This is a genomic window from Kocuria kalidii (assembly GCF_044462225.1).
Classification (GTDB): Bacteria; Actinomycetota; Actinomycetes; order Actinomycetales; family Micrococcaceae; genus Kocuria; species Kocuria kalidii.
The window spans coordinates 1-54,794 of the sequence record NZ_JBISWJ010000068.1 but is presented as its reverse complement, the minus strand read 5'-3'; the positions used below and the strand labels follow the sequence as shown (position 1 = coordinate 54,794).

Sequence of the window (54,794 nt, the reverse complement as noted above, 5' to 3'; positions counted from 1 at the left end):
GGTCGGTTAGCGGTTACGTTCGAATCGGTGCTCGAGGCGACCAAGATGGATTCCTTCCACAGACCTGCAGTTGAATCGCGCAGTTCCCGATCGGATCTACGGGCGCGAGGGCCAGCGAGCGGAGCTGCTGGATCGCTGCCCGGGGGCGCCCACCGCTATATGAAGGCACGCAGAATGAGGGACAACGCAAACAACCAGCATAGGCCCGAACGACCGCACTGTCCACACGGACGGTGGACGCGGGCGCCTGCCGTCCGTAGGATGAGAAATTTTCGCGTCCTGACCCTCGGAGGCCTCCGCGGGCCCCGTCCGCCGCGCCGGCGGACCCGGTGCCCGGCGGCCTCGGACGGACGGGTCCGGGCGGCCACGACGGCGTCGGCGCGGACGGTGTCCTCGCACCCGGCCCCGGCACGGCGCGAGGCCCCGGACGCAGTGCGTCCGGGGCCTCGCAGGAGCGTTCGTGACGACGAACGCGTCCGGGGTCCTACTTGAGGGTGACGGTGGCGCCGGCGCCCTCGAGGGCCTCCTTGGCCTTGTCCGCGGCCTCCTTGGTGGCGCCCTCGAGGACGGCCTTGGGGGCGGAGTCCACGAGGTCCTTGGCCTCCTTGAGGCCGAGGGAGGTCAGCGAGCGGACCTCCTTGATGACCTGGATCTTCTTGTCGCCGGCGGCCTCGAGGACGACGTCGAACTCGGTCTGCTCCTCGGCCTCCTCGGCGGCGGCGGCCGGAGCGGCGGCACCGGCGACGGCCACGGGGGCGGCGGCGGTGACGTCGAAGGTCTCCTCGAAGGCCTTGACGAACTCGGAGAGCTCGATCAGGGAGAGCTCCTTGAACGCGTCGATCAGTTCGGGGGTGGTGAGCTTGGCCATGGTTGTGGCTCCTTTTCGATGGTGTGCCCCGGCCGGGTTCGTCGGCGCGGGACGGTCTGGTTCCGTGGTGAGAATGTGCCTCGCGGCGGGGATGCTGGTCAGGCGCCCTGCTCCTCGACCTTGGCGCGCAGCGCCTCGGCCGTGCGGACCGTCTTCGACAGCGGGGCCTGGAACAGTGCCGCGGCCTGGGACAGGGACGCCTGGGCGGCACCGGCCACCTTGGCCAGCAGCACCTCGCGGGACTCGAGGTCCGCGAGCTGCTTGATCTCCGCGTCGCTGAGGGCCTTGCCCTCGAGGTAGCCGCCCTTGATGATCAGCTGCGGGTTCGTCTTGGCGAAGTCACGCAGGCTCTTGGCGGCCTCGACGGGATCCCCCGAGATGAAGGCGATGGCGCTCGGGCCGGCGAGCTGGCCGTCGAACGCGTCGATGCCCAGCTCCTTGGCCGCGATCGCGGTCAGCGTGTTCTTCACCACGGCGTATTCGGCGTTCTCACCGAGCGAGCGGCGCAGCTCCTTGAGCTGGGCCACGGTGAGACCGCGGTACTCAGTCAGGACAGCAGCGTCCGAGTTGGAGAAGAACTCCTTCAACTCGGCGACCGCGGCTGCCTTTTCCGGGTTCGCCATGGTACTCCTTCCGGTCTTCGTGCCGGGCGCTGCCGTGCAGGGGTCCGCACACGGAAAAAGCCCCGCGCAGATGCCCGGGGCTCGTCGGCACGCTCCGCCGAAACGGGGCGCACTCGCTGTGCTGGTTCACCTGCGCTGGCCGTTCCTGGCGGAACTCTTAAGGCTGCTCCCCCGTGGCGCGCGCTCCGAAACGGGGTGCGCGAGGCAGGGGGAACCACGACCGGCGGTCTTTGGTACGGACCACGCTACCCGAGGGCCCCGCCACGGACAAATCGGGTCAGACCGCCGGGATCTCGCGGGACCACACGCCGCTGCGCCCGGCCACGCGGAACCCGAGCCTGCTGTTGACCCGGCTCATCCGGTCGTCGCCGCTGTGGCTCCACGAGTAGACCGTGCGCACGCTCGGGGCCAGCCGCCCGAGCTGCTCGAGGTTGGCCAGCTTCAGGCGGGTGGCGAGCCACCGGCGGCGGTGCTCGCGCAGGACCACGGTCTCGTCCTGCATCCCGATCGGCGGCTCCTCGCCAGCCAGGACGATCTCGGTCATCCCGACGAGCCGGCCGGTGGGACCGTGCTCGGCGACCGCCACCAGGGACACGTTGCCGCCCTCGGCCCGCAGCTGCTCCGTCCGCCGCACGCGCTCGGCGTCCCACGGCTCGGGCTCGGCGCCGGCGGGCGCCAGGAAGGAGTCCGTCGCCATGCGGGCGTGCAGGGCCGCGAGCTCGTCGAGCCGGTCCTCGGGGGCCGGACCGCTCCAGACGTGGATCCGGTAGGGCTCCGGCGCCGGCGACGCGGTGACCTCCCGCAGCAGGGCCTCCACGCGGGCGGGCGGCAGCGGGACGCCGAGCACGCCGAAGTCGCTCACGGACTCGAGGCGGTAGCCGGCGCTGAGGGCGAACCGGGTCTGCCTGTTGGACACGGGCAGCCGGCCCGAGCCGTCCGCGGCGTCCACCCACTCGACCATCCCGGGGGTCACCACCGGGAAGACGCCGGTGACGCTGCCGTCGCCCTGGATCTCCTCCGGGCCGGGGTGCTCGGTCTGGATGCGCAGGTGCCGGCGGGACTCCCCGACGGCCAGCTGCTCGGCGGCGGCCAGCAGCTCGCTGCCCGTGCCCTGTGCGGTGACGTCCGGGTCCACGTCGACCGTGATGTGCGCGGTGTCGGTGAGCGTGACCAGGGGCAGCCGGACCTCGGCCCGTCCGGCCAGCCGGCCTCCCGCCCACGCGAGCAGGACGGTGACCCGCTCGAACGGGTCGAACAGGTCGCGATAGAGCTCCGGCGCGTCACCGGTGAGGTCGGAGATGCCCCACACGTGCTGCCGGGACCGGCGCACGAGCTCCGCGACACGTCCCAGCAGCTCTCGGGCGGCGTGGTCGAACTCGTCGGGGATGCGCATCTGCTCGATGCGCAACGGGGGGTGCTCGGTCACGAGGGGGTCTCCGTTCCGTGGGCGCCGGCGGACGCTCGTCGGGTGCTGGGTCGTGGGGGGCTGGTCCCGTCGGACGAGAAGGGGGCCCGGCCGCATCGGCCGGGCCCCCACCCGTCGGAGCCGCCCCGAGGGCTCCGGTGCACTGCGTCAGGCGCCGATGACGACCTCGGTGGCGTTCGGGTCGACCGGGATGCCCGGGCCGAACGTGGTCGAGACGGTCGCCTTCGTGATGTAGCGGCCCTTCGACGCCGAGGGCTTCAGGCGCAGGATCTCCTCGAGGGCGGCGCCGTAGTTCTCCGCGAGCTTCTGCACGTCGAAGGACGTCTTGCCCACGATGAAGTGCAGGTTGGAGTGCTTGTCGACGCGGAAGTCGATCTTGCCGCCCTTGATGTCGTTGACGGCCTTGGTCACGTCCATGGTGACGGTGCCGGTCTTGGGGTTCGGCATCAGGTTGCGGGGACCGAGGATCTTGCCCAGCCGGCCGACCTTGCCCATCATGTCCGGGGTCGCCACGGCGGCGTCGAAGTCGGTCCAGCCGCCCTGGATGCGGGCGATGAGGTCGTCGGAACCGACGTGGTCGGCCCCGGCCTCCTCCGCGGCGGCGGCCTTGTCCCCGGTCGCGAAGACGACGACGCGGGCGGTCTTGCCGGTGCCGTTCGGCAGGTTGACCGTGCCGCGGACCATCTGGTCGGCCTTGCGGGGGTCGACACCGAGACGGAGGACGACCTCCACGGTCGAGTCGGTCTTCGCGGCGTCGATCTCCTTGGCCAGGGCCACGGCCTCGCCCGGTGCGTACAGCGTGCCCTCGTCGATCTTGGCGGCGGCCGCCTGGTATGCCTTGCTGCGCTTTGCCATCTGCTTCTTCTCCTTGTGCAGTTGTGGTCTGCGGACCGCGCTCGGCCCTGCCACTTGAATAACGGTGGGTGGTGATCAGCCGAGGCTGGTCACTCGACCTCGATGCCCATCGAGCGGGCGGTGCCGGCGATGATCTTCGCCGCGGCGTCGATGTCGTTGGCGTTGAGGTCTTCCTTCTTGGTCTCGGCGATCTCGCGGACCTGGTCCATGCTGAGCTTGCCGACCTTCTGGGTGTGCGGGACACCCGAGCCCTTGGCGACGCCGGCGGCCTTCTTGATCAGCTGCGCGGCGGGCGGGGTCTTCGTGATGAAGGTGAACGAGCGGTCCTCGTACACCGTGATCTCCACGGGGACGATGTTGCCGCGCTGGGACTCCGTGGCCGCGTTGTAGGCCTTGCAGAATTCCATGATGTTGACGCCGTGCTGGCCGAGGGCCGGACCCACGGGGGGCGCCGGGTTGGCGGCGCCTGCCTGGATCTGCAGCTTGATCAGGCCGGAGACCTTCTTCTTCTTGGGAGCCATGTGCTGGTCCTTCTTCTGCTGGACGTACCGGCGCACAGGAGCGTACGGCGGCGGGTGGCCGCCGTGGCGCGGCGGCCGGGCGGCCCCGGCGGCGAAGCATGCACCGCGGGAGCCGGGAACTGGGGCGGGCCGGAGCGGCCCGCAGGGCTCAGATCTTGGAGACCTGGTTGAAGCCGAGGGTGACGGGGGTCTCGCGCTCGAAGATCGACACGAGGACGACCAGCTGCTGGGACTCCACCTTGATCTCGGAGATCGTGGCCGGGAGGGTCTCGAACGGGCCCTCCTTGACGATGACCGACTCGCCGACCTCGAAGTCGACGTCGATCTGCGGCTGCGCGGTGAGCTGGGCGGAGGACTCGGCGCCCGCGCCCTGCGGCGCCTCGAAGACCGGGTTCAGCATCTCGAAGACCTCGTCGAGCCGCAGCGGGACGGGGTTGTAGGCGTCCTGGCCCACGAAGCCCGTGACGCCGGGGGTGTGGCGGACCGCGCCCCAGGAGGCGTCGGTGAGGTTCATCCGGACCAGGACGTAGCCCGGGATCCGCACCCGGCGCACGATCTTGCGCTGGGCGTTCTTGATCTCGACGACCTCCTCCATCGGCACCTCGATCTGGAAGATGTCGTCCTCCATGTTGAGGGACTGGATGCGGGTCTCGAGGTTGGTCTTCACGCGGTTCTCGTAGCCCGCGTAGGTGTGGATGACGAACCAGTCGCCCTCCTGCCGCCGCAGCTTCGACTTGAACTCCTCGACGGGGTCCACCGCGGGTGCCTCGTCCTCGACCGCGGGGGCCTCGGTCTCCGCCGCGGGAGCCTCCGCGTCGACCGTACCGGCGGGGGCCTCGTCCTCCGCCGCGGGAGCCTCCGCGTCGACCGGCGCCGCGGGGGCCTCGTCCGGCTCGTGGGCGGCCGCGAAGTCGTCGTCCTGCACGGAGGTCTCGGCCTCCGGCAGCTCCGGAGCCTGCTGGTCGACCTCGGCCGGTGCCTCGGTGCCGTTTTCGAGCTCGTGCTCGGTCACTGGATCTCCCTCAAGTTCTTTCGTGGATGTCGTGCTCTGCTGGGTCACGGTGGCCGGCCGCGCCGGTCCGTGCGCCGCCCGGGTCACCCGGCGGCGTCGCCCTGCCCGAAGATCCACAGTGCGGCCTGCCCGAACGCGAGGTCCAGGACCGAGATGAGCACCATCATGAACGCGACGAACACGAGGACGACCAGCACGTAGTTGACCAGTTCGTGCCGGGTCGGGGTGACGACCTTCCGGAGCTCCCCGACGACCTGGCGCAGGAACAGGAACAGCCGCCCGAAGACGTTGCGCGGGCTCTCGGCGTCCTGCTCCGGGGGCTGGCCCGACGCCCTGCCGGCGGTGGTCTGCGACATCGGCTCTCCCTGTGTGGACTCGTGCGTGCCGTGCGGTGCTGCCGGCCCGCCGTCGCCGCGGCGGCTCCCGGCTCCCCTGCACGGGGAGCCGGGGACCACCACGGAATGGAGCAGGGCAGACAGGACTCGAACCTGCAACCTGCGGTTTTGGAGACCGCTGCGCTACCAATTGCGCCACTGCCCTACGTGCCGTGCGAACTCGTCCGGCGCTGGGGGCGCCGGCCTCGGTCGCTCGGACCCGGTCACCGACTCTATCACCCGGCACCGCCGGGACGGCGTGACCGGGCAGGCGTCGACGACACCAGTCGACCATCCTAGGCGACCCGGGCGGCGGCGTGCAATCCGGCCGGGCCGGGACCGCGGGGACGCCGGACCCGGCCGGCGGACCCCCGAGTAGCATGGGGACGTCCGCACCGCCGTCGCCGCACCCGACGGAATCCGCCCGTTCCCCACCAGGAGGCACCCGGTCATGACCGCACCCCGCATCTCCCGGCGCGTCGGCGCCATCGCAGAGTCCGCGACGCTCGCCGTGGACGCCAAGGCGAAGGCCCTCAAGGCCGCCGGCCGCCCCGTGATCGGTTTCGGCGCCGGCGAGCCCGACTTCCCCACCCCGCAGTACATCGTGGACGCCGCCGCCGCCGCCCTGCAGGACCCCGCGAACTTCCGGTACACACCGGCCGCCGGCCTGCCGGAGCTGCGGAAGGCGGTCGCCGAGCAGACCGCACGGGACAGCGGGTACACGGTGGAGCCCTCCCAGGTGCTCATCACCAACGGCGGCAAGCAGGCGGTGTTCCAGGCCTTCGCGACCGTCGTGGACGAGGGCGACGACGTGCTGCTGCCGGCCCCGTACTGGACCACCTACCCCGAGGCGATCAAGCTCGCCGGCGGCAACCCGGTCGAGGTCTTCGCGGGTCCCGAGCTCGGCTACAAGGTCACCCCCGACCTGCTCGAGGCCGCGTGCACCGAGCGCACCAAGGCCCTGCTGTTCTGCTCCCCGTCCAACCCCACCGGCGCCGTGTACTCCCCCGAGGAGACCGCGGCCGTCGGCCGCTGGGCGGCCGAGAAGGGGATCTTCGTGCTGACCGACGAGATCTACCAGCACCTCACCTACGACGACGTGCCCTTCACGTCGATCGCGGCCGCGGCGCCGGAGCTGGGCGAGAACGTGGTCCTCCTCAACGGCGTGGCCAAGACCTACGCGATGACCGGTTGGCGGGTGGGCTGGATGATCGGGGCCCCGGACGTCGTCAAGGCCGCCACGAACCTGCAGTCCCACCTCAGTTCCAACGTCAACAACATCGCCCAGCGCGCGGCGCTCGCGGCCGTGTCCGGCCCCCTCGACGAGGCCCACCGGATGCGGGAGGCCTTCGACCGCCGCCGCCGGACCATGGTGGAGGCCCTCAACGCCATCGACGGCGTGGAGTGCCCCACCCCGACCGGCGCGTTCTACGCCTACGCGGACGTGCGCGGCCTGCTGGGCCGGCGGTTCGGGGACGCGACGCCGCGGACCTCCGCAGAGCTCGCCGAGCTGGTCCTGGAGCAGGCCGAGGTGGCCGTGGTGCCCGGTGAGGCGTTCGGCCCGTCCGGATTCCTGCGCCTGTCCTACGCCCTCGGCGACGACGACCTCGCCGAGGGCCTGCGCCGGCTCCAGGAGTACCTGGGCGGCGCCTCGTGAGCGCCCTCGGCGGTGCCGTGTCCACGGCGGAGTCGGTCCCGGCCTCGGTCCTCGTGACCGCCGGGCTGGTCGGCGGGTACGCGACCGCCCGGGCGACCGGCAACCGACCCCTGGGCGGCGCGGTGCTGGCCGCCGCCGGCGCCACGGCCGCCCACACCTGGTGGCACCGCCGCGGGCCCGCGGCCACCGCGGCGCTCGGCGGGCTCTACGTCCTGGGCTTCGGGCTCTCCCACCCCCTTGCCAGGCGGATGGGGGCCTGGCCCTCGGTGCTCGCGGTGACCGCCGTCAACGCCGCCGCCAACGCCGCCCTCGTGGACCGCACCGGCCGCTGACCCGGGTCCGCCCTCGGCGACGAGCACGCCGCCCGCTCCCGGGAGGGAGCGGGCGGCGTCGTCGTCCGTGCGCCCGGGCCGCGCGTCAGTCGCCGACGGCCTCCTGGCCGCGGCGCACGATCAGCGGGTCGGGAGGATAGACCACGTCCGGGTCCTTGTCCTCGTAGTCGAACTGGTTCAGGAAGAACCGCATGGCGTTGAGCCGCGCCCGCTTCTTGTCGTTGGACCTGATCGTGATCCACGGGGCGTGGTCGGTGTCCGTGCGCAGGAACATCTCCTCCTTGGCGTCCGTGTAGTCCTCCCAGCGGTCCAGGGAGGCGAGGTCCATGGGCGAGAGCTTCCAGCGGCGCACCGGGTCGATCTGCCGGATCGCGAAGCGGGTGCGCTGCTCGTGCTGGGTGACGGAGAACCAGAACTTGGTGAGGTGGATGCCCGAGTCCACGAGCATCTTCTCGAAGACGGGTGCCTGGGCCATGAACTGCTCGTACATCTCGTCCGTGCAGAACCCCATGACGCGCTCGACGTTGGCGCGGTTGTACCAGGAGCGGTCGAACATCACGATCTCCCCGGCGGTGGGGAGGTGCTGGATGTAGCGCTGGAAGTACCACTGGCCGCGCTCCCGGTCCGAGGGCTTGGTCAGCGCCACGACCCGGGCGGCCCGCGGGTTCAGGTGCTCGGTGAAGCGCTTGATCGTCCCGCCCTTGCCCGCGGCGTCCCGGCCCTCGAACACGATCACGTGCTGGAGCTCGTGGTCCTGCCCCCAGTACTGGAACTTCAGCAGCTCGATCTGCAGCCGGTACTTCTCCAGCTCGTACTCCTCGCGGGAGAGACGCTCGTCGTAGGGATAGTCCTCGCGCCACGTCTCCACCGCCGATCCCCCGGGATCGATGAGGTCCGGGTCCGGCGACTGCCCGTCGCGCACCGTGTAGCCCTGGTCGACCAGCTTGTCGATGAACTCCCGCAGGTTCTCCCGCGCCGGGTCCATCTCCGTGTCCCTGTTCAACGCCACCCCTCCTTCCGGGCCCGGCGGGGCCCTCTCGGGCAGTCTAGGCCGGGACGGCGGAGGCCGGTGCCCCCGTCCGGCCGGGCCGGACCGGCCCTGCCGGAGGAGGCCGGACTCACTAGACTGGGCGTGCCGGTGCACGTCCGGCCGCCTCGAACGCACGCCCGCCCACTCGGAGGAGACTGTACGGATGAAGATCGGACTGCTGACCAGCGGCGGGGACTGCCCCGGACTCAACGCGGTGATCCGCGGCGCCGTGCTGCACGGGATCAAGACCTACGGCCACGAGTTCGTGGGCTTCCGCGACGGCTGGCGGGGAGTCGTGGAGGGCGACGTCATCGACCTGCCCCGCACCCGGGTGCGGGGCCTGGCCCGGGAGGGGGGGACCATCCTGGGCACCTCCCGCACGAACCCGTTCGACGGACCCGGCGGCGGGCCGGAGAAGATCGGGGTGATGCTGGAGAGGCACCACATCGACGCGATCGTGGCCATCGGCGGGGAGGGCACCCTGGCCGGGGCCAAGCGCCTGGCCGACGCCGGGCTGCCCGTGGTCGGCGTCCCCAAGACCATCGACAACGATCTGCAGGCCACCGACTACACCTTCGGCTTCGACACCGCCGTGTCCATCGCCACCGACGCCATGGACCGGCTGCGCACCACCGGGGAGTCCCACCACCGGTGCATGGTCGCCGAGGTCATGGGCCGCCACGTGGGGTGGATCGCGCTGCACTCCGGGATGTCCGCCGGGGCCCACGCGGTGCTGATCCCGGAGCAGCAGGTCTCCATGGACCAGGTCTGCGCGTGGGTGCAGGAGGTCCACGACCGGGGGCGGTCCCCGCTCGTGGTCGTGGCAGAAGGCTTCATCCCCGAGAACCGGGAGGACGTGCTGGCCGGCAAGGGCACCGAGGCCGACGGCCGGCCCCGGCTGGGCGGGATCGGGGAGTTCGTCACGCAGGAGATCGAGCGCCGCACCGGCATCGAGGCCCGCAACACCACGCTCGGGCACATCCAGCGCGGCGGTGCCCCCACGGGGTTCGACCGGGTGCTGGCCACCCGCTTCGGAATGGCCGTGGTCGACCTCGTGCACGAGAAGCAGTGGGGACGGATGGTCGCCCTGCGCGGCACGGACATGGTCCGCGTCGACTTCGCCGAGGCTCTCGAGGGCCTCAAGACCGTTCCCCAGGACCGCTGGGACGAGGCCCGCGTCCTCTTCGGCCGCTGAACCGGCTCCCGGCACCGCGGCGGGCCGCGCAGCGCCCCGGCCGGCCGCGGTGGCGGGCGGCCGCCCGAGGGGCGTGCTAGGGGCGCGCGTCGCGGGGACCGCGCAGGAAGCCGGTCTGCCGGCCGACCACCTGGCCGGCGTCCGGCGGGACGACCACCTGCTGCGCCGCGGCCCACCGCTCCTCGCCGTCCGTGACGACGAGCCGGGCGGCGGGGTCCACGGTGCGCTTGAGCACGGCCAGCGCGATGGGACCCTGCTCGTGGTGCAGCTGCACGGACGTCACGCGTCCGACCGGCCGCTCCCCCGCGACCACGTCCGCTCCTGCGGCGGGCAGGGTGTGCTCGGAGCCGTCGAGGTCCAGCAGCACGAGCCGGCGGGGCGGGTGCCCGAGGTTGTGCACGCGCGCGACGGTCTCCTGGCCCTTGTAGCAGCCCTTGGCAAGGTGCACCGCGGTGCGCAGGAGGTCGAGCTCGTGCGGAATGGTCCGCTCGTCCGTCTCGGCCCCCCAGCGCGGGCGCCACGCCGCGATCCGCAGCGCCTCGGCCGCCCACGCGCCGGCGAGCGGGAGGTCGCGGGTCAGCGCGTCCAGTTCGTCGCGCGGCACCAGGAGCTCCCACCAGGTCCGCTCCTCGCCCGGGTGGGGACCGTCGAGATCGGCGTAGCTCCATCCGCCCGGGGCGACCTCGGGCCAGGGGTCCCGCCACCCGACCGCGGCGGGCAGGCCGGGCACGGGACCTGCGGCGCCGAGCACGGCCCACTGCCCGGTCCGGTCCTCGACCTCGACGCGCAGCGCGAAGCGCATGGCCTCCAGCCACGCCACCAGCGGTGCGGCCTCGTCGGCCTCGACGATCAGCCAGGTGGTGCTGCCGTCGTCCACCACGTGGGGAGCGGTCTCGATCCGCCCCTGCACGGACAGGAAGAGGGTCTCGGTGCCGCGGCCGGGCTCGAGCCCGGTGAGCACCTGCGAGGAGAGCGTGGTCAGCCAGCTGAGCCGGTCGGGCCCCGTGACGGTGACGACGCCCTTGTGGGAGAGGTCCACCACGGTCCCGGGGGTCCGTTCGAGCGAGCGCTGCTCGCGGAGCGGGTCGCCGTAGTGGGCGGCCACACCGCGGTCCAGGTGCTCGGCCTCGACGGCACCCGGCCGGCCGAGCAGGGGGGAACGGTGATGGGTCACGGTGGTTCAGCCGATCTTTCGGAGCTGCGCGGAGGCGTGCGTGGCCAGGGGCTCGCCGAAGGCGGCCATGTCCCAGGCCCAGAACAGGTCGCCGTGGACGAGGCCGTACATGCGGGTCGAGGAGCTGTACTGCTTCGCCCCGCGGGCCCGGACCACGGCGTCGGTGGCGAGGTCGATCCGGGGGCCCTTGATCCGGCCGGCGTACAGCTCGGCGACGCCGCCGGGGTGGGTGAGCGTGACGAGGACGTCGAAGCCGCCGTCCGTGTTGCGCAGCTGTTCCACGTCCTCGGCGCCCTTGAGCACGGGCACGAGGTCGGGCGGCAGCATTCCGGGGCCCACGTCGCCGTCCTCGAGGGTGCGGTCGAGCTGCCAGAAGCCCTGCTCCACGGTGGCCGGGCGCATCGGCTGCCCCTCGTCGTCGAGGAGCGTGGTCTGCGCCCGGTACTCGAGGAACGGCAGGCCGTTCTGCTCGAAGGTCACGCGCTGGCGGAAGGGACGCTGTTCGACCTCGCCGTAGCCCATGAAGCCGTCGCCCTCCCAGGTGCCCAGCAACCAGGCGAAGGGGACGAGCTCGGGCGTCAGATCCGAGGGGATCTCGATGGGCACGGGGCTAGTTCTGGCCCTTGAACAGACCGAGGACCACCTTGAGGGAGATCCCTGCGATGAACAGACCGGAGATGCCCAGCAGGGCGAGGTAGAAGATCTCGAGTGCAAGCATGGTGCCTAAACTACCACGGTGCTCACGAGCCTGGCCGTGAACACGGCCCCCACCCCGAGGAACGCCACGGGCGTGACGCCGAGGGCCACGACGCCCCGCTTGGGCGAGCGCCTCGGGGCCGCGGCGATGACGCGTCCCCCCACGAGGGCCACCAGCGCGGCCAGGACCGCTCCGACCACCACGAGCAGCGCGGGGTCCGGGCCGGCGGCACGGTAGTCGCCCGCCAGGGCGATCCAGCCGGAGGAGCTGACCGCGGCGAGGACGCCGGCCGTGGAGGCGACGGCGGACTCGAGCCGGTGCTCGGCGCCCTCGCCGCGCACCAGCTCCGCGGCGAACACCGTCATCAGGGCCACCCCGACGACGGCGGGCAGCCACACGAGCTGCTGCCCGGGCATGAACTGGACGAGCAGGGCCGCGACGACACCGGCCGCGCTCATGATCACGTTGTGCCGGTGGCGCGCCTCGATGCCGGTGGCCGCGGGCCAGCCGAAGCCGATGACCACGGACATCCCCAGCGCCAGGAGCAGCGGTGCGGGTCCGGCGACCGCGACCGACCCCAGGGCCGCCAGGAGGCCGACCACGCTGCACACGGCGATCATGGCGTATCTCATGGCGCTCGGCTTCCTGGACTGTCGGGGATCGGGCCTGGGGACCGGGGGCCGGGACGGGCGCCCGGGCGGACACGAGCAACGATAGCGGCTCTCCCCGGGGCGCGGGCCGGGGGCGGGCGGGGGACGCTCCCGGCCCGCCGGTGGTCGCACGGGCGGGCGCCGACCCGGACCTATACTGACAGCTCAGTCCGTACGCCAGAGTGGAGAAGCACGAGTGTTCCAGATCCTGATGCTGACCGACGCGGACGGACCCTCGGCATCGGTGCTGCCGGCTCTCGACCTGCTCAACCACAAGGTGTCGGTCGCCCCCACCCGGACCGTGTCCGGCAGCCTCGACGGGCGGAGTCCGGACGTCGTCCTGCTCGACGGGCGCACCGATCTGATCACGGCGCGCAACCTCGCCCAGCTGCTCACGGCCAAGGGGCTGGCCGCACCGCTGCTGATGGTCCTCACCGAGGGCGGGATGGCGGCGGTGGCCGCGAACTGGATGGTCGACGACGTCCTGCTCGACACCGCGGGACCCGCGGAGGTCGAGGCCCGGCTGCGCCTGGCCTCCTCCCGCACGAGCGAGGTCCCGGAGGACGACACCCGGATCCGTGCGGGGTCCGTGGTCATCGACGACGCCGCCTACTCCGCGCACGTCAACGGCCAGCCGCTGAACCTGACCTACAAGGAGTTCGAGCTCCTGAAGTTCCTGGCCCAGCACTCGGGGAGGGTCTTCACCCGCGCCCAGCTGCTGAGCGAGGTCTGGGGCTACGACTACTACGGCGGCACCCGCACCGTGGACGTCCACGTGCGGCGGCTGCGCGCCAAGCTGGGCGCCGACCACGAGCACCTGATCACCACGGTGCGTAACGTGGGCTACAGCTTCGCCACCACACGGGCCCGGGAGAGCTGACCCCGGCCCGCCCGCCCCGTCCCGCAGGAGGTCCCGATGTCCCAGTCCGTGCCCTACGACCTCGACCGCCCGGACGTCCCTCCGGCCGAGGAGATCGCGGCGCTCGCCTCCCGCGCCGCCGCCGCGGACGGCGACCCGCCGTTCTCCGACCAGACCCTGGTGGACCTGCGCTCCGCGCCGGACGGGCGGGTCCGCACCGTCCTCGCACGCTCGCCCGGCGGAGAGCTCCTGGGCGCGGCCGTGAACGTGCCCGAGCCCGACGGCGCCCACCTGCTGGAGCTCGTGGTCGACCCCGGCCACCGCCGCGGCGGGATCGGCACGGCGCTGGCCGCGGCCCTGGCCGGCGGAGTCCCCGGAACGACGCTCCGCGCCTGGGCGCACGGCGGCCACCCCGCCGCCGCCGCACTGGCCGCACGGCACGGTCTGGAGCCCGTCCGGGAGCTGCACCGCCTGCTGCGCCCCCTGCAGGGCGCCGCGGACCTCCCCCTGCCGGAGACGATGCCCGCCGGGTTCCGGCTCCGGGCGTTCGAGCCCGGTCGCGACGAGCAGGAGTGGCTGCGGGTCAACGCGGCCGCGTTCGCCCAGCACCCCGAGCAGGGCCGGATGACCCTCGAGGATTTCCGGCAGCGGGAGGCCGAGCCGTGGTTCGACCCCGCCGGCTTCCTGCTCGCGGTCCGCGAGGACGACCCGGGGACCGTGGCCGGCTTCCACTGGACCAAGGTCCACCCCGGCGGGGACGGGCGGGACCCGCTCGGCGAGGTGTACGCCGTGGGCATCGCACCGGGGCACCAGGGCACGGGCCTCGGGCGGGCCCTGACGGCCGCCGGCGTCAACCACCTGGCACGGCAGGGCCTCGCCGAGGTCATGCTCTACGTGGACGGGGACAACGCCGCCGCCCTGCGGCTCTACGAGACCCTCGGCTTCCGGCCCTGGCACCTCGACGTGATGTACGCCGGGACCGTCCCCGCCTGATCCGCCCGCGCCTCCTCCCCCGCTCCGCTCCCGATCTTCCCCGCTCTTCCCCCGCGTCCCCGACCGCACCGGGTCGGACCCGACGAGACAGGACCGTGATGACCGCGCACCACCAGGACACGCCCCCGTCCGCCCCCGGCACGCCCGGGGACCCCGGCCCCGGCCCGGACACCGCCTCCGCCGCCGGTCCCGGGGGCACCACCGTCGACGAGCAGCTGCCCGTCCGCGCCGAGCTCCCCGTCCCCGACGAGCTCGCCGTCGCCGGCGACGCCGCCCGGGGCCACGGCGACCGGGACCGGATCGACGACCCCGTGCCCGCGGCCCGGCAGGTGCTGGAGGGCCGGCACGGGCCCGAGCGCTTCCTGGACCGGGAGGCCAGCTGGATCGCCTTCAACTCCCGGGTCCTGGAGCTCGCCGAGGACCCGGACCTCTTCCTGCTGGAGCGCGTGCACTTCCTGTCCATCGTGGCCTCGAACCTCGACGAGTTCTTCATGGTGCGGGTGGCCGGTCTCAAGCGGCGCATCGCCACGGGCATCGCCCGGCCGGCGGCCTCCGGCGACTCCCCCGCGGAGCAGATGGCGACCATCGCCGTGCGCGCCCACGAGCTCCAGGAGCGCCACGCGCGGGTCTTCCACGAGCTGGTGCGGCCCGAGCTGAGCCGCGAGAACATCCACCTGGTCGGCTGGGAGGACCTCGACGGGCCCATCCGGGAGCGGCTCACCGAGGACTTCCACCGGCAGGTGTTCCCGATCCTCACGCCCCTGGCCGTGGACCCTGCCCACCCGTTCCCGTACATCTCCGGGCTGAGCCTCAACCTGGCCGTGATGGTCCGCAACCCGCAGTCCGGCAAGCGGCTGTTCGCCCGCGTGAAGGTCCCGGACCAGCTGCCCCGGCTGCTGCCGGTGGACGGTCCGCGCACGCGCCACCTGCCGGGGCAGGAGGCCCGGTTCATCCCCCTCGAGGACGTCATCGCCCAGCACCTGGACGACCTGTTCCCCGGGATGGAGGTCGAGGAGCACCAGGTGTTCCGCGTGACCCGCAACGAGGACCTGGAGGTCGAGGAGGACGACGCCGAGAACCTCCTGCAGGCCCTGGAGAAGGAGCTGCTGCGCCGCCGGTTCGGTCCCGCGGTCCGCCTCGAGGTCACGGACAGCATCAGCACGGAGGTGCTCGAGCTGCTCGTCTCCGAGCTGGGCATCGACGAGTCGGAGATCTACCGGCTGCCCGCTCCCCTGGACCTGCGCGGGCTGGGCGTGATCGCCGGCATCGACCGCCCGGAGCTGCACTACGCCCGGCACGTGGCCCACACCTCCCGCTACCTCAACGCCGCGGAGACCGCCAAGGCCGCCGACGTCTTCGCCGCGACCCGGGCCCGGGACGTGCTGCTGCACCACCCGTACGACTCCTTCGCCACCAGCGTCCAGGCGTTCCTGGAGCAGGCCGCCGCGGACCCGAAGGTCCAGGCCATCAAGCAGACCCTGTACCGGACCTCCGGCGACTCCCCCATCGTGGACGCGCTCATCGACGCCGCGGAGTCCGGCAAGCAGGTGCTGGCGCTGGTGGAGATCAAGGCGCGCTTCGACGAGCAGGCCAACATCTCCTGGGCCCGCAAGCTGGAGCAGGCCGGGGTGCACGTGGTCTACGGCATCGTGGGGCTGAAGACCCACTGCAAGCTCTCCCTCGTGGTCCGCCAGGAGGAGCACGGGCTGCGCCGCTACGTGCACATCGGCACCGGCAACTACCACCCGTCCACGGCCCGCTTCTATGAGGACCTGGGCCTGCTCACGTGCGCCCCGGAGGTCGGGGAGGACGTCTCGCGGCTGTTCAACCAGCTCTCCGGCTACGCGCCCAAGACCACCTTCCAGCGCCTGCTCGTGGCGCCCCGGTCCGTGCGCTCCGGGCTCGTCGACCTGGTCGAGGCCGAGATCCGCCACCACCGCGCGGGCCGCCCGGCCCGGATCCACGTCAAGTGCAACTCGATCGTGGACGAGGCCGTGATCGACGCCCTCTACCGGGCCTCGCAGGCCGGGGTGCCCGTCGACGTGGTGGTCCGCGGGATCTGCGCCCTCCGCCCCGGGGTGCCGGGACTGAGCGAGAACATCCGGGTCCGGTCGGTGCTGGGCCGCTTCCTCGAGCACTCCCGTGTGTTCGCGTTCGGCAACGCCGGTGAGCCGCTGGTCTACATCGGCTCGGCGGACATGATGCACCGCAACCTCGACCGCCGGGTGGAGACCCTGGTGCGGATCACGGACCCGCAGCAGGCGGAGGCCCTCGTGCGGCTGCTGGCCCGCTACGTCTCGGACACCACGGCCGGCTGGCACCTGGACGCCGAGGGCGTGTGGACCCGCCACCACCGGGACGCGGCGGGGCGCCCGCTCGTGGACATCCAGGAGCACCTGCTGCGCAGCAGGGCCCTCGGCCGGCCCACGATCTGACCACCGGTACCATCGTGGACGTGCCACCCGGCGGCCCGGACCGCAGGTCCCGGCACGCCCGTGCAGCACGGACAGGGGACGAAAGAGGGGCCATGCCCAGGACCGCCGACAGGACGACCGAGAAGATCACGGAGACGAGCACGGACAGGAGCACGGACAGGACCGCAGCGCGGACCGCGGGCAGACCGGGCACGGCGAGCGCCGGCCGGAGCACGCGGCCCGCCGACGTGCTCGCCGCCGGGTGCCTGTGCTGGCGCCGGGCCGGGAGCGGTCTCGAGGTCCTGCTCATCCACCGGCCCCGCTACGACGACTGGTCCTTCCCCAAGGGCAAGCAGGACGAGGGCGAGACGCTGCCGGAGACCGCGCACCGCGAGGTGAGCGAGGAGATCGGCCTGCTGCCGCGGCTGGGGGTGCCGTTGCCCACCATCCGCTACGAGGTCAAGGACGGCACCAAGGACGTGCACTACTGGGCCGCGGAGTTCGGTCCGGGCGCACGGCCCGAGCCGGACGGGCGCGAGGTCGACGAGGTCCGCTGGGTCGGCCCCGACGAGGCGCACCGGATGCTGACCAACCCCTCCGACCGCGAGCCGCTGGCTGCGCTCGTGGCCCTGCACGAGCGGGAGGACCTCGCGACGCGCCCTGCGATCGTCGTGCGCCACGCCAAGGCGAAACCGCGCTCGGCCTGGTCCCGGGCCGAGGGCGACCGGCCGCTGGCCGCGACCGGCAAGCGCCAGGCGCTCGCCGTGACCCGCCTGCTCCGGGCGTGGTCCCCGGAGCGGGTCGTCACCTCCCCCTGGCTGCGCTGCCTGTCCACCGTGGTCCCGTACGCCCGGAAGGCCGGGGTCCCCGTGCGGGAGCGGCCCCATCTCACCGAGGCCTCGCACAAGCGCCACCCCAAGAAGGCGGCCGCCGTGGCGCAGACCATGTTCGACAAGGACGCCCCCGTGGCGCTGTGCACGCACCGGCCGGTGCTGCCCACCATCCTCAAGGTCATCGCCCGGAACGCGAGCCCCGAACTCGCGGCGCTGCTGCCGGCCAAGGACCCGTACCTGTCCCCGGGCGAGATGATCGTGCTGCAGATCTCCCGGCGGCACCGCCGGCAGGTGGTCTCCGTGGAGCTCGTGAAACCCTTCGACGACTGAGCCCATCCGCGACGCCCCGCCCCTCCCAGCCACGAATTCCTCCGAGGAGACCCGCATGACCTCCCCCACCCCCGTGCCCGCCCCGGTGCCGACTCCCTACGAGGACCTGCTGCGCGAGGTCCTCGAGCAGGGCGTGCACAAGTCCGACCGCACGGGCACGGGCACCCGCAGCGTCTTCGGGCGCCAGATCCGCTTCGACCTCGCGCAGTCCTTCCCGCTGCTGACCACCAAGCGCGTGCACTTCCGGTCCCTGGCCCTCGAGCTGCTGTGGTTCCTGCGCGGGGACTCGAACGTGCGGTGGCTGCAGGAGCGCGGCGTGTCCATCTGGGACGAGTGGGCGGACGAGAACGGGGAGCTGGGGCCGGTCTACGGCGTGCAGTGGCGGTCCTGGCCCGCTCCCGGCGGAGGCTCGGTCGACCAGATCGCCAAGGTCGTGGAGCAGATCCGCACCGACCCGGACTCGCGCCGCCACGTGGTGACCGCCTGGAACCCGGCCGAGGTGGACGAGATGGCGCTGCCGCCGTGCCACGCACTGTTCCAGTTCTACGTGGAACCGCGGGAGGACGGGCCGGGCCGGCTGTCCTGCCAGCTCTACCAGCGTTCCGCGGACATGTTCCTGGGGGTGCCGTTCAACATCGCCTCCTACGCCCTGCTCACCGTCATGGTGGCCCAGCAGACGGACCTCGAGCCCGGGGAGCTCGTCTGGACCGGCGGGGACTGCCACGTCTACGACAACCACGTGGCCCAGGTCCGCGAGCAGCTCTCCCGGGACCCGTACCCCTATCCCCGGCTGCGGCTCGCCCGGCGGCCGGACTCCGTCTTCGGGTACGAGTACGAGGACTTCGAGGTCCTCGGCTACCGCCACCACCCGGCGATCAAGGCCCCGGTGGCCGTATGACCGCCGCCGCGTCCGGCCCGGCCCGCCCGGCGTCCGCCGGCGGGACGGTCGGGGCGATCTGGGCACAGACCACGGACGGCGTGATCGGCCGTGCCGGGACGATGCCCTGGTCCCTGCCGGAGGACATGGCCTTCTTCCGGCGCACGACGACCGGCCACCCGGTGATCATGGGCCGGCGCACGTGGGAGTCCTTCCCCGAGCGCTTCCGGCCGCTGCCCGGCCGGACCAACGTCGTCATCACCTCCTCCCCAGAGCGGGTGGCCGGGGAGGACGGCCCCGGCACGGTGCTCACCGCGTCGTCGTACGCGGAGGCCGTCGGTCTCGCCCGAAGGAGCCCCGGCGCGGAGCGGATCTGGGTGATCGGCGGCGGCGAGGTCTACCGGCAGGCCCTCGGCGACGCCGAGCACCCCGTGACGGAGGTGCTCGTGACCGTCATCGACCTGGCCGCCGACGGGGACACGTACGCCCCGGTGCTCGACGGCTCGTGGGCCGCGGAGCCGGTCGTGGGCCCGTCCGTGTCCCGCACCGGGCTGGGCTACCGGATCGACCGCCGCACACGCCGCCCGGGCGGGACCGGCGGACGGGCGGACGGTTCCGTCAGCCCCGCGGCTCCGGTAGCGTGAGCCGCACCACGACCAGGAGGACGACCGTGACCGATCTGCACCCCGACCCGGCGATCCGGGACGACGAGCAGCTGCACGTCGTGAAGAACGCGGACCTGGACCGCTACGAGCTGTGGCAGGGCGAGCAGTTCATCGGCTTCGAGGGCTTCCAGGAGCACGACGACGGCACGGTCGAGCTCCAGCACACCATCATCGGTGAGCGCTTCGGCCGGCAGGGCTACGCGCGCACGCTGGTCACGCTGCTGCTGGACGACTTCCGGAAGCAGGGCACCGCCGTGCGGCCCACGTGCACCTACGTCCAGGACTACCTCCACCGCTTTCCGCAGTACGGGGACCTCGTGGCCCCGGGTCTCGAGCTGCCGCCGGCCCAGAAGGTGAAGGAGCGGCGCCGGCGCTGGGCCCTCCACCGCTCCCCGTAGACTGGGGGCCATGACTTTTCGCTCGGGAGATTCGGTAGGGTTCGTCGGCTGGCGGGGCATGGTGGGCTCCGTGCTCATGCAGCGCATGCAGGAGGAGGGGGACTTCGGGGGGATCACCCCGGTGTTCTTCTCGACCTCGAGCGCCGGCCGCCCGGCGCCGTCGTTCGCGGGGGACGCCGGAACGCTGCAGGACGCCTACGACCTCGAGACCCTGGCCGAGCTGCCGATCGTCGTCACCGCCCAGGGCGGGGACTACACCCGGGACGTGCACGGGAAGCTGCGCGCCGCGGGCTGGGACGGGCTGTGGATCGACGCCGCCTCGACCCTGCGGATGAACGACGACGCGATCATCGTCCTGGACCCCGTCAACCGGGACGTCATCGACCGCGGTCTCGCGGGCGGCGTGCGGGACTTCGTGGGCGGCAACTGCACGGTGTCCTGTCTGCTGATGGGGCTGGGCGGGCTGTTCCGCAACGACCTCGTGGAGTGGGCGACGTCGATGACCTACCAGGCGGCCTCGGGCGGCGGGGCCCGGCACATGCGCGAGGTGCTCGCGCAGTTCGGTGCCCTGCACGGCGTCGTCGCGGACGAGCTCGCCGACCCCGCCTCCGCGATCCTGGACATCGACCGCAAGGTGCTCGACGCCCAGCGCGGCGACGCCCTCGACACCTCCATGTTCGGGGCGCCCCTGTCCGGCTCCCTCATCCCCTGGATCGACGCCGACCTCGGCAACGGGCAGTCCCGCGAGGAGTGGAAGTCCGCGGCGGAGACCAACAAGATCCTGGGACGCACGGACCGGTACGCCCAGGACTGGGTGCCGATGGACGGGCTGTGCGTGCGGATCGCCACGATGCGCTCGCACTCGCAGGCCCTCACGATCAAGCTGCGGGAGGACCTGCCCGTGGCGGAGATCGAGCGGCTCGTCGACGAGGACAACGAGTGGGCCACCGTGGTGCCCAACACCAAGGACGACTCGATGCGGGACCTCACCCCCGTGGCGACCTCCGGCACCCTGGACATCCCGGTGGGCCGGATCCGCAAGCTCGCCATGGGCCCGGGCTACATCAGCGCCTTCACGATCGGCGACCAGCTGCTGTGGGGCGCGGCCGAGCCGCTTCGCCGCATGCTGCGGATCGCCACCGGCACCCTGTAGCCCGTGGCGGACACCTCGGTCCCCGCGGGACTGGAGCTCGACCCGGAGGACCCCCGCCCGCCGTCCGAGCAGCTCCGGCACCGGGTGCAGCAGGGACGCACGGACGGCACCCTGCCCCCCGGCACCCGGCTGCCGCCGGTGCGCCGGCTCGCCGAGGCGCTCGGGCTCGCGGCGGGCACCGTCGCCAAGGCCTACCGCGAGCTGGAGGCCGCGGGCGTGATCGAGACCCGCGGCCGGCAGGGAAGCTTCGTGCGGGCCGCGGACCGGACCGAGGACCTCGCCGTGCAGGCCGCCCGGCGCTACGCCACCGAGGTGGCCGGCCTCGGGCTCTCGGCCGAGCACGCCCTGGAACTGGTGACCGCACAGCTGCGCCGGCCCCGCTGACCCGGCGCTCGCCCTCCCCGTTCAGGCGCCCGGGGCCCGGAGGTGACGAGGACCGGGCACCAGGTTGCCCGTGCCCTCGAGGGCCCGGCGGTGCCGGGACTCGGCCGTCCGGGCCAGCCACCAGCTCCAGCCGCGCATGACCTGTGTCCTGGCCCGCTGGTTGAGCCGGTGCGCCCAGTGGAACTCGGTGCCCCAGATGCCCAGCCCCAGGAAGATGGCGAGCCAGCCCGGGCCCGGTGCCACGAGCATGATCAGACCGGCCAGGACGAAGACGCCCCCGAGGACCGTCACGAGCGTCCGGTAGACCACGAACAGGAGGGGGTGCCCGCGGGACCAGGTGCGCACCCGGCGCAGCGTCCGGCGCACCCGCCCCTCGGAGTCCTCCCCCTGGGCGATCTCCTCTTCGAGGCTGCTCATGGCCGCCGGCTCAGACCGTCGTGCCCACGATGACGGGCTCGGCGACGAGGTCCACGCCGTAGACGGACGCGACGCCGTCCCGCACCGTCCGCGCCAGCGCCATGAGGTCCTGCGCGGAGGCGCCGCCGCGGTTGGTCAGGGCCAGCGTGTGCTTGGTCGAGAGCGAGGCGCGTCCCCCGGCGACCGCGCCGCCGTCGAGGTCCAGGACCTCGTTGCGGGTCCCCGGCAGACCGAAGCCCTTGCCGAAGCCCGCGTGGTCGATCAACCATGCGGCCGAGAGCTTGACCCGGTCCTCGACCGGGCGACCCGCGGCGTCCACCACGGGGAAGCGGGGGGCGTCGGCGGGCAGCCGCTGCCCCAGGGCGCCCGTCGGGAGGATGGGGTTCGTGAAGAACGAGCCGGTGCTGTAGGTGTCGCGGTCGCCGGGGTCGAGCACCATGCCCTTGCCGGCGCGCAGGGCCAGGACGGTCTCCCGCACCCGGCCCAGCGGGGCGCGCTCCCCCACCTCGACACCGAGCCGGCGGGCGAGCTCGCCGTACCGGACGGGGGAGCCGTCGGCGCCGTGCTCGAGCCGGAACCGCACCGCGAGCACCACGAAGCGCGGGGAGCCGGCCACCGTGCTGCGCTTGAGCGCCGAGTCCCGGTAGGAGAACGCCAGGTCGGCCGCGGCGAAGTCCCGCACGCGCCGCTCGTGGCGGTCCCACGCCCGCACCAGCTCGATGGTCTGGGCCACCTCCTGGCCGTAGGCCCCCACGTTCTGCACCGGCGTGGCGCCCGTGGTGCCGGGGATGCCGGAGAGGGCCTCGATGCCGACCAGCCCGTCCGCCACCGCCCGGGCCACGAGCTCGTCCCACGAGTGGCCTGCCTGCACCTCGAGGAGGACGCCGCGGGGGTCGTCCGCCAGCACCTCGACGCCCTGCGACACCACGTGCACCACGGTGCCGGCGAAGCCGGTGTCCGCCGCGATGAGGTTGGACCCCCCGCCGACGACGAGCAGCTCCTGCCCGGCGGCGTCGGCCTCCGCGACGGCGGCGACGACCGCCTGCTCGGTCCCGGCCCGCACGTAGTGGCGGGCGGGCCCGCCCACGGCTGCGGTGGTGAGGTCTGCGATGCGCGGGGAGGTCATGGCGACCAGTTTATGCGGGCGGCCCGCGGCGCCCCGGCAGGGACTCACGCCAGCCGGACCACGGCCTGGGCCTTGACCAGCACCTTCAGCGGGGCGGCGGTCGCCGGGTCCGCACCCTCGGCGGCGAGGTCGGGGGCGGTCACGGTGAGGTCCACGCGCGCGGTGCGGGCGTCGTCGTCGAGGGCGCCGATCTTCCCGGAGACCGTGAGGGCCGTGGAGGCCTCGACCGTGGTCCCGAACCTGTTGGGCACGACCACCGGCTTGGTGAAGCGGGTCTGGTAGTCGACCACGGCGCCCGGGTCGCCGGCCCAGTCGGTCACCAGCTGCACGGCGGCGCCCATCGTGAGCATCCCGTGGGCGATGACGTCGGGCAGGTCCACGGAGCGGGCGAACTCCGCGTTCCAGTGGATGGGGTTGAGGTCGCCGGAGGCCCCGGCGTAGCGCACGAGGTCCGCGCGGGAGAGCTCGACGCGGCGCTGGCCGATCTCCTGGCCCTTCTCGAGGCCGTCGAAGTCGATGTCCACGGTCACTGGTCCTCTCCGCGCACCAGCAGGGACGAGACGCTCGTGGCGACCGGCTCCCCCGCGACGGTGCTGATCTCGGCCCGGGACGTCACCATCGCCCCGGAGCCCATGGCCCGGACCTGGTCGACGTGCAGCTCGGCCACGAGCTCGTCGCCGGCCACGATCGGGCGGTGGTGGGTGAAGCGCTGGTCCGCGTGGACCACGCGCGAGAAGTCGATGCCGGCCTCGGGGTCGGCGATCAGCGCCGCGTCGGCGCGCTGGGCCACGACGATCGCGAAGGTGGGGGGCGCCACGAGGTCGGCGTGGCCCAGGGACCGGGCCGCCTCGACGTCGTGGTGCGCGGGGTGGCCGGCCTGCACGGCCCGGGCGAAGTCCCGGACGGCCTCCCGTCCGACGCTGTAGGGCTCGGCCGGCGGGTAGGTCCGCCCGACGAGATCGGGGTTCACGGGCATGGCAGCTCCTCGGTGGACGGTGCCGCGCGGGCGGCGGGAACCCGTCCAGTCTACGGCGGCGGTGCAGGATGGCGCGGTGGCGCGGTGCCGGAGCCCGTACACTCCTGACCCATGGATCTCATGGACGCGGGCCGGATCGCCGTCGGGCTGGTGCTGCTGGTGCTGGGCGGGGAGTTCCTCGTGCGGGGCGCCTCGTCCCTCGCGCGACGGGTGGGGATCTCCTCCCTGGTGGTCGGGCTGACCGTGGTCTCGGCGGCGACGTCGGCACCCGAGCTGGCCGTCACCGTCGGCGCCGTCCTGCGCGACGAGCCCGGCCTGGCCGTCGGCAACGTGGTCGGCAGCAACATCGTCAACGTCCTCCTGATCCTCGGGCTCTCCGCACTCGTCATCCCCCTGGCCGTGAAGCAGCGGCTGGTGCGGTTCGACCTGCCCCTGATGGTCGCCCTGTCGGTCGGGCTGCTGCTCGTCTCCCTCGACGGGCGGATCACTGCGGTGGACGGACTGCTCCTCTTCCTGGCCGTGGTGGCGCACACGGTGCTGACGGTCGTCATCAGCCGGCGCGACACCAGGGTCCCGTCCCGTGCCGGGGGCTCCGCCGAGAGCTCGTCGGCTCCGGCCGTCGCCGGAGAGGCCGAGGAGTCGCCTCCCGCGCCGATCGGCCGGTCGCTCCTGCTCGTGGGGCTCGGGATCGCTCTGCTGGTCGCCGGTGCCACCCTGCTCGTCGAGGGCGCCGTGAACACGGCCACCACCCTGGGCGTGAGCAGTCTCGTGGTCGGTCTGACGGTGGTGGCCGTCGGGACGTCGCTGCCCGAGCTGGCGACCTCGATCATCGCCGTGCGCCGCGGTGAGCGCGATCTGGCGGTGGGCAACGTGGTGGGCAGCAACATCTTCAACATCGGGGTGGTGCTCGGGCTTCCCGCGCTGATCTCCCGCGACGGCATCCCGGTGTCCGGCGCCGCCGTGGCCTTCGACATCCCCGTGATGCTGGCCGCCGCGGTCGCCCTGCTGCCCATCGCGTTCACCGGGTTCGCGGTGGCCCGCTGGGAAGGCACGCTCTTCGTGGGCCTGTACCTCGCCTACACCGGCTACGTGGTCCTCGCCGCCACCGCGCACGACGCCCTGGAAGGCTTCACCGCGGCCATGGCCTGGTTCGTGCTGCCGCTCGTCGCGGTGACCCTGCTCGCGTTCACGGCCTACGAGGTGGGGCTGCACCGAGGGCGCCGGGAGCCCGGGCGCTCCGCGTAGCACTGCCGGCGCGCACCGTCCCGAGCCCCCCGCCCGGCCCCGGCGGCGACGGCGCCGAGGCCGGGCCCGGTCGGCAACGACAAAAGCCCGTGACCGGGAGGGGTCACGGGCTTTTCGCCGTAGCGGTGGACGGGCTCGATCCGTCGACCTCACGATTATGAGTCGTGCGCTCTAACCAGCTGAGCTACACCGCCGGAGGGATGGGACACCGCCGCTGACGGCCTGGCGGCCGGGCTGCGGGATCTCATCACGAGAGCCCCGACCGGGAATCGATCCCGGGACCTCCATCTTACCAAGATGGCGCTCTACCACTGAGCTATCGGGGCAACGACGAAGACTCTACCAGCACGTTTCGGCAAAACAAAAATCATCGCACCCCGGTCCGGGACGCCCGGAGCGACGCCGTGCGCCCCAATCCCACGGGGTTTTCCGGCCCCGCGACGCCGCCCCGGGCGGCCGCGCCGGACCTCGATCAGCCGTCCCCGTCCCCGTCCCCGTCGTCGAGCGGGGCGGGCCGGACGGGCAGCGGAACCCGGGCCGGCGGTGCGGGGACGGGGCGGACGGGAGCCGGTGAGGGTCGCATCCACCATGCCGTAGCGCAGCGCGGTCAGGCGCGTCATTCCCACCGCGAGGAGGCGGGCACGCAGCCGCCCGCGCCCCTGCGGACCCCGGGCAGCACCACCCATCGGTCCGCGCCGGTGTCCGCGTCCCTGACCGGCGCCGTGCCGTCGGGGCCGGCAGCCGCGCGGATCGTGAGCAGCTGCACTCCCGCTCTTGTGCCCGAGTGCCGCAGTCGTGTGGGATTGCGGCATGGGGACAGTGATCTACTCCGTCGCCTCCTCGTTGGACGGCTACAACTCGGACGCCCAGGGCGGCTTCTCGTGGGCCGTGCCCGACGAACCCGTCGTCGCCGCCCTGACCGCCGATCTTGCGTCGGTGAGCACCTACCTCTACGGGCGGCGCATGTACGAGACCATGGCCGTCTGGGAGACCGATCCGTCCGCCGCGTCATGGTCCCCGGAATCGGCACGCTTCGCGGAGACGTGGAAGCGCGCCGAGAAGATCGTCTTCTCGTCCTCCCTCGGACAGACCTGGACCGAGCGCACTCGACTCGAGCGAGAACTCACCGCCGAGGCCGTCGCGCGCGCGAAGTCCGAGGCGTCCGGTGACCTCACGATCGAGGGCCCGACCCTGGCCGGGAGCGCTCTGCGGCTGGGGCTGGTCGACGTGGTCGAGCTCCTGCTGTGCCCGGTCACCGTCGGAGGCGGCACCGCGGTCTTTCCGGACGGGCTGTCCCTGGCGCTCCGTCTCGTCCGAGAACGTCGTTTCGACAACGGCATGGTCCAGATCACCTACGAGCTCGACCGCCCCTGACCCACCGGTCGCCGGGCGAGACGCGCGAACCGGCCCCTGCTGCACCGCCGCCGACCCGGAGTGGAGCTGTGGGGGCCGGGAGACCGGTGAGACGGTGCGCATCCCACGTCCCCACCGGCGCCCTCCCCCGGCACGGGTCTCGGCACACGACGGCCCCGGGGGAGTCGCAGCGGTTCCCGGCCTCCCCGAGGGATCCCGGACGGACCGGGCGGAGGCCGCCGAGGTACAGTGAGCCGGGCGCCGGCGCTCCGCCATGGACCGCGAGACGGACTGCGCACGTCCGGGGACGCATCCGACGCAGCCCTCCGGACGTCGTGTCGACGGGTGGCCCCGGATGCCGGACACCGAACGACGACCTCGAACCTGAGATGCCCCTTCTCGGCCGGCCCCACGAGCCCGGCATTCGACAGACCGAACCGACGAGGAACCACCATGAGCACATCGAACGAGTCCTCCTTCGCGGCCCACCGGGCCCGCACCGACGACGACGGCGGGGCGCCCGCCAAGTGGAAGATCGTGGGCCCCGGCCTCGTGGTCGCGGCCACGGGCGTCGGAGCCGCCGACATGGTCGCCACCCTGGTCGCCGGCTCCCGCTACGGGTACGGGCTGCTGTGGGCGGTGGTCCTCGGCGTGATCCTCAAGATCATCCTGGTCGAGGGCGCCGGTCGCTTCACCCTGGCCACGGGGCGCACCATCTTCGAGGGCTGGCGCTCCCTGGGCCGGTGGACCACCTGGTACTTCGGCCCGTACATCATGATCTGGGGCTTCGTCTACGGGGCCACCGCGATGTCGTCGGCGGCCCTGCCGCTCGCCGCCGTCTTCCCGGTCCTCCCCCTCTGGGCCTGGGCGATCCTCATGGGTCTCCTGGGGTTCCTCATGGTGTGGTTCGGCAAGTACGCCACCTTCGAGAAGATCACCGCCGCGCTGGTCGGCCTGATGTTCGTCACCGTCGTGGGACTGGCCGTCATCGCCACCCCCAACATCCCCGAGATGCTCACGGGGCTGGTGCCCCTCATCCCGGAGGACGGTGTGCTCTACACCCTCGCCCTGGCGGGCGGCGTCGGCGGCACGATCACGCTGGCGGCCTACGGCTACTGGCTGCGCGAGAAGGGCTGGTTCACGCCCAAGTGGATGCGGGTCATGAGGATCGACAACTCCATGGCCTACGTGGTGACCGGCATCTTCGTCATCGCGATGCTCATCGTGGGCGCCGAGGTGGTCCGTTCGGCCGGCCTGGCCCTCAGCTCCGGGGACGAGGGCCTGCTCGACCTCTACGCCGTGCTGCGGGCGGAGTACGGCGACGTGGTCGGCACCGGCTTCCTCCTGGGCTTCTGGGCCGCGTCCTTCTCCTCGATCATCGGCGTCTGGAACGGCGTCTCCCTCATGTTCGCCGACTTCTGGGGCAACATGCGCGGCAAGGAGTCCGGCCACCCCGACACCCGGGTGGGCGGGAAGTACTTCCGCTTCTACGTGCTGTGGCTGACGTTCCCGCCCATGATCCTCTTCGCCCTGGGGCAGCCCATCGGCCTGATCCTGGTCTACGGCATGCTCGGCTCGCTGTTCATGCCCTTCCTCGCCCTCACGCTGCTGGGGCTGCTCAACGGCAGGCGGATCCCGAAGGAGTGGGCCAACAAGTGGTACTCGAACATCGCCCTGGGCCTCACGGCCCTGCTGTTCGCCGTCCTGGGCGTGCACCAGCTGGTCAGGACGGTCGCTCCGGTCCTCGGCGGCTGAGGACCGGCACCGGCAGCACGGCCCGGGCCGCGCCGAGGGCCACGACGTCCGCGGGGCAGGGACGGACGGAGGAGGGGACGGGNCGGGCCGCGCGGCCCGTCCCCTCCTCCACCTCGGGAGGTCCTGCCCCCCGGGCTCAGTACTTCTTGTGGCGCGGCTTGCGGAAGGGCTTGTCGCCGTCCCGGTCCCCGCGCGGGGACCCGGACTTCTTGCCCTGGTAGCCGCCGGACTCGCCGCCGCGGGACCCGCCGCTGCGGCGCGGCCGGTCCTGGTAGGAGGACGAGCTCTGGCGGGGCCGGCCGCCGGACCCGGCACCCGGACCGCGGTCGGTCTCGAGGTTGATGAGCTCCCCGTTGATGCGGGTGCGGGAGAGCCGGTCCAGGGTCGAGGCCGGCAGGTTCTCCGGCAGGCCCACCAGGGTGTGGGTCGAGCGGATGTCGATCGCGCCGATCTGCTCGCCGCTCAGGCCCCCCTCGTTGGTGAGGGCCCCGACCACGGAGCCCGGCGAGGCGCGGTGCCGGTGGCCCACGGACAGCCGGTAGGTGGCCATGCCCTTCTCGGTGCGCGGTTCCCGGCGCGGCCGGTCGTCGCCGTCCCGTCCCGGGCGGTCACGGTCGCGGGTGCGCTGCACCGGCTCGGGCAGCTCCTCCACGAAGAAGGGCCGTCCGTCCTGGGCCATCACGGCGATCGCCGCGGCGATCTCCACCGCGTCGACGTCGTGCTCGGCCTGGTACTGCTCGACGAGCTCGCGGAACTGCTTCAGGTCCTCGGACTCCATGGTGTCCGTGATCTGCTGGGCGAACCGGTCCTTGCGGGTCTGGTTCACGTCCTCGGTGGAGGGCATCCGCATGAGCTCGACCGGCTGGCGGGTGGCCTTCTCGATCGCCCGCAGCAGGTACTTCTCGCGCGGGGTCATGAACAGGATCGCCTCGCCGGAGCGCCCGGCGCGGCCGGTGCGCCCGATCCGGTGGACGTAGGACTCGGTGTCGTGGGGGATGTCGTAGTTCACCACGAGGGAGATGCGCTCGACGTCGAGGCCGCGGGCCGCGACGTCCGTCGCGACGAGGACGTCGATCTTGCCGTCGCGCAGGGCCTCGACCGTGCGCTCGCGCATGTTCTGCGGGATGTCGCCGTTGATCGCGGCGGCCGCGTAGCCGCGGGCCTTGAGCCGGTCGGCGACCTCCTCGGTGGCGGCCTTGGTGCGCACGAAGACGATGACGCCGTCGTAGTCCCCGACCTCGAGGATGCGGGTCATGGCCTCCATCTTGTGGGAGCCCATGACCTGCAGGTACCGCTGGCGGGTGTTGGTGCCCGTGGTGGTCTTGCCCTTGACCGCGATCTCCTGGGGGTCGCGCAGGTACTGCTTGGCGATCTTGCGGATCGCGGGGGGCATGGTCGCCGAGAACAGCGCGACCTGCTTCTCGGCAGGAGTCTGCGAGAGGATCTGCTCGACGTCCTCGGCGAAGCCCATCCGCAGCATCTCGTCGGCCTCGTCGAGGACCACGTACTGCAGGTGGGACAGGTCCAGGGACCCCTTCTTGAGGTGGTCGATGACGCGGCCGGGCGTGCCGACGACCACCTGGGCGCCGCGGCGCAGGCCGGCCAGCTGGGGGCCGTAGGGGGAGCCGCCGTAGACCGGCAGCACGGTGAAGTCGTCGAGGTGGGTGGCGTAGGAGGAGAACGCCTCGCCGACCTGGAGGGCCAGCTCGCGGGTCGGGGCGAGCACCAGCACCTGGGTGTCGCGGGAGACGCCGTTGACGTCGGCGAGCTCCGCGAGCCGGGACAGCGCGGGCACGGCGAAGGCGGCGGTCTTGCCGGTGCCGGTCTGGGCCAGGCCCACCACGTCCTTGCCCTGGAGGAGCACCGGGATGGTGGCCGCCTGGATGGGCGTGGGGGTCTCGTAGCCGACCTCGTCCAGGGTGGCGAGCACCCGGGAGTCGATGCCGAGCTCGGCGAAGGTGGTGGTGTGCTCCTCGGCGGTGCCGGGAGTGCTGGGGGTGTCGACGGTCATGGAGCAGTGCCTCGTATCTGTGCAGGTGGCGGCCCGGGAGCGGGTCCGGGGGCGTCGGCCACGGTCGTGGTGTCCGGACGTCCCTGCCAACCACTTGGAGCCCCGCACGGAGCGGGAGCGTCGGACTCGGCGCGGCACGGGCCGCCGCCGAACACGATGCGCGTCATGGCATCGCGTTGCACGAGAAAGTGAGGGAGTGACCGGATTCGGTACGGCCAGTCTAGCGCACCCGGCGGCACCGTCAGCCCCGGCGGTGCGCCAGCACGAGGTGCTTCTCGTCACGCACCACGGCGTAGTCGGCGCCGTAGTGCTGCCGGGCCCACCCGGCGACGTCCCGCGGCGGGTTCCCGCCCCACGTGGCGCCGAGCCGGTCGACCACCACGTACTCCGGGGCGGGGTCGTCCTCGGTGCCCAGCCAGTGCACCTGGGCCCGGGGCACGAGGTGGTGCAGGAGCGTCAGGTCCGTGGCCACGCTGGCGCCCTCGGGCACGGCCGCGACGACCGCCGCCTTGGCGTCCGCCCGGGGGTCGGGCCGGTAGGCGGCGGGGTCCGCGAGGTCGGCCAGGGGCCGCCCCGGGACCAGGAGGAGCGCGACGACGAGCGACAGCGCCGGCGCGGCGCGGGCGAGCCGCCGGAACCGGCCGTCACGCAGCCGCAGGACGGCGTCGAGCAGCGCGACCAGGACGATGGGCATGAGCACCGCGCTGTAGTGCCACCCCGTGCCCCAGTAGCCGTGGTTCGGTGACAGCATCCGCCAGACCAGCGTGGGGAGCGCCACGAGCACCAGCGGTGAGCGCAGCACGACCCCCACGCCCACGGCCAGCAGGGCGAGCCACGTCAGCGCCTTCTGTCCCGGCACCACCAGGGAGACCAGCGCCCCGACGGGATCGGCCGCCGCCGCCGCCAGGTCCAGCCGGTCGGCGTAGGCGAACCGGCCGTCCGGGCTGAGCGCCGGCAGCACCACGGTCACCGCGAGCGCCGACCACGCCGCGCCCCATGCGGCGAGTCCGAGCCCCAGGGCCACCGGGCGGGGGTCCCCGTGCGCCTCCCGGTGCGCCCGCCCGGCGAGCACCAGTCCCAGGACCGCGACCGTGACGCCCAGGTCCTCCTTGACGAAGGCGACGGGCGCGGCCCACAGTGCGGCCGCCGTCCACCGCCGCTCCACGAGGGAGCCGAGGGCGAGGACGAGCAGCGGCAGGGCGAAGGCCACCTCGTGGAACTGCACCGACACGGCGGCTTGCAGGCCGAAGCTCAGCCCGTAGGCCAGTCCCAGGGCCGCACCCGGGGCGGCTCCCAGCGCCCGGACCGCGAACCGCGTCAACGCCCATGCGGAGACCGCCACGAGCACGTCCTGGACCACCAGCAGCGTCAGCGCGGAGGGGAACAGCGCGTAGACCGGCCCCAGCAGCACCAGGATCGGGTGGAAGTGGTCGCCCAGCAGGTTGGCGCCGTGGCCCTTGATGTGCACGACCGGTCCATCGCCCGCGGCGTAGGACTTGGCCAGCTGGGTGAAGATCCCCAGGTCCCAGGAGGGGACCTCCCAGCGGTGCCACTGCAGCAGGGACCACCACACGTACAGGACCAGCACGAGGAGTCCCACGCCCGGCGGCACCAGCCGCGCCCACCCGGTGGGCGCGGCCGGACGGACCGTGGGTGCTGCTCGACGCAGCGCGGTGGCGGGCATGGCCTCCTCGAGGGCTGGGGGCGGCACCGTCGGACAGGACTGCCATCATGGTCTCATGGCCGCCACCGCTCCTCCCCGCGCCCGTCCGGTCCCGGCCGGCCCGGCCGCCGAGCTCGTGTGGGACCCGGAGGGCGCGCTGCACCTGGGCCAGACGCTGGGCGTCCTGGCCCGCGGCAGTGCGGACCCCCTGGTCCGGGTGGCGGCGCCCGACGTCGTGTGGGTCACCGCGCGCACCGCGGCGGGCCCGGTCACCGCCCACTTCTCCCGCACCGGTGCCGGCCGTCCCCTCCAGCGGCCCGTGCTCGTGCGGGCGTGGGGCCCGGGGGCCGAGGAGTTCCTGCGGGAGGCGCCGCGCTGGGCCGGAGCCGAGGACGCGTGGGAGCCGTTCGAGACCTCGGAGGCCTTCCGTGCGCTGCCCCACCGGCTGCGCGCCGCCCGGCACCACCATCCCGGGCTGCGGCTGCCCTCGACCGGGCGGGTGCTGGACCGGGCCGTGCTCTCGGTCCTCGAGCAGCGCGTCACCGTGCGCGAGGCCGTGGCGGCCCACCGGCAGCTCGTGCGCCGCTACGGCGAGCCCGCCCCCGGGCCGGCTCCCGAGGGGATGCGCGTCGCGCCGGCTGCCGAGGCGTGGGGCCGGGTGCCCGTGTGGGAGTGGCACCGGGCGGGGGTCGACGGCGCCCGGGCCGCCACCGTCCGGCGGGTGGCCGAACGGGCGGCCGCCCTCGAGCGCCTGGGACGGGCGCCGCTGGACGCCGAGCTGCGCCGGGGGCTGCGCTCGATCCCCGGGCTCGGGCCGTGGACCGTCGCGGAGATCGTCCAGTGCACGCACGGGGACCCGGACTCCGTCAGCGTCTTCGACTTCCACCTCGCGGACACGGTGTGCTGGTTCTTCGACCGGCGTCCCGGCGACGACCGCCGGATGCTCGAGCTGCTGGAGCCGTGGCGCGGAGACCGGCAGCGGGTGGTGCGGCTGCTGCGGGCCTCCGGCTTCCGCAAGCCCTCGTTCGCCCCGCGGCTGCACCCGGAGGACCACCGGCGCCGGTGAGCACCGGGGCGCCGGTGAGGACATCCTCTCCTTGCTGGCACGGCGGAGGGCCCGGGCGTTCAATGGAGCCATGACCTCCGAACACGTGATCCAGGAGCCGCACGGCGCGGGCTACACCGAGCGGATGAACAAGCTGCGGGCCGGTGTGCTCGGTGCCAACGACGGCATCGTCTCGGTCGCCGCGACCGTCGTCGGCGTCGCGGGTGCCACCGCGAGCTCGAGCGCGATCCTCACCGCGGGCGCGGCCGCGCTCGTCGGTGGCGCGCTGTCCATGGCCCTGGGCGAGTACGTGTCCGTGTCCAGCCAGTCGGACTCCCACCGTGCCCTGATCGAGAAGGAGAAGCGGGAGCTGGCCGAGATGCCCGAGGCGGAACTGGTGGAGCTCGCCGAGATCTACCGGGCCAAGGGCCTCTCCGAGGGCACCGCGATGCAGGTGGCGGAGGAGCTGACCGAGCACGACGCCCTGGCCGCCCACCTCGACGCCGAGCTCAACATCGAGGAGGAGGACATCGTCAGCCCCTGGAACGCGGCGGTCGCCTCCGCGCTGTCGTTCCTGCTCGGGGCCCTGCTCCCCCTCCTGGCGATCCTGCTGCCGCCCGAGGCCTGGCGGCTCCCCGTGACGTTCGCGGCCGTGCTGGCGGCCCTCGCGCTCACCGGCTGGCTCGGGGCCCGCCTCGGGGACACGCCGCAGACGGGACGGGCCGCCCTGCGCGTGGTCGTCGGCGGTGCTCTCGCGCTCGTCGCGACCTTCGCCGTGGGCTCCCTGCTGGGCGTCGCCGGCGTCGTCTGATCCCGCGGGCCCGGCGTGGTCGTACGGGGAGTATCCTGCGGTCAGGCGTTGGGCGCGTCCTGGGACTGCTTGGCGACCTCCGCGCGGACCTCCTCCATGTCGAGGCCCTTGACGGCGTCGATCACCTGGTCGAGGGCGGAGGCGGGCAGGGCGCCCGGCTGGGAGAACACGAGGATGCCCTCGCGGAAGGCCATGAGCGTGGGGATCGACGAGATCTGGGCCGACTGGGCGAGCATCTGCTGCTCCTCCGTGTCGACCTTCCCGAAGACGATCTCCTCGTGCTTCTCCGAGGCCGCCTCGTAGGTCGGCGCGAACTGCTTGCAGGGTCCGCACCACTCGGCCCACCAGTCGAGCAGGACGATGTCGTTCTCGGCAATGGTCTGGCCCAGGGTGTCCTGGGTGATGTCAACGGTAGCCATGCCCTCCAGCGTAGGGGCCGGGCGGCCCGAGGGCACCGGATTTCACTGCCGGCTCAAGACCGGGAGGCGGCGAACGGCCTCAGTCCGGCACCGGGGACGCGGTGAGCACGACGTTCTTCCCCCACAGGTCCTCGGTGTAGCAGCTGACGACGACGAGCCGGCCGGGCACGATCCGCCAGATGTCGCTGTCCTTGAGGGTGTCCTTGTCGTGGGTGACCACCGAGTCCACCACGTACTCGAGGGTGCCCGTCCCGGTCTCGAGCACGATCTCGCTGCCCACGAGCCCGGGGTCGCTCAGCCGGTTGAACGGGGCGTCCCGGTCCTCCCAGCTGTGGCCGGTGATGTACGTGGTGTTCTCGGACCCCGCGCCCGGCATGCCGTAGGGGGTGAGCCAGTAGCCGTCCAGGGTGTCCGGCGGGACCAGGAGCTCCGCGGCGAGCTCCTGCTCGCTGGGGGCCAGGGGCAGGACGGCCACGTCGACCCCGGCGTCCTCGACGGCCAGCCGGACGGGCGGTGCCGCCGGCGGTCCCTCGTCGGCGGTCGCGGGCCCCGCGGACGGCGCAGTGGTGCCGGGTGCGGGAGTGGGGGCCGCGGTGGTCGACTCGACCGGGGCGGTCGCCGCCGTCCCGGGCGCGCCGGGTCCGGGCCCGCCCGCACCCCACGGATCCGTCAGCAGCACCGTGGAGAGGACCGCGGCCGCACCGATGCCGCCCACGGCGGCCCAGCGCGTGCCCGCACGACGGGGCGGGGTCGCGTCCTGCTCGGCTGCGTCCATGCTGGGTCCTCTGTGGTCGGCTCGGGAAAAGGCTACGCCCTGGTGCCGCGCGAGCGCGGCACCAGGGCGGTCAGCAGTGCGGGATCAGGCGTGGCGGCGGCGTAGCCGGAAGGCCACGGCCCCGGACACGGCCGCACCGGCGGCCAGCAGGCCGGCCAGCACACCGGTGCTGAGCCCGCCCTCCCCGGCGGTCTGCATGTTGATGCCCTGGTTCACGCCGGAACCGGTGCCCGCGCCGGCCCAGTCGTCGGAGTCGTCCGAGTCGCTCCAGGCACCGGTGTCGGCCCCGGCCCCGGGAGCCGGAACCGTGCCGCCGCAGGCAGCCAGGGCGGAGTCGAACATCGCCATGAGGTCGGCGCCGTCCTCCATGACCACGGAGGACGCACGTGCGGCGGCCTCGAACTCGGCGGCCGCGGCGAGCGACGCCTGGTGGGCGGCGGTGACCTCGGCCGAGCCGGCGGTCGCGGCGTAGTCCGCCTGCAGCCCCAGGATCGTGTTCCAGGCGTCCTGAGCAGGGACGATGGACCCGGAGTGCACGATGGACGACTCCAGCTGGGCCTGGGCGGCCACGAGTGCCTCGAGGACCTGCGGGTCGCTGACCAGGGAGTTGAAGTACACGCCCGCCTCGTTGACGGCGGCGGCGGCCGCGAACAGCTGGCTCATCTCGTCGCTGGGAACCGGGTGGCTCTCGGACTTCCCGTCACCGACGGACGTGTAGGCGCCGGTGGTGCCGGCCACGCAGGACTCGTCGGCGGCGTGGGCCGCCGGAGCGCCCAGGAACAGGCCTCCGGTCAGGACGGCAGCCGACGAACCCGCGGCCACCCACTTCTTCACAGCAGTCATAGCGGTCTGTCTCCTCAAATCGTTCAGAACCCCGGGCCTGCCCCTGGGGTACCAGCGCGCGGCACAGATCCTTGCGGACCTCCTCGGCGGTGCACACCGGCGGAAGGGCTGCAGAGTCGGTCGTGCTGCTGGTCATCCGGTGTAGGGGGTCCCGACGTGCCCGCTCGGGGAGTGCTGACACGTGGCCGGATGATGCTGTCCCTCAAGCTACAAGGGTATTCATCTTCTTAGCAATTGTTAAGGTCGACACGGCGCGGCGTGGCGCGGCGCGCGCCCCCGATCGGGGGCCACGGTCGCCGCCTCCGGCGGCGGCACAGAGGACACGGCCGCACCGGAGGGGCTCGCCTGCGGGGCGCGCACGTCGGCCGGAACGGCCGGCGGTGTCCCGGCGACGAGGGACCGGGCCGCCGTCCGCCCCGAGCACGACGAAGGCCCCGGTCCGCGGACCGGGGCCTTCGTCGTGCTGCTCGTGGCAGATGAGGGATTCGAACCCCCGTAGGCGATGCCAGCTGATTTACAGTCAGCCCCCTTTGGCCGCTCGGGTAATCTGCCGGGGTGCTGCCCCCGGTCCTCTCGGACCGGTGGTGGCCGCCCCCGCGTGCGGGAGCAGTTCAACAGTACAGAACATCCGCCGCGATGCGAAATTGCCGCGGCCTGCTCAGCCGGCGAGCCGCTCGCAGACCTGCTGGAGGAACTTCTCCGCCTGCTCCGCGGTGATCTCCCCGTGCGTCACGGCTTCCGCGAGGTCCTGCGCGACGCCCACCAGCCGCTGCGCCACCTCGGGATCGAACCGCTCGGCGGCCGGGGCCCCGAGCACCGGACGGGGCTTCGGCGGCGTCTCGGCGGCGCCCGCCGCGGCCGGGCTCACGCCGATGCCCATCAGCAGGACCGCCGCCAGCGCGGTGGCCGCCACAGCACTCCCGCGCCGGGTCCGCCCCGGACCGGGCAGCACGTCGTCGTGTCCCTGGGTTGTGCTCATGCCGCCATCCTGGGGAGCCGACCTGGGCAGACCCTTGGGCGCAGATCACGAAACGGTGACGGAGCCTCCCCGGTACGCTGGTGTGCAGTCCCACGGGCCGCACACCGCCCGACCACCGCCCCAGCTCAGGAGGCAGCATGGCCAGCGATTCCTCGTTCGACGTCGTCAGCAAGGTCGACAAGCAGGAGGTGTCCAACGCACTGAACCAGGCGCAGAAGGAGATCGCCCAGCGCTACGACTTCAAGGGCGTGGGCGCCGAGATCGACTTCTCCGGCGAGAAGATCCTCATGAAGGCGAACTCCGAGGAGCGCGTCAACGCGGTCCTCGACGTCTTCCAGTCGAAGCTGGTCAAGCGCGGCATCTCCCTGAAGTCCCTCGACGCCGGCGAGCCCTTCGCCTCCGGCAAGGAGTACCGGATCGAGGCCTCCGTCCAGGAGGGCATCGCCCAGGACCAGGCGAAGAAGATCACCAAGCTCATCCGCGACGAGGGCCCCAAGGGTGTGAAGGCCACCATCCAGGGGGACGAGCTCCGGGTGTCGTCGAAGTCCCGCGACGACCTCCAGGACGTCATCACCCTGCTCAAGGGCTCGGAGCTCGAGGTGGACCTGCAGTTCATCAACTACCGCTGAGTTCCTTCCACGGTTTCGCACCGACGACGACGGAGCCGCCCACCGTGCGCAGTGGGCGGCTCCGTCGTCGTCGGTGGGCCGGGTCAGCGGCGGCCGATGCCCGCCATGCCCTCGAGCCGGGCCACGCGGTCCGCGGTCGGCGGGTGGGTGCGGAAGAGGCTCGCCCCGCCGCCCCGGAACGGGTTGGCGATCATCAGGTGCGAGGTGTTCACGAGCTTCTGGTCCGCCGGGTTGAGCGGCCGGGCGTTCGTGCCCGCCTCGATCTTGCGCAGCGCCGAGGCCAGTGCCAGCGGATCCCCGGTGAGCTGCGCGCCGTCCTCGTCGGCGTCGTACTCGCGCGTGCGGGAGACCGCGAGCTGGATGACGGTCGCGGCGAGGGGTGCCAGGAAGGCCAGCAGCAGCGCCACCAGGGGGTTGCCGCGGTCACCGCCCCGTCCGCCGCCGAAGATGGCCGTGAACTGGAGGAACTGCGCCGCCGCGGTGATGATGCCGGCGACGGCCGCGGCGATCGAGGAGGTGAGGATGTCCCGGTTGTACACGTGCATCAGCTCGTGGCCGAGGACGCCGCGCAGTTCGCGCTCGTCGAGCAGCTGGAGGATGCCCTCGGTCACGCAGACCGCCGAGTTCTCCGGGTTCCGCCCGGTGGCGAACGCGTTGGGGCTCATCGTCGGCGCGAGGTACAGGCGCGGCATCGGCTGGTTCGCCCGCCGCGACAGCTCCCGCACGATCCGGTAGTACCCCGGCGCCTGCTGCTCGGTGACCGGGATGGCGCGCATGGAGCGCAGCGCGAGCTTGTCGCTGTTCCAGTAGCTGTAGGCCGTGGACGCGAGGCCGATCAGGGCGAAGACCCAGATGAAGACGCTGCTTCCCGTTCCGCTCGCCACGAACCATCCGATGGCCAGCAGCACCACCCACAGGCCGCCGAGGAGCAGGACGGTCTTGAGCCCGTTGTTGTGGTTGTGCATCCTGGCTGCGGCTCCTTCGTCGGGGCGGGTAGATCTTCCGCTGGTCACAACCCCGCAGTGGGCGCCGGTCTTCCCGAACGGGTCGAGGGCCGGCGATCTCCCAGCTGACCGATGGGTGGCTTCCGCCCGGTGGGCCTCCCGCCGGCGCGCAGAGGCGGGTCGGCGGTCAGACGCCGGGACCGGGACTGGGACTGGTGCCGCTGGTGCCGCTGGTGCCGGCCGGAGGTGCCGATGTCTCCTGCTCGGGGGCCGGCGCGGCAGGTGTCTCCTGCACGGGGGCCGGTGGGGCAGGTGCCTCCTCCGCGGGGGCCGGTGGGGCAGGTGCCTCCTCCGCGGGGGCCGGTGGGGCCGATGTCCCCTCCGCAGGGGCCGGCGGTGCGGGGGTCTCGACCACGGGCGCCTCGGACGCCGGGGCCTCGTCCGGGGAGCCCTGGACGCCGGTCCCACCGCTGTCCTCGGACGGTCCCGCGCTGCTGCCTCCGCCCCCGGCAGCGGCGGTGCCGCGACCGGTGCCGCCGCCGCCCGAGGATTCCCCGGCTGATGAATCCGCCTCCGAGGGCGCCGCGTTCGACGCCGCCGACCGGGGTGCACGGCCGTCGTCCGGGCGGCTCCCCTCCGTGCGGGGGTCCGCACCGGGGCGACGATCGGCCGCCGAGGCGGAGCCCGCGCCGGCTTCCCGGGCACCGGTGGCCGGCCCGTCCGTCCCCTCCGCTGTGCCCGCTGTGCCCGCTGTGCCCGCTGTGCCCGCTGTGCCCGCTGTGAGAATCGTTCCGGAGTCCGCGCCGGCGCGCCGGGCCTCGGCCGCAGACTCGGTGAGCGGACCGGGAGACGGTTCGAGGGTCGGCAGGGACAGCCTCCCGCCGTCGCCACCGGGCGCGGTTGCGGCTCCGGCTCCGCGCGCGAGCATCGCCCCGTCGTCGGAGGTCTCGGAGGACCCGACGGGCGCGGGGGCGGGGGAATCCGTGGCTCCGGAACCGCCGCCACGACTCGTGGCCTGCGTCGTCCCGTCGCCGAGACCGCCGGTGACCGCGACCCCGACAAGCGCCGCGGCGGCCGCCAGGACTCCGGCGCCGAGGAGCACCTTCCGACCCCCTCGCGAGACGTGGACGGCGGCGAGTGCTCCGCCCGCGACGTCGGTGCCCCGAGCCGCCGACAGGCGTCCGGCGCTCATCCGGCCGGCGGTGCGGACCAGCTCGACGAGCTCGTCGGTCCGGGTGTCCCACAGCGGCACCCCGGCGAGCACGGGCAGCAGCCAGGTGCGCAGTCCCTTGCCGGTGTCCTGGAGATACAAGTGGTCGGCGGTGCAGCGAGGGCACTCGTCCAGGTGGGCCTGCACGGCCTGCGCCCGCTCGGCGGGCAGTCGGCCGTCGGCGAGGGCACCGAGGTCGGCCGCGCAGTCCGCGCACCCGGGGAGGCCGGGAAGGTCGAGCCGAGCCTGGCGGTAGGCGGCCCGCAGACCCGCGCGCGCCTCGAGGTGCAGCGCGGTCGTGGCGGCCGGGCTCAGGCCGAGCACCGCCGCGGTCCGGTCGAGGTCGAGACCCTCGATCTCGAGGTACCACAGCACGGCCTGCCAGGACGCCGGCAGCCCGAGATAGATGTCGGAGACCTGCTCGGCGGCGGTCTCCCCGTCCGTGCCGGCCCGGCCGACGATGGCGACCAGCCGGGCCCGCAGGAAGACGCCCTGGCCCTCCCCCCGGCTGTCCGCGGCGCCGTCCGCGCCGTCGACCTCGGTGCCGACCTCGGCGAGGAGCTGGTCGAAGCCCGTGCCCGCCAGCTGCTCCGCGTCCTGGCGGCTCGGGCTGTGGAGCCGGGCCACGACCACGGCCGTGTGCCAGTGCCGGTCCCTCAGGTCCGGGAAGGCGTCGGGGCGCTGGTCCCGCACCGCGGCGAGCAGCTCCTCGTCGGTGCGCGGCTTGCGCCCCTCGGCCTGCGCCTCGGTCGTGCGCGTCATGGGATCTCCGTCGGTCTCGGGAACGCTCGGCCACCTTGCGGTGCGGGCGACCCGGGAGCGGCGCCACGGGACTCCGGTCCCGGCGACGACGGTGACGAGCACGGCGACGGCGTGCGGCGTGCTGAACTGCGGACCCCCCGGTCCCCCGCGTCCATGGTAGAGGGCCGCACCGGACAGCGGCAGGCCTCCGGCGTCACGAGCCGTTCGCGTTCGTCACACTGCGCCGGAGGGATCCGGGGGAGGTCTGCGCTCAGCCGCGCTCGGGACTGGCTCCGCGCTCGCCACGATCTCCGCGGTGACCGCGGTCACCGCGGTCACCGCCGTGGCCGTGGCGGTGACCGTTCCCGCCCTCGTCATCCCGGTCCCACGCGCGCTCCCAGGCGCGACCGTCGCGCCCGGGTCCCTTCCGGCCGTCGTTCCCGCGCTGCTCGCGGTGCCACGACCCGTCCTGACCCCCACGGTCGTCGGAGGTGCGGACCTCCGGGTGCGTGTGCTGACCCTGCGTCCCGCCCGTGGTGCCGGTGCGCTCGGGTGCGCTCGGCGGTGCGGTCGTCCAGGCCGGGGCCACCGGTGCCTTGAGCGGAGCCCGGCCGGCGTCCACGGTCGGCTGGGTGCTCCGCACCGAGGGAACGGGCGACGGAGTGCCTGGTGCCGGCGCCAAGGAGGGGACGAGGGAGGGGACGGGCGAGGAAGCGGTCGTCGGCGCGGTCGTGGAGGCGTCCGCCGTGCGCTCCGACGGCGGCGTGGGCGTCGACGAACCCGCGGGGGACGACGTCCGGGCGGGCCCACCGGCGGACGCGGTGCCGGGCGCCTCGGCGGCCGCGGCCCGGGCCCCGCCGCCATCGGGTGCTGTCCGCTCCGCGGCCGCTGCCGATCGCACGGCGCCGCCGCCTCCGGATGAATCTCCGGAACCTCCGGAGGCACCGGCGGCACCGGCCGCCACGACGAGGTCGTCGTCCGCGTCGGCGAGCACGAGGGCGGCCTCGGACGACGTGCCGCCCCCGAGCCCACCGGCCGGGCCGTCGGCGGGGGTCGAACCGCCGGTGGACTCCCCCGCACGGACCGAGCCCTGCTCGAGGTCGGCGTCGGAGGCCCCGCCGCCGGACTCGCCGTCGTCCGTCCGGTCCGCACCGCGCGGGGCGTCGCCCCCGTTCTGGTCCTCCAGGTCCTGGGCGGTGCGCGGGGCCTGCTCGACGGCGAGACTGTCCGCGACCGGGACCGGATTCCCACCGCCGGACACGCCGACGGCGGCGACAGCCACGGCGGTCGCGAGCGCACCGGCGCCCAGCAGGACCTTCGCGCTGCGCCCCGACCACGGAGCGCCTGCTGCGACCCCGTCCCCGGGGCCGGCGGCGGCGCCCGCGGCAGCTCCCGCCCCGACGGCACCGGCGGCAGCGGCGGCAGCTCCGGAGCCGGTGTCGGCACCGGCGACGAGGTTGGCCAGCTCGAGGGCCTCGGTGCCCCAGAGCGGCAGGCCGGCCAGCACGGGGAGCGTCCAGGTGCGCAGGCCCGTCCCGATGTCCTGGCGACCGAGGTACTCCGCGGTGCAGCGGGCGCACCCGTCCAGGTGCTCCTTGACGTCCCACCGGCTCCGCTGCCCCCGCGTGCCCCGCACGAAGTGGGCCAGCTCGCCGGAGAACTCCGCGCAGTCCGGTCCCGCGGCGCGGTCCGCCGACGCCTGGACGTAGAGTCCGCGGAGCCCCCGGAACACGTCGCGGTGCAGGCCGGCGGCCGCGACCGAGCCGAACCCCCGGGCCGCCGCGGCCCGGCGTGCGCTGTGCCCCAGGATCTCGGTGTGCCACAGGAAGGCCTGCCACTCCGCCGGCAGGCCGCTGAAGACCCGGAGCAGGGACGCGGGGACGGCCGGGTCGTCCGGCAGTGCGACCGGCCGGGTGCCGCCGTCGGCCTCCCGCCCCACCATCCACACGACGAAGGCGCCGAGGAAGGCGCGGGGACCGCCGCCCTCGCCGACGACCTGCTCGATCCGCCCGAGGGCCGCCGCGGAGACGTTCTCCGCCTCCTCCGCGCTGCCGGTGCGCGCCCGCGCCACGGCGAGGGCCGTGCCCCGGTACCGCTCCCGCAGGGCCCGGAGGGCCTCGGCGTCCCCGGCGTGCGCGGCGTCCAGGAGGACGTCGTCGCGGAGGGCCACCGGCTCGCCGCCGGGGCCGTTCGGGCGGGCATGGGCAGGACGCGTCATATCTGTCTCCGTCGTGGTCGCGGTGGTTCGGGGAGAAGATTCTCGGGGACGCACTGCACCCGATCGCCGGTGCACGCAGCACGACGACGGTGACGGACCCCCATCCCCCGCGCTCATCGTAGTCCCAGGTCAGACGGGGGTGAACACGGGCGGGCGGGGGCACGACCAGAACGGTCACACGGTGTTGACCTTCGCGAACTCGTTCCGCGCACGGCGCTGTCCACTATTGTGAGTTCATCACAATAACGCTACGGTGGGGGCATGCAGACCACCGAACGCCCCGCACCGGACACCGCCCGGGCCGCCGCGTGGTCGGATTTGCTGCGCTCCCACGGCCGCCGCGTCACCAAGCAGCGGCTGGCCGTCCTCGACGCCGTGGACCGCCACCCGCACGCCACCGCCGAGGACGTCGTCGCCGGCGTCCGCGAGGTCCTGCCGGCGATCACGGTCCAGTCCGTCTACGTGGTCCTGTCCGATCTCACGGCCGTCGGCATGCTGCGCAAGTTCGAGCCCCCTGCGTCACCGGCCCTGTACGAGACCCGGACCGGGGACAACCACCACCACGCGTACTGCGTGCGCTGCGGCACGGTGGCCGACGTCGACTGCGCGGTCGGCCACACCCCCTGCCTGACGCCCTCCGAGCACCACGGCATGCAGCTGCTCACCGCCGACGTCGTCTACCAGGGCATCTGCGCGGACTGCCTCGCGGCGGAGCCGGAGCCCGCGGAGACGTCCGCCGCGGGCTGACGCCCCCGGTCCTCAGCTCCCGGTCGCGGCCGGGCCGGCCTGCTCGCCGGAGGACCCGGCGGCGGGCTCCGTCTCCTTGTCCACGAGGGCCAGGAGGTTCCGCAGCTGGTCGGCGGTCAGCGTGGCCACGGGCGGGTGCGCGTTGATGCTGACCTTCTCCGCCCCGGCGTCGAGCGCGAAGCGCAGCGCCCGGGGAGCCGGTGCGGAGCGGACCTCGAGGGTCGTGTCCAGCACGGCGATCTCCGCCGCGGACGTGAACAGCAGCAGGGTGTCGGGCTTGGCGCCCTCCTCCTGCGGCTTGGCGTAGACGGGCACGGCGCGCCCGTCCTGCACGCGCGCCCCGAGCAGCAGCACCGCGTCCGGGGCGAGGATCCCGGCGAGCAGCTGCGACATGTTGTTCTCCAGCATCGCGGACTTGACGGCGTCGTTGCGCGGCGCCCGCATGGCCCACTCGATCTGGGGGCGGCCGATCCGGCACCCCTGCCGGGCCGGGTCGATGACCAGGTGGTCGTACTGGGGGTCGTCCGCGATCATCTGCAGGATCTTCACGGCGGACTCGCGCAGCAGCACGGGCTTGCCGCCGTCCGGGTGGTGGCGGTCGAACATGGCCTGCGCCTCGGCCGCCGAGGTGTACACGGCCAGCGACCGGGTGCCGTCCGTCTCCCCCAGCGTCTGGACCCGCAGCGTGGAGTCCGGGCCCACCGTCTCCCCGGCCGGACCCGCCACGAGGGTGCTCTCGCTGACGTCGAGCAGCAGCGCACCGGCCATGCACTGGCGGATGACCTCGATCATGGCCTTGTTGTCGGGCGCGCTCGCGAACCGGTCGACGGCCGACCGCACCAGGGAGTGGACCGTGCCGTGCCGGTCGGCCTCCTGTTCGGCGCCCGGGGGGAGGACGGGCAGCTCCACGCCCTCCCGCTCGGCGAGCTCGGCGGCCCAGGCCGGGATCCTGGCCCGGGTCCGGGGAAAGCGCTCGAGGTGCTCCAGGACGTCCTGGCCGGTGAAGGGGCCCTCGTCCCCCCACTGCCGGGGCTCGCCGTCGAAGTCGTAGGTCCCCCCGAACCGGTGGGTCGGCTCGGGCCAGCTCTGCGCGAGGATCACCACCGTGGCGGTGAACCACGTCCCGCGCCCCGGGACGTGGGCGCTCTCCCGCAGCTGCTCCACGGCGGGGATGACGGCGCTGTCCTCCTTGATGGGGCCGGCGGTGCCGGGCACCACCTCCTGGCCCCGGTGCTCGCGCACGCGCAGGTGCACGCGCCCGCCCTGGAACTTGAGGTCCACGACCGTGCGGTCCCAGCCCGGCTCGGTGCGCAGCACCGAGAGGATCCACGAGCCGATCGTGTTCAGCAGCTCCTGCCGGGACGGGCCCGGGGTCGGGGTCGTGGGGGTCTCGCTCATGCGGTGGCTCGTTCCCGGCCCGCGCGGGGCCTGATCGGATCGTGGTGGTCACGGGACGGGCGCGGAGCCGGACGCGGCGTCGCGGGGCTCCGCAGGACTCGCCACCACCCTACCGAAGCGGGTGGCCGCCGCCCGTGGACGGGGCGCTCGTGCGGCTGTTCCCCGACGCACCGGACGACGCCCCCCGTGACGTCCCCGCGCCCGGGATGGTTGCTAGCCTGGACGCATGACGAAAACGCTGCAGGACTTGATCGACGAGTCGATCTTCATCTCCACCGAGTTCCAGGCCAGGCTGGCCGAGCTGACCCAGGGCGCCGGGTGGGACGTCGACTTCTCCGCACCGGCGTTCACTCTGCAGACCGAGCCGCCCGTGGTGCTGACCCCCTATCTGCTGGGCACCGAATCCTCCTCGCGCGGGTCCTGGATCTGGTCGTGGCAGGAGCTGGGCCACTTCCCGGCGGAGGTGGTCTCCGCCGCGGTCCAGGCGCGCGAGGCCGGTGAGCGGCTGGGGGTCGACGAGCTGTCCACCGACGAACTGCCCGTGGCGGAGGGCCTGGCCCGTCGGCTGACCCTCGCGGCCAAGACCGTCACGGGCGTGTACGCGCACTATCCCGCCGGCGCGGGCGGCGGCGTCACCGCGTGGCTGCTGCTGGACGGACCGGAGTTCGAGCTCCCCGAGCTCACCGTGGAACGGATGATGCGGGTCATCGCCGAGGCCCTGACCACGGACACCGCGGTGGACCACAACCACGCGGTCGACTCCTACGCCAAGCTGCGCGGCGCCCACATCGAGTGGGACACCGAGGCCACGTGCGTGGTCACCGTCCGGGACGGCGCGCAGCGGTTCTGGTTCGACGACCACCAGATCTCCGGCGTCGAGCCCGCCGAGCCGTCCGTGGGCCCCGACATCCTGGCGGACCTCGCCGCCGACGCCCGGGCCCGTGCGGCGACCTTGCGCGAGGACCGTGCCGCCGCCGAGGCCACGGCCGCCCGGCAGGAGGCCGAGCCGCAGCGCGCCGAGGAGACCGAGGAGGCACCGGAGCCCACGAAGGCCCCGCAGGAGCAGCCCCGGGAGACCGAGGAGCAGCCCGAGCCGATCGAGGTGCCCGACTTCGTCGAGGCGGAGCACGCGCCGCGCCCGCAGGACCGGCCCGAGCCCGTCGAGGCGCCCCGGGAGACCGAGGAGCCGGCCGCGGCGCACGCCGGTGCCGCGGACGCCGACCTCCCGTTCGACCAGGAGCCCTCCGACCGGGACGTGCGCCCGGGCCGGGTGAGCACCACGGTGGTGCCCGGCCCCGAGCCGGTCCGGCCCGCGGCCGGGGAGCCGGTCGAGCTCGCCGCCGCGGCGCACCGCGAGCCCGCCGCGGAGCGGGAGGTCGAGCGGGAGGTCGTGGCCGGCCCCGGCGTCCCGGGCAGCGCCGAGGCGCGGCCCGTGGTGGACGGCGAGGAGATCCCGGAGGAGGACCAGGGCGAGCGGAAGAAGGGCTTCTTCAGCCGATTCTTCGGCCTCTGATCCCCGGCGGTACCCTCGAGCGTGACCGCCTACAACACCGCACCCGGCCCGGATCCCGACGAACAGTCGAGGACCCGGGCCGGTGTGCTGTCCGGATTCGCCGCCTACGGGATCTGGGGCCTGCTGCCGCTGTACTTCGTGGTCCTGGAGCCGGCCACGCCCATGGAGATCGTGGCCCTGCGCGTGCTGTTCTCCCTGGCCTTCTGCCTGGCGCTGCTCGCGGTCACGAGGCAGCTGGGCACGCTGGGCCGGGCGCTGCGCTCTCCCCGCACCCTGGCGGCGCTCGCGCTCGCGGGCGTGCTCATCGGCATCAACTGGTTCCTCTACGTGGTCGCCACGACCACGGAGCACACCATCGAGGCCTCCCTGGGGTACTTCATCAACCCGCTCGTGGCCGTCCTGCTCGGCGTGGTGGTGCTGCGCGAGCGGATGCGCCGGCTGCAGTGGACGGCCGTCGGGGTGGGGTTCGTCGCGGTCGTGGTGATGGCCGTGTTCTACGGCAGCGTGCCCTGGCTCTCCCTGGGCCTGGCGTTCTCGTTCGGCCTGTACGGGCTGGTGAAGAACCGGGTGGGCGGGTCCTATCCCGCCATCGTGACCCTGACGGTGGAGACGCTGGCCCTGACCCCCATCGCCGCCGTGGTCGTGGCGGCCCTGTCGGCGGACGGCCGGATGACCTTCGGCACGCAGGGCCCGGGCCACACCGTGCTGCTCCTGGCCGCGGGCGTGATCACGGCCGTGCCGCTGATCCTGTTCGGCGCCGCGGCGAGCCGGCTCCCGCTGAGCACCGTAGGAATGATCCAGTACCTGACGCCCGTCATGCAGTTCCTGCTGGCCGTGCTCGTGCTCGGTGAGCAGATGCCCCCCGAGCGCTGGGTCAGCTTCTGCTTCGTGTGGCTCGCGGTGCTGCTGCTCGTGCTGGACGCGGTGCGCACCCCGCGGGTCCGCCGCGCCTGAGTCCCGCCCGGGGCGGACCCCCGGGTGCGACCCGGGCGCGGCTCAGGTGGTGCGGGCGTGGTCGCCGGCGCCGGGGTCCGGGTCGTCGTCGGTCGTCTCCGGGGTGCGCCGCAGGTGGAGCACGGCGGCGATGAAGCCGCCCCACACCGTGCACACGGCGACGATCAGCATGATGACGGCGGGCGTGGTCATCGGGGGTCCTCCTGGGGTCCGGTGGCGCTGGTCGGGGTGCCCGAGCTCCAGGGCGCCCGGTCGCTCCCCCGGGCGGGAGCCTCCGCGCGGCCCGGGGACACGACCGTGCCCTCGGCGAGGGCACGGTAGGAGAAGTCCTGGTCGAGGGCCGGGGTGCGCAGCGCGGTGTCCGACCAGCGTGAGAGAGGCTGGCCGCTCTGCAGCCGGCGCCGGTCCACGGAGGCGTCGACGACGGCGGGCGACGGGCTGAGCTCCGAGGCCGCGGACGCGGCCGGCCACGGCAGCCGGGAGAGCAGCAGGGCGACGACGACGATCGCGCCGGCCGTGCCCCAGCCGAAGGTGTTGACGAACCACGCGGGCATCCCGCCGTAGCCCTCCGCGAGGGTGGTGGTGAGCGTGTTGATGAGGATGTAGCCCAGCATGATCGGGGTGACCCCGCCGACCACGACCATCCACGTGCGGCCCAGCTTGACGGACGAGACCGAGTTGAGGTGGTCCCGCAGCGTGGGCAGCGCGGAGAAGCCCGCGGTGAGCAGCATGATGGACACCAGCGCCGCGGCGACGATGCCGAACTGGTTGACGAAGTTGTCCGTGACGTCCAGCAGGTTCAGCCCCGTGGTGGTCGTGAACAGGGCCAGGGAGATCAGCGCCATGGGCACCACGACGGCCACCACGGCGGTCCGCCGGCGCAGGCCGAGCTTGTCCTGGGCGGCGGCCACGACGACCTCCACGATCGACACGAGCGACGTGAAGCCCGCGAACGTCAGGGTCGCGAAGAACAGCACCCCGATCAGCGTGCCGAGCGGGGCCTGGGAGATGATCGTCGGGAACGCGATGAACGCCAGGCCGATGCCGGAGGTCGCGACCTCGTCCACGCCCACGCCGGAGACCCCGGCCATGAAGCCCAGGGCGGCGAAGACGCCGATGCCGGCGAGGATCTCGAAGCTCGAGTTGCCGAACCCGACCACGAGCCCCGAACCGGTCAGGTCCGTCCTCGGCTTGAGGTAGGACGAGTAGGTGATCATGATGCCGAAGCCGACCGACAGGGAGAAGAAGATCTGCCCGTAGGCGGCGACCCACACCGTACTGTCCGTGAGCGCCGCCCAGTCCGGCGTGAAGAAGGCGTTGAGGCCGTCGGCGGCGCCCGGCAGGGTGAGGGCGATGACCACGATCGTGAGGAACATCAGCACCAGCAGCGGGATCAGGACGAGGTTCACCCGGCCGATGCCCTTCTGCACGCCGAGCAGCAGCACGACGAGCAGCGCGAGCCAGGCCACCGCCGTAACGGCCAGCACGTTCGGCACGAAGTCGAGGCCCACCCCGACCTGCTCGGAGCTCTGCAGGACGTCCGAGACGAAGAACGTGCCGGGGTCGTCGCCCCAGCTCTTGCCGAACGAGAAGTAGGTGTAGAGCATCGCCCAGCCGAGGATGACGGCGTAGTAGACGGCGATCACGAAGCTGATGCCCATCTGCCACCAGCCGATCCACTCCGTCCTGGGGTGCAGGCGGCGGTAGGCGAGGGGCGCCGAGGCGCGGAAGCGGTGTCCGATCCCGTACTCGAGCATCAGCAGGGGCAGGCCGGCCGTGAGCAGGGCGACGAGGTAGGGGATCAGGAACGCCCCGCCGCCGTTCTCGTAGGCGATGTAGGGGAAGCGCCAGATGTTGCCGAGGCCGACGGCGGAGCCGATCGCGGCCAGGATGAAGACGGTCCGGCTGGGGAACGCCTCGCGGGGCGCCGCGGCGCGGCCGGGCGGGGACTGGGTCATGGGGGTCCTCGGGTGCGGGAAGTGGTCGGCGGACGGCTACAGGCTAGCCCGTGGGTCCGGGGCCTCCCCACCTCGGGCACCCGGCCGGAGCACCCGTCGCGGAACGGGGTCAGGCCTCGCGGTGCACCACGGCGTGGGCGAACGCCACGAGCGCGCGCTTGGCCACCGTGTCCGGCAGGGGCTCGAGCGACGCGATGGCCTCGTCGGCCCACTCCCGGGCGATCCGCCACGCCTCCTGGGTGGACCGGTGCCCCGCGACCGCGGCCACGGCGCGGGCCAGGGCCTGGTCCGAGGTCAGGTCGGAGTCGAGGAGCTCGACGGCGCGCAGGGCCTCGGCGTCGCCCTCCCCCGCCATCCGGCGCAGGATCAGCACGGGCAGGGTGGGCACCCCCTCGCGCAGGTCCGTGCCGGGGGACTTCCCGGAGACCACGCCCTCGCCGGTGACGTCGATCACGTCGTCGGCGAGCTGGAAGGCGATGCCGACCTTCTCCCCGTACTCGACCATGACGGCCACGACCTCCTCCTCGGCACCGGCCAGGACCGTGCCGAAGTGCCCGCACGCCGCGATGAGCGAGCCCGTCTTGCCCGAGAGGACGTCGAGGTAGTGGGCCAGCGGGTCCTGCCCGTCCCGCGGCCCGACCGTCTCGTGCAGCTGCCCGAGCACGAGCCGCTCGAACGTGTCCGCCTGGATCTTCAGGGCCCGCTGGCCGAGGTCGGAGACCATCGACGAGGCGCGCGCGAAGATGAGGTCGCCGGTGAGGATGGCCACCGAGTTGCCCCACACGGTCTGGGCGGTCGCGACGCCGCGGCGCAGCGGCGCGGAGTCCATGACGTCGTCGTGGTAGAGCGTGGCCAGGTGCGTGAGCTCGACGACGGCGGCGGCCTCGAGGACGGCGTCGTTGATGCCGCCGCCGATCTCCCCGGCCAGCACGGTCAGCAGGGGCCGCACGCGCTTGCCGCCGGCCTGGAGCAGGTGGCGGGAGGTGACGTCGGCGAGGTGGTCGGTGCTGCGCACGGCCTCCTCGAGCCGTTCCTCGATCCGCGCGAGCGACTGCAGCACGGCGGGTCCCAGCCGGTCGTCGGACGCGATGAGGTCGAAGCCGGCGGGCAGCCTGACCTGATCGGTGCCGAGACCCGTGGCGGGGCCACCGGCGCTCGGGGAGGAGGATTCAGTCACGGTCCACCACTCTAGCGAGTTTTCGGGGGTCGGGTGTTGCCGGTGGCGGGCGTCAGGGTGTCCAGGAGGGACACGACGCGGTCCTCCCACGTGGCAGCGGGACGGTCGGAGAGCTCCGTCATCACGCGGACCACGAAGCGCATCAGCGGGGGCACGGCCATGCCGGTGCGCACGGCGGCCTTCATCACCGCCGGGCTGCCGATGAGCTGGGCGAGGACGCGGCCCTGCGTGAAGTGGGCGCCCCACTCCTGCCGGACCCGGTCCGGGTAGCCGGCGAGGACGAGCTCCCGCTGGGCGGGCCCGTGGGCCGCCGCGGCCGCCACGACGTGCTCGGCGGCGTAGCGCGCCGACTCCATGGCGTTGGAGATGCCCTCCCCGTTGAACGGGGAGACGAGGCCTGCGGCGTCGCCCAGCAGGAGCATGCCGGGGACGTGGTGCGGCGTGCGGTTGAAGGCCATCGGCAGGGCCGCCCCGAGCACGCGGCCGCGCCGGTGCTCCTCGTCGAAGGTCCACTCGGCGGGCATGGACGCGGTCCAGTCGGCGAGCACCTTGCGGTAGTCCAGGGCGCCGAACGCCGGGGAGGTGTCGAGGATCCCGAGCCCCACGTTGGCCGTGCCGTCCCCGACGCCGAAGACCCAGCCGTAGCCGGGCAGCAGCGCCCCGTGCGGGTCGGTGCCGTCGGTGAGCTCGAGCCAGCCCTCCATCCAGTCCAGGTCCGTGCGGGAGGTCTCGTAGTAGGCGCGCACCGCGACCCCCATCGGCCGGTCCTCGCGCCGGTGCAGCCCGGCGGACACGGCGGTGCGGGAGGAGTTGCCGTCCGCGGCGAGCACGACGTCGGCGCGGTGCTCCTCGGTCTCCCCCGTGCGCCGCCCGGCGGCGTCGAGGACGTTCGCGCGGGCGCCGACGACCCGGCCGCCGCCGTCGCGCAGCACCCCGGTCACGGCCCGGCGCTCGAGCACCCGGGCCCCGGCGCCGCGGGCGTGCCCGGCCAGCTGCTCGTCGAAGCCCCGGCGGGTGCGCACGAGGCCGTAGGGCGGGAAGTCGCTCAGCTCGGGCCACGGCACCTCGACGCTGCGCTCCCGCGCCACGAGGCGCAGCCCCCGGTTGCGGGCGTAGCCGAGCTCGGGCCCGTGCGGGACGCCCATGAGCCGCATCTCGCGCACGGCACGCGGGGTGAGCCCGTCGCCGCAGACCTTCTCCCGCGGGTACGCGGTCTTCTCCAGGACCGTGACGTCGATCCCGTGCTCCGCGAGCCAGTACCCGGCCGTGGCGCCGGCCGGCCCGCCGCCGAGGACCAGGGCCCTCATCGGGCGGGGACGCCGGCGCCCGGCCTGACGGCCCGGTGCACGGCCACGATGCCGCCGGTGAGGTTGCGGTACTGCACGCCCGTCCACCCGGTCGCGGCGATCTCGGCGGCGAGGTCCTCCTGGTCCGGCCATGCGGCGATGGACTCGGCGAGGTACTGGTAGGCCTCCGGGTTGGACGCGGCGCGCGCGGCGATCCCGGGCAGCGCCTTCATCAGGTACTCCGTGTAGACGGTGCGCAGCGGGGCCGCGGTGGGGGTCGAGAACTCGCAGACCACGAGCCGTCCGCCCGGGCGGGTGACCCGGAGCATCTCGGCGAGCGCCCGGCGGAAGTCCTGGATGTTGCGCAGGCCGAAGGAGATGGTCACGGCGTCGAAGGACGCGTCGGCGAAGGGCAGCCGCGTGGCGTCGGCCTGCACGAACTCGATGTCGGGGCGGCGGGCCCGGCCCACCTCGAGCATCCCGAGCGAGAGGTCCGCGGCCACGACGTCGACCCCCGCGTCCGCGTAGGGCTCGGACGAGGTCCCCGTCCCGGCGGCGAGGTCCAGGACCTTCTCGCCCGGGACCGCGCCGACGGCCTCCGCGACCACCCTGCGCCATCCGCGGGTCCGCCCCAGGGAGAGGACGTCGTTGACGAGGTCGTAGCGCGGCGCCACGTCGTCGAACATGGCGGAGACTTCGTGCGGCTGCTTGGACAGGTCTGCTCGGTTCACCCGGTCATTGTCGCACCTCGCTCCGACGGCCCCGTCCGGGTCCCGCCGCCGGGGAACGGCGGGCCCGGCCCTGTCGGGCGGGCGGCTTAGACTGGTGCGCGATGTCCTCCACCGACCCCGCCGCCGCCCCGCCGGTCCCCGTGCTGCACGCCCTCACGGTGCCCCTGTCCGCGCTGGGTGCGGACCCCGCCGCCGCCCCGGACCTGCGCGAGCTGCTGACCGGACCGGATCTGCTCACCTGGACCGTGGACGGGCACGGCCTCGTGGCGTGGGGCCGGGTCGCCGAGCACACGGTGCGCGGAGCGGACCGGTTCACGGCCGCGCGCGTGTGGTGGGACGACGTGGTCGCGGCCGCGGTGGTCGAGGACCGCGTGGCGGTGCCCGGCACCGGGCTCGCGGCCTTCGGCGCGTTCACCTTCGCGGCGGGCTCCGCCGCGGACTCCGGGCTCGTGGTCCCCGAGCTCCTCGTGGGGCGCCGGGGCGGCGTCGCGTGGGCGAGCCTCGTGGTGGCCGTGGCCCCCGGGACGCCCTTCGGGCTGGGCCCGGACGACGTCGCGGCCGCCTGGCTGCGCCGGCTCGGCACCGCCCCCGGCCGCCCGCCCGCCGGGGACGGCCGGGCCGCCGTCCCGGCCGACGTCCGGCTGTCCTCCGGCACGCTCGGCGAGCACGAGTGGACGGAGGCGGTGCGGGACGGCGTGGCACGGATCCGCGCCGGCCGGCTGGAGAAGCTCGTCCTGGCCCGGGACGTCGTGGCGCGCACGGACGCGCCCCTGGACCCCGTGGCCGTGCTCCGGGACCTCGCCCGGCGCTACGAGCGGTGCTGGACGTACTGCGTGGGCTTCGGTGGGGACGCCCCGGGCCGGGGCCGGCTGATGGGCGCCACCCCCGAGATGCTGGTGCGGGTGCTCGACGGCGTCGCGCACGCCCGCGTGCTCGCGGGAACGCTCGACCGGGACGCCGCACCCCCGGACGAGGACCCCCAGGAGTACGCCGCGCGGGTGCTCGGCGAGTCGGAGAAGCAGCAGCATGAGCACGGGTTCGCGGTCGACTCCCTCGAGGCGTCGCTCGCCCCCTACACGGACGCCGTGACGACCTCACCGGAGCCCTTCATCCTCGAGCTGCCCAACGTGTGGCACCTGGCCTCGGACGTCAGCGCCGCCCTGCGCCCGGGCCCGGCCGGGGACCCGCCGTCCTCCCTCGAGCTCGCCGAGGCCCTGCACCCCACCGCCGCGGTGTGCGGGACCCCCACCGCGGTGGCCGCCGCCACGATCCCGGAGCTGGAGCAGATGGACCGGGGTCTGTACGCGGGCCCCGTGGGCTGGCTCGACGCCCACGGCAACGGCGACTGGGGCATCGCCCTGCGCGGGGCGGTGCAGGAGGACGAGCGCACCGTGCGGCTCTTCGCCGGGTGCGGCATCGTGGCCGCGTCCGACCCCGAGGCCGAGCTCGCCGAGACGTGGGCGAAGCTGCGGCCCATGCTCCAGGCCCTGGGGCAGCGGACCGCCGGGACACCGGAGCGCCTGGTCCCCGCGCCGGGGCTGTCCGCCCGCTGAGCCCGCCTGCGGAGCCTGCGCGGGGAATGCACCGTATCCTGGTCCCCGAACACGGTCGGGGTTACCACCCCGTAGGGCCGGCCCCGTGCCCGGCCCGCCCGCGCCGACGACCACCGCTCCCACCGGAGGAGACCCGCATGCCCTGCCCCACGTCCCGCCCCACCTGCGCGCACGCCGCCGCGGCGCTGTCCGCGATCGCCGTCCTCGCCCTGACCGCCTGCACGTCCGGAGGACCCGCCGGGAACGGCGGGGAGGATGGTGGGGCCACCGCCGGGACCGCGGCGCCCTCGGCCGTGGCCCTGGTGGAGCCCGGCGTGCTGACCGTGTGCTCGGAGGCGAACTACCCTCCCTTCGAGATGGAGGAGGGCGGCGAGATGGTGGGGCTCGACATGGACCTCGGCCGGGAGATCGCCGCGGACCTGGGCGTGGAGATGAAGAATCTCACGCTCGGTTTCGAGTCGATCCAGTCCGGCGCCGCCCTGGACTCCGCGCAGTGCGACGTCGCGATCTCGGCGCTGTCCATCACCGAGGAGCGGCGCACGGTGATGGACTTCTCGGACCCCTACTACGACAACGAGGTGGGCCTCGTGACCGACGGCGAGGACGGGATCGGCTCGATCGACGCCGCGCGCGAGGAGCAGGCCCGGATCGGCGTCATGCAGGGCACCGTGGGCGAGGACCAGGCCCGCGAGCTCGGCCTCGACGCCGTGCAGTACGAGGACGCCAGCACGATGTTCACGGCCCTCGCCACCGACGGCGTGGACGCCGTGCTGGACGACGTCACCGCGATCGCCGAGCACTCCCGGGCGAACCCCGGCTTCGTCCTGCAGGAGACGCGGGACATCGACGACCAGCTGGGCGTGGCCGTGCGGCAGGGCAGCACGGCCACGCTCGAGCAGGTCGACGCGACCATCGACCGGATCCAGGCGGACGGCACGCTCGACCGGATCGTCGAGACGTGGATCCCCGTCCAGGAGAACTGACCCCGGGGGCCGGC

Annotated in this window: 54 protein-coding genes and 4 tRNA genes (1 of these 58 running past the window's edge); 23 read left to right on the top strand and 35 right to left on the bottom strand. The window is 73.6% G+C overall.

Going from position 1 to position 54,794, the window contains the following annotated elements; genetic code table 11:
• The 9 genes from rpoB to ACH9D3_RS09730 all read right to left on the bottom strand — a co-directional run.
• Positions 1–44, bottom strand: partial view of a DNA-directed RNA polymerase subunit beta gene (gene rpoB, locus ACH9D3_RS09770; RefSeq protein ID WP_396400728.1) — the 5' portion only. The gene continues 3,466 nt to the left of window position 1, outside the view; only the first 44 of its 3,510 coding nucleotides appear in the window; it begins with the start codon at positions 42–44; its stop codon lies off the left edge, out of view.
• A 440-nt stretch (positions 45–484) separates the two neighbouring features.
• Positions 485–868 (bottom strand): 50S ribosomal protein L7/L12, encoded by a 384-nt coding sequence (gene rplL, locus ACH9D3_RS09765; protein ID WP_396400729.1) that lies wholly within the window; start codon positions 866–868, stop codon positions 485–487.
• A gap of 98 nt (positions 869–966) precedes the next feature.
• Positions 967–1,491, bottom strand: coding sequence for a 50S ribosomal protein L10 (rplJ, locus tag ACH9D3_RS09760; protein ID WP_396400730.1), 525 nt, complete (start codon positions 1,489–1,491; stop codon positions 967–969).
• Positions 1,492–1,768: 277 nt separating this feature from the next.
• Positions 1,769–2,917, bottom strand: a complete 1,149-nt coding sequence (locus ACH9D3_RS09755; protein ID WP_396410783.1) for a GNAT family N-acetyltransferase — start codon at positions 2,915–2,917, stop codon at positions 1,769–1,771.
• Between the two features lie 147 nt (positions 2,918–3,064).
• Positions 3,065–3,772, bottom strand: a complete 708-nt coding sequence (rplA, locus tag ACH9D3_RS09750; RefSeq protein ID WP_396400732.1) for a 50S ribosomal protein L1 — start codon at positions 3,770–3,772, stop codon at positions 3,065–3,067.
• A gap of 89 nt (positions 3,773–3,861) precedes the next feature.
• The gene (gene rplK, locus ACH9D3_RS09745; RefSeq protein ID WP_368799086.1) at positions 3,862–4,293 is read right to left on the bottom strand and encodes a 50S ribosomal protein L11; all 432 of its coding nucleotides are present in this window, start codon (positions 4,291–4,293) and stop codon (positions 3,862–3,864) included.
• Positions 4,294–4,441: 148 nt separating this feature from the next.
• Entirely contained in the window at positions 4,442–5,305 is an 864-nt protein-coding gene (gene nusG / locus ACH9D3_RS09740; protein ID WP_396400733.1) for a transcription termination/antitermination protein NusG, read from the bottom strand.
• 83 nt (positions 5,306–5,388) lie between these two features.
• Entirely contained in the window at positions 5,389–5,661 is a 273-nt protein-coding gene (gene secE / locus ACH9D3_RS09735; protein WP_396400734.1) for a preprotein translocase subunit SecE, read from the bottom strand.
• A gap of 111 nt (positions 5,662–5,772) precedes the next feature.
• Positions 5,773–5,845 (bottom strand) — tRNA-Trp (locus ACH9D3_RS09730).
• Between the two features lie 285 nt (positions 5,846–6,130).
• Here ACH9D3_RS09730 and ACH9D3_RS09725 point away from each other — a divergent pair.
• Together ACH9D3_RS09725 and ACH9D3_RS09720 are read left to right on the top strand one after the other, a co-directional pair.
• A complete protein-coding gene (locus ACH9D3_RS09725) occupies positions 6,131–7,336 on the top strand; it encodes an aminotransferase class I/II-fold pyridoxal phosphate-dependent enzyme (protein WP_396410782.1) in 1,206 nt (401 codons plus the stop codon).
• Complete coding sequence (locus tag ACH9D3_RS09720; RefSeq protein ID WP_396410781.1) at positions 7,333–7,668, top strand: hypothetical protein; 336 nt, start codon at positions 7,333–7,335, stop codon at positions 7,666–7,668. The genes ACH9D3_RS09725 and ACH9D3_RS09720 overlap by 4 nt, the downstream gene beginning before the upstream one ends.
• Before the next feature lie 85 nt (positions 7,669–7,753).
• Here ACH9D3_RS09720 and ppk2 read toward each other — a convergent pair whose 3' ends face one another.
• Positions 7,754–8,653 carry a polyphosphate kinase 2 gene (gene ppk2 / locus ACH9D3_RS09715; protein ID WP_396400773.1) on the bottom strand — a complete coding sequence of 300 codons (900 nt, stop codon included), beginning with the start codon at positions 8,651–8,653 and terminating at the stop codon, positions 7,754–7,756.
• A 208-nt stretch (positions 8,654–8,861) separates the two neighbouring features.
• On the opposite strand from ppk2, the gene ACH9D3_RS09710 reads away from it, so the two are divergent.
• Positions 8,862–9,893: a 6-phosphofructokinase gene (locus ACH9D3_RS09710; protein ID WP_396410780.1), complete on the top strand. Its 1,032-nt coding sequence runs from the start codon at positions 8,862–8,864 to the stop codon at positions 9,891–9,893.
• A gap of 76 nt (positions 9,894–9,969) precedes the next feature.
• On the opposite strand, the gene ygfZ is transcribed toward ACH9D3_RS09710, so the two are convergent.
• The 3 genes from ygfZ to ACH9D3_RS09695 form a co-directional block, all read right to left on the bottom strand.
• Complete coding sequence (ygfZ, locus tag ACH9D3_RS09705) at positions 9,970–11,067, bottom strand: CAF17-like 4Fe-4S cluster assembly/insertion protein YgfZ (protein ID WP_396410779.1); 1,098 nt, start codon at positions 11,065–11,067, stop codon at positions 9,970–9,972.
• A 6-nt stretch (positions 11,068–11,073) separates the two neighbouring features.
• Positions 11,074–11,673, bottom strand: a complete 600-nt coding sequence (locus ACH9D3_RS09700) for an FABP family protein (protein ID WP_396410778.1) — start codon at positions 11,671–11,673, stop codon at positions 11,074–11,076.
• A gap of 117 nt (positions 11,674–11,790) precedes the next feature.
• On the bottom strand, positions 11,791–12,396 hold the full coding sequence (locus ACH9D3_RS09695) for a hypothetical protein (RefSeq protein WP_396400740.1): 606 nt from the start codon (positions 12,394–12,396) through the stop codon (positions 11,791–11,793).
• Between the two features lie 214 nt (positions 12,397–12,610).
• Between ACH9D3_RS09695 and ACH9D3_RS09690 the strand changes: the two genes are divergently transcribed.
• The 9 genes from ACH9D3_RS09690 to ACH9D3_RS09650 all read left to right on the top strand — a co-directional run bounded on the left by ACH9D3_RS09690 (position 12,611) and on the right by ACH9D3_RS09650 (position 21,320).
• Positions 12,611–13,294, top strand: coding sequence for a response regulator transcription factor (locus tag ACH9D3_RS09690; protein WP_396400741.1), 684 nt, complete (start codon positions 12,611–12,613; stop codon positions 13,292–13,294).
• 36 nt (positions 13,295–13,330) lie between these two features.
• A complete protein-coding gene (gene mshD / locus ACH9D3_RS09685; protein WP_396410777.1) occupies positions 13,331–14,266 on the top strand; it encodes a mycothiol synthase in 936 nt (311 codons plus the stop codon).
• Between the two features lie 98 nt (positions 14,267–14,364).
• Complete coding sequence (locus ACH9D3_RS09680; protein ID WP_396410776.1) at positions 14,365–16,701, top strand: RNA degradosome polyphosphate kinase; 2,337 nt, start codon at positions 14,365–14,367, stop codon at positions 16,699–16,701.
• A 92-nt stretch (positions 16,702–16,793) separates the two neighbouring features.
• Complete coding sequence (locus tag ACH9D3_RS09675) at positions 16,794–17,843, top strand: NUDIX hydrolase (RefSeq protein WP_396410775.1); 1,050 nt, start codon at positions 16,794–16,796, stop codon at positions 17,841–17,843.
• A gap of 55 nt (positions 17,844–17,898) precedes the next feature.
• Positions 17,899–18,741 (top strand): thymidylate synthase, encoded by an 843-nt coding sequence (locus ACH9D3_RS09670; protein ID WP_396410774.1) that lies wholly within the window; start codon positions 17,899–17,901, stop codon positions 18,739–18,741.
• Positions 18,738–19,364 carry a dihydrofolate reductase gene (locus ACH9D3_RS09665; protein WP_396410773.1) on the top strand — a complete coding sequence of 209 codons (627 nt, stop codon included), beginning with the start codon at positions 18,738–18,740 and terminating at the stop codon, positions 19,362–19,364. Before ACH9D3_RS09670 ends, ACH9D3_RS09665 begins: the two co-directional genes overlap by 4 nt.
• 26 nt (positions 19,365–19,390) lie before the next feature.
• Positions 19,391–19,783 (top strand): GNAT family N-acetyltransferase, encoded by a 393-nt coding sequence (locus tag ACH9D3_RS09660; protein WP_396400747.1) that lies wholly within the window; start codon positions 19,391–19,393, stop codon positions 19,781–19,783.
• 10 nt (positions 19,784–19,793) lie between these two features.
• Positions 19,794–20,936 carry an aspartate-semialdehyde dehydrogenase gene (gene asd, locus ACH9D3_RS09655; RefSeq protein WP_396410772.1) on the top strand — a complete coding sequence of 381 codons (1,143 nt, stop codon included), beginning with the start codon at positions 19,794–19,796 and terminating at the stop codon, positions 20,934–20,936.
• A gap of 3 nt (positions 20,937–20,939) precedes the next feature.
• On the top strand, positions 20,940–21,320 hold the full coding sequence (locus ACH9D3_RS09650) for a GntR family transcriptional regulator (RefSeq protein WP_396410771.1): 381 nt from the start codon (positions 20,940–20,942) through the stop codon (positions 21,318–21,320).
• 21 nt (positions 21,321–21,341) lie between these two features.
• On the opposite strand, the gene ACH9D3_RS09645 is transcribed toward ACH9D3_RS09650, so the two are convergent.
• The 4 genes from ACH9D3_RS09645 to ACH9D3_RS09630 are packed head-to-tail and all read right to left on the bottom strand — an operon-like array spanning position 21,342 to position 23,839.
• Entirely contained in the window at positions 21,342–21,737 is a 396-nt protein-coding gene (locus tag ACH9D3_RS09645; protein ID WP_396410770.1) for a PGPGW domain-containing protein, read from the bottom strand.
• Positions 21,738–21,747: 10 nt separating this feature from the next.
• Positions 21,748–22,863: a UDP-N-acetylmuramate dehydrogenase gene (locus ACH9D3_RS09640; RefSeq protein ID WP_396410769.1), complete on the bottom strand. Its 1,116-nt coding sequence runs from the start codon at positions 22,861–22,863 to the stop codon at positions 21,748–21,750.
• Between the two features lie 44 nt (positions 22,864–22,907).
• The gene (locus ACH9D3_RS09635) at positions 22,908–23,387 is read right to left on the bottom strand and encodes a MaoC family dehydratase (RefSeq protein WP_396410768.1); all 480 of its coding nucleotides are present in this window, start codon (positions 23,385–23,387) and stop codon (positions 22,908–22,910) included.
• Between the two features lie 2 nt (positions 23,388–23,389).
• Positions 23,390–23,839: an FAS1-like dehydratase domain-containing protein gene (locus ACH9D3_RS09630; protein ID WP_396400753.1), complete on the bottom strand. Its 450-nt coding sequence runs from the start codon at positions 23,837–23,839 to the stop codon at positions 23,390–23,392.
• A gap of 111 nt (positions 23,840–23,950) precedes the next feature.
• On the opposite strand from ACH9D3_RS09630, the gene ACH9D3_RS09625 reads away from it, so the two are divergent.
• The gene (locus tag ACH9D3_RS09625; protein WP_396410767.1) at positions 23,951–25,084 is read left to right on the top strand and encodes a calcium/sodium antiporter; all 1,134 of its coding nucleotides are present in this window, start codon (positions 23,951–23,953) and stop codon (positions 25,082–25,084) included.
• 120 nt (positions 25,085–25,204) lie between these two features.
• Here ACH9D3_RS09625 and ACH9D3_RS09620 read toward each other — a convergent pair.
• A tRNA-Met gene (locus tag ACH9D3_RS09620) sits at positions 25,205–25,278 on the bottom strand.
• 60 nt (positions 25,279–25,338) lie between these two features.
• Positions 25,339–25,410: transfer RNA gene (locus tag ACH9D3_RS09615), tRNA-Thr, on the bottom strand.
• 484 nt (positions 25,411–25,894) lie between these two features.
• Between ACH9D3_RS09615 and ACH9D3_RS09610 the strand changes: the two genes are divergently transcribed.
• Together ACH9D3_RS09610 and ACH9D3_RS09605 are read left to right on the top strand one after the other, a co-directional pair.
• Positions 25,895–26,458, top strand: coding sequence for a dihydrofolate reductase family protein (locus ACH9D3_RS09610; protein ID WP_396410766.1), 564 nt, complete (start codon positions 25,895–25,897; stop codon positions 26,456–26,458).
• A gap of 432 nt (positions 26,459–26,890) precedes the next feature.
• The gene (locus tag ACH9D3_RS09605; RefSeq protein ID WP_396400756.1) at positions 26,891–28,192 is read left to right on the top strand and encodes an Nramp family divalent metal transporter; all 1,302 of its coding nucleotides are present in this window, start codon (positions 26,891–26,893) and stop codon (positions 28,190–28,192) included.
• 136 nt (positions 28,193–28,328) lie between these two features.
• Here the strand turns inward: ACH9D3_RS09605 and ACH9D3_RS09600 are convergent, their stop codons facing one another.
• Positions 28,329–30,203 (bottom strand): DEAD/DEAH box helicase, encoded by a 1,875-nt coding sequence (locus ACH9D3_RS09600; protein WP_396400757.1) that lies wholly within the window; start codon positions 30,201–30,203, stop codon positions 28,329–28,331.
• Positions 30,204–30,444: 241 nt separating this feature from the next.
• Complete coding sequence (locus ACH9D3_RS09595) at positions 30,445–31,887, bottom strand: DUF2079 domain-containing protein (protein WP_396410765.1); 1,443 nt, start codon at positions 31,885–31,887, stop codon at positions 30,445–30,447.
• 55 nt (positions 31,888–31,942) lie between these two features.
• Here ACH9D3_RS09595 and ACH9D3_RS09590 point away from each other — a divergent pair, with 55 nt between their 5' ends.
• Both ACH9D3_RS09590 and ACH9D3_RS09585 read left to right on the top strand, forming a co-directional pair.
• Entirely contained in the window at positions 31,943–32,932 is a 990-nt protein-coding gene (locus tag ACH9D3_RS09590; RefSeq protein ID WP_396410764.1) for a DNA-3-methyladenine glycosylase family protein, read from the top strand.
• 70 nt (positions 32,933–33,002) lie between these two features.
• Positions 33,003–33,722 (top strand): VIT1/CCC1 transporter family protein, encoded by a 720-nt coding sequence (locus ACH9D3_RS09585; RefSeq protein ID WP_396400760.1) that lies wholly within the window; start codon positions 33,003–33,005, stop codon positions 33,720–33,722.
• A gap of 41 nt (positions 33,723–33,763) precedes the next feature.
• On the opposite strand, the gene trxA is transcribed toward ACH9D3_RS09585, so the two are convergent.
• From trxA to ACH9D3_RS09560, 5 genes are all read right to left on the bottom strand, one after another.
• Positions 33,764–34,141 carry a thioredoxin gene (gene trxA, locus ACH9D3_RS09580; protein WP_396400761.1) on the bottom strand — a complete coding sequence of 126 codons (378 nt, stop codon included), beginning with the start codon at positions 34,139–34,141 and terminating at the stop codon, positions 33,764–33,766.
• Between the two features lie 79 nt (positions 34,142–34,220).
• Positions 34,221–34,916 carry a class F sortase gene (locus tag ACH9D3_RS09575; protein WP_396410763.1) on the bottom strand — a complete coding sequence of 232 codons (696 nt, stop codon included), beginning with the start codon at positions 34,914–34,916 and terminating at the stop codon, positions 34,221–34,223.
• Positions 34,917–35,000: 84 nt separating this feature from the next.
• Positions 35,001–35,759 (bottom strand): hypothetical protein, encoded by a 759-nt coding sequence (locus tag ACH9D3_RS09570; RefSeq protein ID WP_396410762.1) that lies wholly within the window; start codon positions 35,757–35,759, stop codon positions 35,001–35,003.
• Positions 35,760–36,229: 470 nt separating this feature from the next.
• A tRNA-Tyr gene (locus tag ACH9D3_RS09565) sits at positions 36,230–36,311 on the bottom strand.
• Positions 36,312–36,417: 106 nt separating this feature from the next.
• The gene (locus ACH9D3_RS09560) at positions 36,418–36,738 is read right to left on the bottom strand and encodes a hypothetical protein (RefSeq protein ID WP_396400764.1); all 321 of its coding nucleotides are present in this window, start codon (positions 36,736–36,738) and stop codon (positions 36,418–36,420) included.
• Between the two features lie 137 nt (positions 36,739–36,875).
• Between ACH9D3_RS09560 and ACH9D3_RS09555 the strand changes: the two genes are divergently transcribed.
• A complete protein-coding gene (locus ACH9D3_RS09555) occupies positions 36,876–37,367 on the top strand; it encodes a YajQ family cyclic di-GMP-binding protein (RefSeq protein ID WP_396410761.1) in 492 nt (163 codons plus the stop codon).
• Between the two features lie 83 nt (positions 37,368–37,450).
• Here the strand turns inward: ACH9D3_RS09555 and htpX are convergent, their stop codons facing one another.
• The 3 genes from htpX to ACH9D3_RS09540 form a co-directional block, all read right to left on the bottom strand.
• Entirely contained in the window at positions 37,451–38,332 is an 882-nt protein-coding gene (gene htpX, locus ACH9D3_RS09550; protein WP_396410760.1) for a zinc metalloprotease HtpX, read from the bottom strand.
• Between the two features lie 166 nt (positions 38,333–38,498).
• Positions 38,499–40,283 carry a zf-HC2 domain-containing protein gene (locus ACH9D3_RS09545; protein WP_396410759.1) on the bottom strand — a complete coding sequence of 595 codons (1,785 nt, stop codon included), beginning with the start codon at positions 40,281–40,283 and terminating at the stop codon, positions 38,499–38,501.
• Positions 40,284–40,533: 250 nt separating this feature from the next.
• Positions 40,534–42,480: an RNA polymerase sigma factor gene (locus ACH9D3_RS09540; RefSeq protein WP_396410758.1), complete on the bottom strand. Its 1,947-nt coding sequence runs from the start codon at positions 42,478–42,480 to the stop codon at positions 40,534–40,536.
• 261 nt (positions 42,481–42,741) lie between these two features.
• Here ACH9D3_RS09540 and ACH9D3_RS09535 point away from each other — a divergent pair, with 261 nt between their 5' ends.
• Positions 42,742–43,227 carry a Fur family transcriptional regulator gene (locus ACH9D3_RS09535; protein ID WP_396401296.1) on the top strand — a complete coding sequence of 162 codons (486 nt, stop codon included), beginning with the start codon at positions 42,742–42,744 and terminating at the stop codon, positions 43,225–43,227.
• Positions 43,228–43,239: 12 nt separating this feature from the next.
• Here the strand turns inward: ACH9D3_RS09535 and ACH9D3_RS09530 are convergent, their stop codons facing one another.
• Positions 43,240–44,625 carry an SseB family protein gene (locus tag ACH9D3_RS09530; RefSeq protein WP_396410757.1) on the bottom strand — a complete coding sequence of 462 codons (1,386 nt, stop codon included), beginning with the start codon at positions 44,623–44,625 and terminating at the stop codon, positions 43,240–43,242.
• A 226-nt stretch (positions 44,626–44,851) separates the two neighbouring features.
• Between ACH9D3_RS09530 and ACH9D3_RS09525 the strand changes: the two genes are divergently transcribed.
• Both ACH9D3_RS09525 and rarD read left to right on the top strand, forming a co-directional pair.
• On the top strand, positions 44,852–46,138 hold the full coding sequence (locus ACH9D3_RS09525) for a DUF6882 domain-containing protein (RefSeq protein WP_396410756.1): 1,287 nt from the start codon (positions 44,852–44,854) through the stop codon (positions 46,136–46,138).
• Positions 46,139–46,159: 21 nt separating this feature from the next.
• Positions 46,160–47,092: an EamA family transporter RarD gene (rarD, locus tag ACH9D3_RS09520; RefSeq protein WP_396410755.1), complete on the top strand. Its 933-nt coding sequence runs from the start codon at positions 46,160–46,162 to the stop codon at positions 47,090–47,092.
• A 42-nt stretch (positions 47,093–47,134) separates the two neighbouring features.
• Here rarD and ACH9D3_RS09515 read toward each other — a convergent pair whose 3' ends face one another.
• The 5 genes from ACH9D3_RS09515 to ACH9D3_RS09495 all read right to left on the bottom strand — a co-directional run bounded on the left by ACH9D3_RS09515 (position 47,135) and on the right by ACH9D3_RS09495 (position 52,244).
• On the bottom strand, positions 47,135–47,284 hold the full coding sequence (locus ACH9D3_RS09515; protein ID WP_396401300.1) for a methionine/alanine import family NSS transporter small subunit: 150 nt from the start codon (positions 47,282–47,284) through the stop codon (positions 47,135–47,137).
• Positions 47,281–49,050: a sodium-dependent transporter gene (locus ACH9D3_RS09510; RefSeq protein ID WP_396410754.1), complete on the bottom strand. Its 1,770-nt coding sequence runs from the start codon at positions 49,048–49,050 to the stop codon at positions 47,281–47,283. The genes ACH9D3_RS09515 and ACH9D3_RS09510 overlap by 4 nt, the downstream gene beginning before the upstream one ends.
• A 109-nt stretch (positions 49,051–49,159) precedes the next feature.
• The gene (locus ACH9D3_RS09505; RefSeq protein WP_396410753.1) at positions 49,160–50,227 is read right to left on the bottom strand and encodes a polyprenyl synthetase family protein; all 1,068 of its coding nucleotides are present in this window, start codon (positions 50,225–50,227) and stop codon (positions 49,160–49,162) included.
• 11 nt (positions 50,228–50,238) lie between these two features.
• Positions 50,239–51,534: a geranylgeranyl reductase family protein gene (locus ACH9D3_RS09500; RefSeq protein ID WP_396410752.1), complete on the bottom strand. Its 1,296-nt coding sequence runs from the start codon at positions 51,532–51,534 to the stop codon at positions 50,239–50,241.
• On the bottom strand, positions 51,531–52,244 hold the full coding sequence (locus ACH9D3_RS09495) for a demethylmenaquinone methyltransferase (protein ID WP_396400776.1): 714 nt from the start codon (positions 52,242–52,244) through the stop codon (positions 51,531–51,533). The genes ACH9D3_RS09500 and ACH9D3_RS09495 overlap by 4 nt, the downstream gene beginning before the upstream one ends.
• Before the next feature lie 101 nt (positions 52,245–52,345).
• On the opposite strand from ACH9D3_RS09495, the gene ACH9D3_RS09490 reads away from it, so the two are divergent.
• Together ACH9D3_RS09490 and ACH9D3_RS09485 are read left to right on the top strand one after the other, a co-directional pair.
• The gene (locus ACH9D3_RS09490) at positions 52,346–53,797 is read left to right on the top strand and encodes an isochorismate synthase (protein ID WP_396410751.1); all 1,452 of its coding nucleotides are present in this window, start codon (positions 52,346–52,348) and stop codon (positions 53,795–53,797) included.
• 137 nt (positions 53,798–53,934) lie between these two features.
• Complete coding sequence (locus ACH9D3_RS09485; protein ID WP_396410750.1) at positions 53,935–54,780, top strand: transporter substrate-binding domain-containing protein; 846 nt, start codon at positions 53,935–53,937, stop codon at positions 54,778–54,780.
• Positions 54,781–54,794 lie beyond the last annotated feature (14 nt).

Coding starts and splice junctions, on each gene's coding strand:
- ACH9D3_RS09625 (WP_396410767.1), top strand. CDS start 23,951: ATGGATCTCATGGACGCGGGCCGGATCGCCGTCGGGCTGGTGCTGCTG.
- ppk2 (WP_396400773.1), bottom strand. CDS start 8,653: ATGGACCCGGCGCGGGAGAACCTGCGGGAGTTCATCGACAAGCTGGTC.
- mshD (WP_396410777.1), top strand. CDS start 13,331: ATGTCCCAGTCCGTGCCCTACGACCTCGACCGCCCGGACGTCCCTCCG.
- rplJ (WP_396400730.1), bottom strand. CDS start 1,491: ATGGCGAACCCGGAAAAGGCAGCCGCGGTCGCCGAGTTGAAGGAGTTC.
- ACH9D3_RS09500 (WP_396410752.1), bottom strand. CDS start 51,534: ATGAGGGCCCTGGTCCTCGGCGGCGGGCCGGCCGGCGCCACGGCCGGG.
- trxA (WP_396400761.1), bottom strand. CDS start 34,141: ATGGCTACCGTTGACATCACCCAGGACACCCTGGGCCAGACCATTGCC.
- ACH9D3_RS09605 (WP_396400756.1), top strand. CDS start 26,891: ATGAGCACATCGAACGAGTCCTCCTTCGCGGCCCACCGGGCCCGCACC.
- ACH9D3_RS09510 (WP_396410754.1), bottom strand. CDS start 49,050: ATGACCCAGTCCCCGCCCGGCCGCGCCGCGGCGCCCCGCGAGGCGTTC.
- ACH9D3_RS09710 (WP_396410780.1), top strand. CDS start 8,862: ATGAAGATCGGACTGCTGACCAGCGGCGGGGACTGCCCCGGACTCAAC.
- ACH9D3_RS09555 (WP_396410761.1), top strand. CDS start 36,876: ATGGCCAGCGATTCCTCGTTCGACGTCGTCAGCAAGGTCGACAAGCAG.
- ACH9D3_RS09545 (WP_396410759.1), bottom strand. CDS start 40,283: ATGACGCGCACGACCGAGGCGCAGGCCGAGGGGCGCAAGCCGCGCACC.
- htpX (WP_396410760.1), bottom strand. CDS start 38,332: ATGCACAACCACAACAACGGGCTCAAGACCGTCCTGCTCCTCGGCGGC.
- ACH9D3_RS09670 (WP_396410774.1), top strand. CDS start 17,899: ATGACCTCCCCCACCCCCGTGCCCGCCCCGGTGCCGACTCCCTACGAG.
- ACH9D3_RS09595 (WP_396410765.1), bottom strand. CDS start 31,887: ATGCCCGCCACCGCGCTGCGTCGAGCAGCACCCACGGTCCGTCCGGCC.
- ACH9D3_RS09585 (WP_396400760.1), top strand. CDS start 33,003: ATGACCTCCGAACACGTGATCCAGGAGCCGCACGGCGCGGGCTACACC.
- ACH9D3_RS09575 (WP_396410763.1), bottom strand. CDS start 34,916: ATGGACGCAGCCGAGCAGGACGCGACCCCGCCCCGTCGTGCGGGCACG.
- ACH9D3_RS09725 (WP_396410782.1), top strand. CDS start 6,131: ATGACCGCACCCCGCATCTCCCGGCGCGTCGGCGCCATCGCAGAGTCC.
- ACH9D3_RS09590 (WP_396410764.1), top strand. CDS start 31,943: ATGGCCGCCACCGCTCCTCCCCGCGCCCGTCCGGTCCCGGCCGGCCCG.
- ACH9D3_RS09695 (WP_396400740.1), bottom strand. CDS start 12,396: ATGAGATACGCCATGATCGCCGTGTGCAGCGTGGTCGGCCTCCTGGCG.
- rplK (WP_368799086.1), bottom strand. CDS start 4,293: ATGGCTCCCAAGAAGAAGAAGGTCTCCGGCCTGATCAAGCTGCAGATC.
- ACH9D3_RS09610 (WP_396410766.1), top strand. CDS start 25,895: ATGGGGACAGTGATCTACTCCGTCGCCTCCTCGTTGGACGGCTACAAC.
- ACH9D3_RS09515 (WP_396401300.1), bottom strand. CDS start 47,284: ATGACCACGCCCGCCGTCATCATGCTGATCGTCGCCGTGTGCACGGTG.
- ACH9D3_RS09530 (WP_396410757.1), bottom strand. CDS start 44,625: ATGAGCGAGACCCCCACGACCCCGACCCCGGGCCCGTCCCGGCAGGAG.
- rplA (WP_396400732.1), bottom strand. CDS start 3,772: ATGGCAAAGCGCAGCAAGGCATACCAGGCGGCCGCCGCCAAGATCGAC.
- secE (WP_396400734.1), bottom strand. CDS start 5,661: ATGTCGCAGACCACCGCCGGCAGGGCGTCGGGCCAGCCCCCGGAGCAG.
- ACH9D3_RS09535 (WP_396401296.1), top strand. CDS start 42,742: ATGCAGACCACCGAACGCCCCGCACCGGACACCGCCCGGGCCGCCGCG.
- ACH9D3_RS09525 (WP_396410756.1), top strand. CDS start 44,852: ATGACGAAAACGCTGCAGGACTTGATCGACGAGTCGATCTTCATCTCC.
- ACH9D3_RS09490 (WP_396410751.1), top strand. CDS start 52,346: ATGTCCTCCACCGACCCCGCCGCCGCCCCGCCGGTCCCCGTGCTGCAC.
- rplL (WP_396400729.1), bottom strand. CDS start 868: ATGGCCAAGCTCACCACCCCCGAACTGATCGACGCGTTCAAGGAGCTC.
- ACH9D3_RS09560 (WP_396400764.1), bottom strand. CDS start 36,738: ATGAGCACAACCCAGGGACACGACGACGTGCTGCCCGGTCCGGGGCGG.
- ACH9D3_RS09640 (WP_396410769.1), bottom strand. CDS start 22,863: ATGACCTCCCCGCGCATCGCAGACCTCACCACCGCAGCCGTGGGCGGG.
- asd (WP_396410772.1), top strand. CDS start 19,794: ATGACTTTTCGCTCGGGAGATTCGGTAGGGTTCGTCGGCTGGCGGGGC.
- ACH9D3_RS09665 (WP_396410773.1), top strand. CDS start 18,738: ATGACCGCCGCCGCGTCCGGCCCGGCCCGCCCGGCGTCCGCCGGCGGG.
- ACH9D3_RS09570 (WP_396410762.1), bottom strand. CDS start 35,759: ATGACTGCTGTGAAGAAGTGGGTGGCCGCGGGTTCGTCGGCTGCCGTC.
- ACH9D3_RS09645 (WP_396410770.1), bottom strand. CDS start 21,737: ATGAGCAGCCTCGAAGAGGAGATCGCCCAGGGGGAGGACTCCGAGGGG.
- ACH9D3_RS09675 (WP_396410775.1), top strand. CDS start 16,794: ATGCCCAGGACCGCCGACAGGACGACCGAGAAGATCACGGAGACGAGC.
- ACH9D3_RS09540 (WP_396410758.1), bottom strand. CDS start 42,480: ATGACGCGTCCTGCCCATGCCCGCCCGAACGGCCCCGGCGGCGAGCCG.
- ACH9D3_RS09485 (WP_396410750.1), top strand. CDS start 53,935: ATGCCCTGCCCCACGTCCCGCCCCACCTGCGCGCACGCCGCCGCGGCG.
- ACH9D3_RS09630 (WP_396400753.1), bottom strand. CDS start 23,839: ATGCCCGTGAACCCCGATCTCGTCGGGCGGACCTACCCGCCGGCCGAG.
- ACH9D3_RS09680 (WP_396410776.1), top strand. CDS start 14,365: ATGACCGCGCACCACCAGGACACGCCCCCGTCCGCCCCCGGCACGCCC.
- ACH9D3_RS09600 (WP_396400757.1), bottom strand. CDS start 30,203: ATGACCGTCGACACCCCCAGCACTCCCGGCACCGCCGAGGAGCACACC.